General features: G+C 46.0%; 70 protein-coding genes, 1 rRNA gene and 1 other annotated feature (1 of these 72 cut by a window edge). Of the genes, 70 read left to right on the plus strand and 1 reads right to left on the minus strand.

The features are described 5' to 3' along the window. From rrf to pssA, 9 genes are all read left to right on the plus strand, one after another. Positions 1-104: ribosomal RNA gene (rrf, locus tag CRO25_RS31195) — 5S ribosomal RNA — on the plus strand; the annotation flags it as partial. 200 nt (positions 105-304) lie between these two features. Then, entirely contained in the window at positions 305-1,480 is a 1,176-nt protein-coding gene (gene eis, locus CRO25_RS31200; protein WP_079697646.1) for an enhanced intracellular survival protein Eis, read from the plus strand. A 472-nt stretch (positions 1,481-1,952) separates the two neighbouring features. After that, complete coding sequence (locus CRO25_RS31205) at positions 1,953-2,414, plus strand: CtsR family transcriptional regulator (protein ID WP_063567405.1); 462 nt, start codon at positions 1,953-1,955, stop codon at positions 2,412-2,414. 30 nt (positions 2,415-2,444) lie between these two features. Next, entirely contained in the window at positions 2,445-2,969 is a 525-nt protein-coding gene (locus tag CRO25_RS31210) for a UvrB/UvrC motif-containing protein (RefSeq protein WP_063567406.1), read from the plus strand. A 28-nt stretch (positions 2,970-2,997) separates the two neighbouring features. Beyond that, entirely contained in the window at positions 2,998-4,068 is a 1,071-nt protein-coding gene (locus CRO25_RS31215) for a protein arginine kinase (RefSeq protein WP_053779232.1), read from the plus strand. Positions 4,069-4,254: 186 nt separating this feature from the next. Then, a complete protein-coding gene (gene clpC / locus CRO25_RS31220) occupies positions 4,255-6,717 on the plus strand; it encodes an ATP-dependent protease ATP-binding subunit ClpC (protein WP_063567408.1) in 2,463 nt (820 codons plus the stop codon). A 294-nt stretch (positions 6,718-7,011) separates the two neighbouring features. Further along, entirely contained in the window at positions 7,012-8,379 is a 1,368-nt protein-coding gene (radA, locus tag CRO25_RS31225) for a DNA repair protein RadA (RefSeq protein ID WP_063567409.1), read from the plus strand. Between the two features lie 13 nt (positions 8,380-8,392). Then, on the plus strand, positions 8,393-9,469 hold the full coding sequence (gene disA / locus CRO25_RS31230) for a DNA integrity scanning diadenylate cyclase DisA (protein ID WP_063567410.1): 1,077 nt from the start codon (positions 8,393-8,395) through the stop codon (positions 9,467-9,469). A 43-nt stretch (positions 9,470-9,512) separates the two neighbouring features. Beyond that, complete coding sequence (gene pssA / locus CRO25_RS31235; RefSeq protein ID WP_063567411.1) at positions 9,513-10,244, plus strand: CDP-diacylglycerol--serine O-phosphatidyltransferase; 732 nt, start codon at positions 9,513-9,515, stop codon at positions 10,242-10,244. 123 nt (positions 10,245-10,367) lie between these two features. On the opposite strand, the gene CRO25_RS31240 is transcribed toward pssA, so the two are convergent. After that, the gene (locus tag CRO25_RS31240) at positions 10,368-10,763 is read right to left on the minus strand and encodes a hypothetical protein (RefSeq protein WP_024633611.1); all 396 of its coding nucleotides are present in this window, start codon (positions 10,761-10,763) and stop codon (positions 10,368-10,370) included. 174 nt (positions 10,764-10,937) lie between these two features. Between CRO25_RS31240 and CRO25_RS31245 the strand changes: the two genes are divergently transcribed. The 61 genes from CRO25_RS31245 to sat form a co-directional block, all read left to right on the plus strand. Then, entirely contained in the window at positions 10,938-12,023 is a 1,086-nt protein-coding gene (locus CRO25_RS31245; RefSeq protein ID WP_079697647.1) for a PIN/TRAM domain-containing protein, read from the plus strand. A 102-nt stretch (positions 12,024-12,125) separates the two neighbouring features. Beyond that, the gene (ispD, locus tag CRO25_RS31250) at positions 12,126-12,818 is read left to right on the plus strand and encodes a 2-C-methyl-D-erythritol 4-phosphate cytidylyltransferase (RefSeq protein ID WP_063567413.1); all 693 of its coding nucleotides are present in this window, start codon (positions 12,126-12,128) and stop codon (positions 12,816-12,818) included. Further along, on the plus strand, positions 12,815-13,291 hold the full coding sequence (ispF, locus tag CRO25_RS31255; protein WP_079697648.1) for a 2-C-methyl-D-erythritol 2,4-cyclodiphosphate synthase: 477 nt from the start codon (positions 12,815-12,817) through the stop codon (positions 13,289-13,291). Before ispD ends, ispF begins: the two co-directional genes overlap by 4 nt. 33 nt (positions 13,292-13,324) lie before the next feature. Continuing rightward, positions 13,325-14,788, plus strand: a complete 1,464-nt coding sequence (gltX, locus tag CRO25_RS31260; RefSeq protein ID WP_079697649.1) for a glutamate--tRNA ligase — start codon at positions 13,325-13,327, stop codon at positions 14,786-14,788. A 592-nt stretch (positions 14,789-15,380) separates the two neighbouring features. Then, positions 15,381-16,046, plus strand: coding sequence for a serine O-acetyltransferase (gene cysE / locus CRO25_RS31270; RefSeq protein ID WP_063567438.1), 666 nt, complete (start codon positions 15,381-15,383; stop codon positions 16,044-16,046). A 29-nt stretch (positions 16,047-16,075) separates the two neighbouring features. After that, positions 16,076-17,476, plus strand: a complete 1,401-nt coding sequence (gene cysS, locus CRO25_RS31275; RefSeq protein ID WP_079697650.1) for a cysteine--tRNA ligase — start codon at positions 16,076-16,078, stop codon at positions 17,474-17,476. Continuing rightward, positions 17,473-17,997 (plus strand): Mini-ribonuclease 3, encoded by a 525-nt coding sequence (locus CRO25_RS31280; RefSeq protein ID WP_079697651.1) that lies wholly within the window; start codon positions 17,473-17,475, stop codon positions 17,995-17,997. The genes cysS and CRO25_RS31280 overlap by 4 nt, the downstream gene beginning before the upstream one ends. A gap of 86 nt (positions 17,998-18,083) precedes the next feature. Next, positions 18,084-18,830: a 23S rRNA (guanosine(2251)-2'-O)-methyltransferase RlmB gene (gene rlmB / locus CRO25_RS31285; RefSeq protein WP_079697652.1), complete on the plus strand. Its 747-nt coding sequence runs from the start codon at positions 18,084-18,086 to the stop codon at positions 18,828-18,830. Positions 18,831-18,835: 5 nt separating this feature from the next. Next, positions 18,836-19,357, plus strand: coding sequence for an NYN domain-containing protein (locus CRO25_RS31290; RefSeq protein ID WP_063567417.1), 522 nt, complete (start codon positions 18,836-18,838; stop codon positions 19,355-19,357). Positions 19,358-19,528: 171 nt separating this feature from the next. Next, on the plus strand, positions 19,529-20,173 hold the full coding sequence (gene sigH / locus CRO25_RS31295) for an RNA polymerase sporulation sigma factor SigH (protein ID WP_024633601.1): 645 nt from the start codon (positions 19,529-19,531) through the stop codon (positions 20,171-20,173). 304 nt (positions 20,174-20,477) lie between these two features. After that, positions 20,478-20,627: a 50S ribosomal protein L33 gene (gene rpmG / locus CRO25_RS31300; RefSeq protein WP_072735843.1), complete on the plus strand. Its 150-nt coding sequence runs from the start codon at positions 20,478-20,480 to the stop codon at positions 20,625-20,627. Positions 20,628-20,648: 21 nt separating this feature from the next. Next, on the plus strand, positions 20,649-20,840 hold the full coding sequence (secE, locus tag CRO25_RS31305) for a preprotein translocase subunit SecE (RefSeq protein ID WP_053779219.1): 192 nt from the start codon (positions 20,649-20,651) through the stop codon (positions 20,838-20,840). Positions 20,841-20,862: 22 nt separating this feature from the next. Further along, a complete protein-coding gene (gene nusG / locus CRO25_RS31310) occupies positions 20,863-21,396 on the plus strand; it encodes a transcription termination/antitermination protein NusG (protein ID WP_024633599.1) in 534 nt (177 codons plus the stop codon). Positions 21,397-21,464: 68 nt separating this feature from the next. Next, entirely contained in the window at positions 21,465-21,890 is a 426-nt protein-coding gene (gene rplK, locus CRO25_RS31315; protein ID WP_024633598.1) for a 50S ribosomal protein L11, read from the plus strand. Positions 21,891-21,985: 95 nt separating this feature from the next. Further along, positions 21,986-22,678 carry a 50S ribosomal protein L1 gene (gene rplA / locus CRO25_RS31320; RefSeq protein WP_063567418.1) on the plus strand — a complete coding sequence of 231 codons (693 nt, stop codon included), beginning with the start codon at positions 21,986-21,988 and terminating at the stop codon, positions 22,676-22,678. 67 nt (positions 22,679-22,745) lie between these two features. Beyond that, positions 22,746-22,894, plus strand: a sequence feature (ribosomal protein L10 leader region). Between the two features lie 23 nt (positions 22,895-22,917). Further along, the gene (gene rplJ / locus CRO25_RS31325) at positions 22,918-23,421 is read left to right on the plus strand and encodes a 50S ribosomal protein L10 (protein ID WP_063567419.1); all 504 of its coding nucleotides are present in this window, start codon (positions 22,918-22,920) and stop codon (positions 23,419-23,421) included. A gap of 74 nt (positions 23,422-23,495) precedes the next feature. Beyond that, positions 23,496-23,858, plus strand: a complete 363-nt coding sequence (gene rplL, locus CRO25_RS31330; protein ID WP_024633595.1) for a 50S ribosomal protein L7/L12 — start codon at positions 23,496-23,498, stop codon at positions 23,856-23,858. Positions 23,859-23,954: 96 nt separating this feature from the next. After that, positions 23,955-24,572, plus strand: a complete 618-nt coding sequence (locus tag CRO25_RS31335) for a class I SAM-dependent methyltransferase (RefSeq protein WP_063567421.1) — start codon at positions 23,955-23,957, stop codon at positions 24,570-24,572. A 392-nt stretch (positions 24,573-24,964) separates the two neighbouring features. After that, entirely contained in the window at positions 24,965-28,510 is a 3,546-nt protein-coding gene (gene rpoB, locus CRO25_RS31340) for a DNA-directed RNA polymerase subunit beta (RefSeq protein WP_063567422.1), read from the plus strand. A gap of 112 nt (positions 28,511-28,622) precedes the next feature. Further along, on the plus strand, positions 28,623-32,237 hold the full coding sequence (gene rpoC / locus CRO25_RS31345; protein ID WP_079697653.1) for a DNA-directed RNA polymerase subunit beta': 3,615 nt from the start codon (positions 28,623-28,625) through the stop codon (positions 32,235-32,237). Positions 32,238-32,451: 214 nt separating this feature from the next. Continuing rightward, the gene (locus CRO25_RS31350; RefSeq protein WP_024633591.1) at positions 32,452-32,700 is read left to right on the plus strand and encodes a ribosomal L7Ae/L30e/S12e/Gadd45 family protein; all 249 of its coding nucleotides are present in this window, start codon (positions 32,452-32,454) and stop codon (positions 32,698-32,700) included. Positions 32,701-32,852: 152 nt separating this feature from the next. Continuing rightward, the gene (rpsL, locus tag CRO25_RS31355; protein ID WP_056697677.1) at positions 32,853-33,275 is read left to right on the plus strand and encodes a 30S ribosomal protein S12; all 423 of its coding nucleotides are present in this window, start codon (positions 32,853-32,855) and stop codon (positions 33,273-33,275) included. A gap of 87 nt (positions 33,276-33,362) precedes the next feature. Then, positions 33,363-33,833, plus strand: coding sequence for a 30S ribosomal protein S7 (rpsG, locus tag CRO25_RS31360; protein WP_024633590.1), 471 nt, complete (start codon positions 33,363-33,365; stop codon positions 33,831-33,833). A gap of 47 nt (positions 33,834-33,880) precedes the next feature. Next, positions 33,881-35,959 (plus strand): elongation factor G, encoded by a 2,079-nt coding sequence (fusA, locus tag CRO25_RS31365; protein WP_079697654.1) that lies wholly within the window; start codon positions 33,881-33,883, stop codon positions 35,957-35,959. A 97-nt stretch (positions 35,960-36,056) separates the two neighbouring features. Continuing rightward, on the plus strand, positions 36,057-37,247 hold the full coding sequence (tuf, locus tag CRO25_RS31370) for an elongation factor Tu (protein WP_024633588.1): 1,191 nt from the start codon (positions 36,057-36,059) through the stop codon (positions 37,245-37,247). Between the two features lie 436 nt (positions 37,248-37,683). Further along, positions 37,684-37,992, plus strand: a complete 309-nt coding sequence (gene rpsJ, locus CRO25_RS31375) for a 30S ribosomal protein S10 (RefSeq protein WP_017692074.1) — start codon at positions 37,684-37,686, stop codon at positions 37,990-37,992. A gap of 46 nt (positions 37,993-38,038) precedes the next feature. After that, entirely contained in the window at positions 38,039-38,662 is a 624-nt protein-coding gene (rplC, locus tag CRO25_RS31380; protein ID WP_024633587.1) for a 50S ribosomal protein L3, read from the plus strand. Positions 38,663-38,687: 25 nt separating this feature from the next. Next, positions 38,688-39,311: a 50S ribosomal protein L4 gene (gene rplD, locus CRO25_RS31385; RefSeq protein WP_063567425.1), complete on the plus strand. Its 624-nt coding sequence runs from the start codon at positions 38,688-38,690 to the stop codon at positions 39,309-39,311. Beyond that, positions 39,311-39,601, plus strand: a complete 291-nt coding sequence (gene rplW, locus CRO25_RS31390; RefSeq protein ID WP_024633586.1) for a 50S ribosomal protein L23 — start codon at positions 39,311-39,313, stop codon at positions 39,599-39,601. The genes rplD and rplW overlap by 1 nt, the downstream gene beginning before the upstream one ends. Before the next feature lie 30 nt (positions 39,602-39,631). Beyond that, positions 39,632-40,462, plus strand: a complete 831-nt coding sequence (rplB, locus tag CRO25_RS31395) for a 50S ribosomal protein L2 (protein WP_063567426.1) — start codon at positions 39,632-39,634, stop codon at positions 40,460-40,462. Between the two features lie 71 nt (positions 40,463-40,533). Beyond that, complete coding sequence (rpsS, locus tag CRO25_RS31400; protein ID WP_053779207.1) at positions 40,534-40,812, plus strand: 30S ribosomal protein S19; 279 nt, start codon at positions 40,534-40,536, stop codon at positions 40,810-40,812. A 35-nt stretch (positions 40,813-40,847) separates the two neighbouring features. Then, complete coding sequence (gene rplV / locus CRO25_RS31405; protein WP_024633583.1) at positions 40,848-41,180, plus strand: 50S ribosomal protein L22; 333 nt, start codon at positions 40,848-40,850, stop codon at positions 41,178-41,180. 15 nt (positions 41,181-41,195) lie between these two features. Continuing rightward, positions 41,196-41,861: a 30S ribosomal protein S3 gene (gene rpsC, locus CRO25_RS31410; RefSeq protein WP_024633582.1), complete on the plus strand. Its 666-nt coding sequence runs from the start codon at positions 41,196-41,198 to the stop codon at positions 41,859-41,861. A gap of 2 nt (positions 41,862-41,863) precedes the next feature. After that, a complete protein-coding gene (gene rplP / locus CRO25_RS31415; protein ID WP_024633581.1) occupies positions 41,864-42,298 on the plus strand; it encodes a 50S ribosomal protein L16 in 435 nt (144 codons plus the stop codon). Continuing rightward, positions 42,288-42,485, plus strand: a complete 198-nt coding sequence (gene rpmC / locus CRO25_RS31420) for a 50S ribosomal protein L29 (RefSeq protein ID WP_017692083.1) — start codon at positions 42,288-42,290, stop codon at positions 42,483-42,485. The genes rplP and rpmC overlap by 11 nt, the downstream gene beginning before the upstream one ends. Before the next feature lie 48 nt (positions 42,486-42,533). Then, on the plus strand, positions 42,534-42,800 hold the full coding sequence (gene rpsQ / locus CRO25_RS31425; RefSeq protein ID WP_017692084.1) for a 30S ribosomal protein S17: 267 nt from the start codon (positions 42,534-42,536) through the stop codon (positions 42,798-42,800). A 35-nt stretch (positions 42,801-42,835) separates the two neighbouring features. Then, on the plus strand, positions 42,836-43,204 hold the full coding sequence (rplN, locus tag CRO25_RS31430; RefSeq protein WP_024633579.1) for a 50S ribosomal protein L14: 369 nt from the start codon (positions 42,836-42,838) through the stop codon (positions 43,202-43,204). A gap of 39 nt (positions 43,205-43,243) precedes the next feature. Continuing rightward, entirely contained in the window at positions 43,244-43,597 is a 354-nt protein-coding gene (gene rplX / locus CRO25_RS31435; RefSeq protein WP_024633578.1) for a 50S ribosomal protein L24, read from the plus strand. Between the two features lie 32 nt (positions 43,598-43,629). Next, on the plus strand, positions 43,630-44,172 hold the full coding sequence (gene rplE / locus CRO25_RS31440; RefSeq protein WP_024633577.1) for a 50S ribosomal protein L5: 543 nt from the start codon (positions 43,630-43,632) through the stop codon (positions 44,170-44,172). Between the two features lie 73 nt (positions 44,173-44,245). Beyond that, entirely contained in the window at positions 44,246-44,431 is a 186-nt protein-coding gene (locus CRO25_RS31445) for a type Z 30S ribosomal protein S14 (protein ID WP_013312154.1), read from the plus strand. Between the two features lie 32 nt (positions 44,432-44,463). Further along, the gene (gene rpsH / locus CRO25_RS31450) at positions 44,464-44,862 is read left to right on the plus strand and encodes a 30S ribosomal protein S8 (RefSeq protein ID WP_017692088.1); all 399 of its coding nucleotides are present in this window, start codon (positions 44,464-44,466) and stop codon (positions 44,860-44,862) included. 30 nt (positions 44,863-44,892) lie between these two features. Continuing rightward, on the plus strand, positions 44,893-45,435 hold the full coding sequence (rplF, locus tag CRO25_RS31455; RefSeq protein ID WP_024633576.1) for a 50S ribosomal protein L6: 543 nt from the start codon (positions 44,893-44,895) through the stop codon (positions 45,433-45,435). A 117-nt stretch (positions 45,436-45,552) separates the two neighbouring features. After that, the gene (gene rplR, locus CRO25_RS31460; protein WP_063567427.1) at positions 45,553-45,921 is read left to right on the plus strand and encodes a 50S ribosomal protein L18; all 369 of its coding nucleotides are present in this window, start codon (positions 45,553-45,555) and stop codon (positions 45,919-45,921) included. A gap of 27 nt (positions 45,922-45,948) precedes the next feature. Further along, positions 45,949-46,446 (plus strand): 30S ribosomal protein S5, encoded by a 498-nt coding sequence (gene rpsE, locus CRO25_RS31465; RefSeq protein WP_017692091.1) that lies wholly within the window; start codon positions 45,949-45,951, stop codon positions 46,444-46,446. A gap of 13 nt (positions 46,447-46,459) precedes the next feature. After that, a complete protein-coding gene (gene rpmD / locus CRO25_RS31470) occupies positions 46,460-46,645 on the plus strand; it encodes a 50S ribosomal protein L30 (protein ID WP_017692092.1) in 186 nt (61 codons plus the stop codon). 43 nt (positions 46,646-46,688) lie between these two features. Continuing rightward, complete coding sequence (gene rplO / locus CRO25_RS31475) at positions 46,689-47,129, plus strand: 50S ribosomal protein L15 (protein WP_062836188.1); 441 nt, start codon at positions 46,689-46,691, stop codon at positions 47,127-47,129. Beyond that, entirely contained in the window at positions 47,129-48,427 is a 1,299-nt protein-coding gene (gene secY / locus CRO25_RS31480; RefSeq protein ID WP_063567428.1) for a preprotein translocase subunit SecY, read from the plus strand. The genes rplO and secY overlap by 1 nt, the downstream gene beginning before the upstream one ends. A 90-nt stretch (positions 48,428-48,517) precedes the next feature. Beyond that, a complete protein-coding gene (locus CRO25_RS31485) occupies positions 48,518-49,162 on the plus strand; it encodes an adenylate kinase (protein ID WP_024633570.1) in 645 nt (214 codons plus the stop codon). A 4-nt stretch (positions 49,163-49,166) separates the two neighbouring features. Then, on the plus strand, positions 49,167-49,919 hold the full coding sequence (gene map, locus CRO25_RS31490) for a type I methionyl aminopeptidase (RefSeq protein ID WP_053779202.1): 753 nt from the start codon (positions 49,167-49,169) through the stop codon (positions 49,917-49,919). Positions 49,920-49,929: 10 nt separating this feature from the next. Further along, positions 49,930-50,238 (plus strand): KOW domain-containing RNA-binding protein, encoded by a 309-nt coding sequence (locus CRO25_RS31495; RefSeq protein ID WP_024633568.1) that lies wholly within the window; start codon positions 49,930-49,932, stop codon positions 50,236-50,238. Between the two features lie 3 nt (positions 50,239-50,241). After that, on the plus strand, positions 50,242-50,457 hold the full coding sequence (gene infA / locus CRO25_RS31500; RefSeq protein ID WP_017692098.1) for a translation initiation factor IF-1: 216 nt from the start codon (positions 50,242-50,244) through the stop codon (positions 50,455-50,457). Positions 50,458-50,609: 152 nt separating this feature from the next. Next, positions 50,610-50,723 carry a 50S ribosomal protein L36 gene (rpmJ, locus tag CRO25_RS31505; RefSeq protein WP_003333770.1) on the plus strand — a complete coding sequence of 38 codons (114 nt, stop codon included), beginning with the start codon at positions 50,610-50,612 and terminating at the stop codon, positions 50,721-50,723. A 20-nt stretch (positions 50,724-50,743) separates the two neighbouring features. Continuing rightward, positions 50,744-51,112 carry a 30S ribosomal protein S13 gene (gene rpsM / locus CRO25_RS31510; protein WP_053779200.1) on the plus strand — a complete coding sequence of 123 codons (369 nt, stop codon included), beginning with the start codon at positions 50,744-50,746 and terminating at the stop codon, positions 51,110-51,112. Positions 51,113-51,131: 19 nt separating this feature from the next. After that, positions 51,132-51,527, plus strand: a complete 396-nt coding sequence (gene rpsK, locus CRO25_RS31515; protein ID WP_017692100.1) for a 30S ribosomal protein S11 — start codon at positions 51,132-51,134, stop codon at positions 51,525-51,527. 136 nt (positions 51,528-51,663) lie between these two features. After that, positions 51,664-52,608, plus strand: a complete 945-nt coding sequence (locus CRO25_RS31520) for a DNA-directed RNA polymerase subunit alpha (protein WP_017692101.1) — start codon at positions 51,664-51,666, stop codon at positions 52,606-52,608. 34 nt (positions 52,609-52,642) lie between these two features. Next, positions 52,643-53,008, plus strand: a complete 366-nt coding sequence (gene rplQ, locus CRO25_RS31525) for a 50S ribosomal protein L17 (RefSeq protein ID WP_017692102.1) — start codon at positions 52,643-52,645, stop codon at positions 53,006-53,008. A 159-nt stretch (positions 53,009-53,167) separates the two neighbouring features. After that, complete coding sequence (gene truA, locus CRO25_RS31530) at positions 53,168-53,941, plus strand: tRNA pseudouridine(38-40) synthase TruA (RefSeq protein WP_017692103.1); 774 nt, start codon at positions 53,168-53,170, stop codon at positions 53,939-53,941. 205 nt (positions 53,942-54,146) lie between these two features. Further along, positions 54,147-54,584 carry a 50S ribosomal protein L13 gene (gene rplM / locus CRO25_RS31535; RefSeq protein WP_024633564.1) on the plus strand — a complete coding sequence of 146 codons (438 nt, stop codon included), beginning with the start codon at positions 54,147-54,149 and terminating at the stop codon, positions 54,582-54,584. Between the two features lie 19 nt (positions 54,585-54,603). Continuing rightward, positions 54,604-54,996, plus strand: coding sequence for a 30S ribosomal protein S9 (gene rpsI / locus CRO25_RS31540; protein WP_017692105.1), 393 nt, complete (start codon positions 54,604-54,606; stop codon positions 54,994-54,996). 671 nt (positions 54,997-55,667) lie between these two features. Beyond that, positions 55,668-56,360 (plus strand): phosphoadenylyl-sulfate reductase, encoded by a 693-nt coding sequence (locus CRO25_RS31545; protein WP_079697655.1) that lies wholly within the window; start codon positions 55,668-55,670, stop codon positions 56,358-56,360. 85 nt (positions 56,361-56,445) lie between these two features. Beyond that, a protein-coding gene (sat, locus tag CRO25_RS31550; RefSeq protein ID WP_079697656.1) for a sulfate adenylyltransferase crosses the window boundary here: on the plus strand, positions 56,446-56,605 show its beginning. It continues 1,010 nt past the right edge of the window; the window shows 160 of its 1,170 coding nt (coding positions 1-160); it begins with the start codon at positions 56,446-56,448; its stop codon lies off the right edge, out of view.

Genomic DNA, 56,605 nt, shown 5'->3' on the forward strand with positions numbered 1-56,605 from the left:
GCGGAGGGGTTCCACACGTACCCATCCCGAACACGACCGTTAAGCCCTCTAGCGCCGATGGTACTTGGACCGCAGGGTCCTGGGAGAGTAGGACGTCGCCAAGCGAAGAACCACTGCCGATGTTATTCGGTGGTGGTTTTTATTTGTGTTTTTTAATATAGATCGTTATCCCCGAGAGATGCCCGCGCATCTCTTGTTTGACTTTGTCCCGTTCCTCTGACACACTCATAAATGGATACATACATCACGTATCAGGCCATGATTTGAAAGATATCATAACTTAGAGAACGGGGTGCAGGACGACATGGAAATTCAGAAATTAACCGTAGATGATTTTGAGCCAGCTATGGCACTCTCCGAGTATGCTTTTCAAGTGGTAATGAGTGAAGAACAAACGGAGAAGCGACGGAGTCAATTTGATTCACAGGATATATGGGGTGTATTTGAGGAGGGACAATTGGGTGCCAAACTTCACATTATTCCTTTTCAAACCTATATTCATGGGAGATCGTTCGAGATGGGCGGTATTGCGGGAGTAGCGACATGGCCAGAATATAGACGTAAAGGCTGGGTAGCTGGGCTGTTGAAGCATGCGCTGGAGGAAATGAACCGTAACAAACAAAGTATATCGTTTTTGCATCCGTTTTCTTTTGCATTTTATCGGAGATATGGATGGGAGACGTATGTTGAGTTTAAACGATATAAAGTGCCTACAGCTCATCTGCCTGCGAAAAAGGCAACCCCTGGAACAATTCGCCGTGGCGATCCGGGACTCAGTATATTAAAGGAAGTATACGGTGCGTACGCTGAACGCTATAACGGAACCTTGATTCGGGATGATGCGAGATGGGAGAATTCAGTTCTATCTAATGGCGCCAGCCAGAAGGCTATATATTATGATGAAGCTGGTAAAGCACAAGGCTATGTTTTATATGAGGTTAAGGAAAGAAAGTTTACCATTAAAGAGATCATTTATCTGAATGAAGAGACAAGACAAGGTTTGTGGACCTTTATTGCCAACCATGATTCCATGATTGAGGAAGTCACTTTACAGGCACCAGCCAGTGATATGCTTGCTTTTCAATTAGATAATCCGCGGATTCAGCAGGAAATTGTACCTTTCTTCATGGCACGTATTGTGAGTGTAGAACAATTTATTTCACAGTATCCTTTTGCGAGCCCAGACTCACCAGTACAGATTAATCTCCAGGTAGAGGATGCCCATGCACCATGGAATGAAGGGGTATGGCAGTTGAATGTGGCGATGAATGGTACAGCTTCGATATGGAAAACATCTGAGTCGGCAGCTAAAGATCAGACTGTTAAAGTAGACATACAGGCGCTTACCGCAATGCTGATGGGGTATCGTAGGCCCGCAGAGATGGCTCAAATAGGTAGAATTGAAGGACCGAATGGAGCGATTAAGGCTTTGGAGCAAGCGATTCCTGAACGGGAAACGTATTTACTTGATTTTTTCTGATCCTCATAGAGTAACGAGTATTCTAGGATCAATTTCATAGACTTAACTTGTATAGCATTACGACGTAAGTGTGAGACAAATGGACTTCTCCAGCTATTTTGGAGAGGTTTTTTTGTGTCAGCCGAATATTTCGTGTAAAATCGTAAAAAATGAATAGTGCTCCCTCTTGGCAAAACCACAAAATATGCTATAATGTATATAAAGTCAAAGAAAGTCAAAGTCAACTAAAGGTTAAATACTTACGTAGCTTTCTTTCTGCAATCCGGTGGTGGGAGCCATATTAAAGGTAGTACACATCAGCGGATAAAAGCAATATTAAAGGACCTTCGAGCGTCCTTCGCTCTCCTGTTAAAGACCGTTGAAGATCAGTTTCGCTGTTTCCTTGATTGGTTAAATGGGTTGAGAAGGTGTACTCTGTAGGGGCGTGTGGGTCCTTATTGACTTAACGTTTCAGACAGTGGAGGATGAGTGGATGCGTAATATCTCTGATATTATCGAACAATATCTGAAGAGTATTTTGCATGAAAGTCCCGAAGGATTGGTCGAAATTCAACGTAATGATCTGGCTGATCAATTTTCATGTGTGCCTTCCCAGATCAATTATGTCATCAGCACCCGATTTACACTCGAAAAAGGTTACCTTGTGGAGAGTAAACGTGGCGGCGGCGGTTATGTTCGCATACAGCGGATTGAATTGCCGGCTCACTCGGCTCTGCATAACCATTTGCACCATAGTATTGGAGATGAGATCGGGCAGACAGCTGCCGAAGGTCTGATCTACCAACTGGAAGAAGCACGTTTCTTGAGCAAAAGGGAAGCCGGGTTGATGCGGGCAGCTGTTTCGAGAGAGATTATATTGGTCAAACTTCCTTACCGGGATCAAATTCGTGCCAGAATGTTAAAGGCGATGTTAATATCTTTGCTCGGTAAATGAAAACTATCGGGATCAAGGGGGTACATCATTGTGCTGTGCCAAGAATGCAACAACCGTCCGGCAACACTCCATTTCACGAAGATCGTGAACGGAGAGAAGACGGAATTCCATATTTGTGAGTCATGTGCTCGTGAAAAAGGGGAAATGATTCCCGGAACATCCAACGGATTTTCCATTCATAACTTATTGTCCGGGTTGCTTGATTTTGAACCCTCAGGCAAGAATGGCAGTGCGGGAGCAACACCTGCGCAATCCCTTCGTTGTGAAGAATGCGGCATGACCTATTCACAGTTTAGCAAAATCGGCCGCTTTGGCTGTAGTTCTTGTTATAAATATTTTGACAGTCGTTTGGACCCACTATTTAAACGGGTTCACGGTAGCACTTCCCACGTGGGTAAAGTGCCTGCACGGGCTGGTGGTCGCATCAAGGTCAAAAGACAGATTGCTGATCTGAAACGGGATCTTCAGGAGAGTATAACGCAAGAGGAGTTTGAAGAAGCCGCTCAAATTCGTGATCAGATCAGGGAACTTGAAAAAGAAATAGCTCAGGAGTAAAGTTTGTGATGAGTAGGAGGGATGCGTAATGCCTAATCTGCGTTTTACAGAGAAGGCGCTCAGCGACTGGATGCGTAGTGATGCGGCTGATTCCGAAATCGTCATTAGCAGCCGAGTCCGGATCGCACGCAACCTTCAGCATTATCCGTTTCCGATGCTGGCTTCCAATGAGCAATCGGAAGAAGTGCTGAATAAGCTGAGCGAAGTACTTCAATACGATGACGTTCATGCTTTTGGAGATTTTCATACCCTGGATCTGATTGATATCGATGACCTTGACAAACGGGTGCTGGTGGAGAAGCATTTGATCAGTCCCAGTCTTGCGAACGAATCCAGAAATGGTGCTGTTATTCTCAGTGAGGATGAATCTGTCAGTATTATGATTAATGAAGAGGATCATCTTCGTATCCAGTGCCTCTATCCGGGGTTCCAGGTAAAAGAAGCCTGGGAGAAAGCTTCCGCCATAGATGATGCTTTTGAAGCGCATGTGGATTACGCTTTTGATGACCGTAGAGGATATTTAACCAGCTGTCCTACGAATGTAGGTACAGGTGTAAGAGCATCTGTCATGATGCATCTACCCGCTCTGGTGATGACACAGCAGATTGGCCGCATTCTAACCGCAGTCTCCCAAGTCGGACTGACTGTACGGGGAATTTACGGTGAAGGCAGTGAGGCGATGGGTAACCTGTTCCAGATTTCGAACCAGATTACGCTGGGGCAGACGGAACAAGAAGTCATCGATAACCTGCATAGTGTTGTGTTACAGATGATTGGGCATGAGCGTACCGCCAGAGAACGGTTAATTACCGACTCTAGACTGCGGATTACCGACAGGGTTATGCGTTCTTACGGCATTCTGTCCCATGCAGCCATCGTCGATTCGAAGGAAGCTGCACAGCGTCTGTCGGATGTTCGACTTGGTGTAGATCTCGGATTGTTGGACGGCTTGTCCATTACCGTGATGAACGAGTTGAATGTGATGACGCAGCCGGGCTTTTTGCAGAAAACATTTGGGGAAGACATGCGGACAGATGAGCGTGACATATATCGGGCTCAGTTGATCCGTGATACGATCAGTGCAGCCAATCAATCATAGGTAGTTCAAGAGTTGTTAATAAAGGTTTCACGCCGCATCTGCGGCTTTTATATAATAGAGCATTTCTATAATGAATGCTGAATGATTTTATTCGCAGCACGGCTGCAAACAAAAATGATATGAAGAATACGGTGGGATCCTTTCATTAGCCCCCGTTTTATCCAAAACCATGGAGGTGCAGGAGATATGATGTTTGGAAGATTTACGGAACGGGCCCAAAAGGTGCTCGCATTGGCGCAGGAAGAAGCTGTCCGTCTTGGTCATAATAACATCGGTACAGAGCACATTTTGCTCGGCCTCATTCGTGAAGGCGAAGGCATCGCAGCCAAAGCGCTGATCGGCCTGGGACTCGGATTGGAAAAAATTCAAGATGAAGTAGAGACGCTAATTGGCCGTGGCCAAGAGCAACCTACGAACATTGCATATACGCCTCGTGCGAAAAAAGTGATTGAATTGTCTATGGATGAAGCTCGCAAATTGGGCCATACCTATGTAGGCACAGAGCATATCCTGCTTGGATTGATTCGTGAAGGCGAAGGGGTTGCAGCACGTGTGCTGAACAACCTGGGTATTAGTTTGAACAAGGCACGTCAACAAGTGCTGCAACTGCTTGGCAGCAGTGAAGCTGTATCCAGTCATAATGGTACGCCTTCCAATGTCAGCACACCAACACTGGACAGTCTGGCACGTGATCTTACGGCGTATGCCAAGGAGAACAACCTGGACCCAGTGATTGGACGTAGTAAAGAAATTGAACGTGTTATTCAGGTACTGAGCCGTCGTACCAAGAACAACCCAGTACTGATCGGTGAGCCAGGTGTAGGTAAAACAGCCATCGCTGAAGGACTTGCACAAAAAATCATCGCCAACGAAATTCCTGAGACTTTGCGTGACAAACGTGTCATGACATTGGATATGGGTTCGGTTGTTGCAGGAACAAAATATCGTGGTGAATTCGAAGATCGTCTGAAAAAAATTATGGATGAAATTCGTCAAGCGGGTAACATTGTCTTGTTCATCGACGAATTGCATACCCTGATTGGTGCAGGCGGAGCGGAAGGTGCAATTGATGCTTCGAACATTTTGAAACCGGCTTTGGCCCGTGGAGAATTGCAGTGCATCGGTGCTACAACGTTGGATGAATATCGCAAATATATCGAGAAGGATGCTGCGCTAGAGCGTCGTTTCCAACCGATTACGGTGGATCAGCCTTCTCCAGAAGAAGCGGTTCAAATTTTGCATGGATTACGTGACCGTTACGAAGCGCATCACCGGGTAAAAATTACGGATGAAGCGATTGTGCAGGCAGTTAAACTGTCTGATCGGTACATTACAGACCGTTTCCTGCCGGACAAAGCGATTGACCTGATTGATGAGGCGGGTTCCAAAGTAAGACTGAACTCTTACACGATCCCACCTAACCTCAAACAACTGGAGAGCCGTCTCGAGGATATCCGCAAGGAAAAAGACGCAGCGGTTCAAAGCCAGGAGTTCGAAAAGGCAGCAGCTCTACGTGACACGGAACAAAAAATCCGTGAAGAGCTGGATGTAACGAAGAACCAATGGAAAGAAAAACAAGGTCGCACCGATTCTGAGGTAACTCCTGAGGATATCGCACAAGTAGTAGCCAGCTGGACCGGTATTCCGGTGAATCAGCTGAAAGAAGAAGAGACACAACGCTTGATGAATCTGGAATCAATTCTGCATGAACGTGTCATCGGTCAGGATGAGGCTGTGAAGTCCGTCAGTCGTGCAGTTCGTCGTGCTCGTGCTGGATTGAAAGATCCGAAACGTCCAATGGGTTCATTTATCTTCCTTGGTCCTACAGGGGTAGGTAAAACCGAGCTGGCTCGTGCTCTTGCAGAAGCAATGTTCGGGGATGAAAATGCAGTCATCCGGATTGATATGTCCGAGTATGGCGAGAAGCATTCCACTTCAAGACTCGTCGGAGCGCCTCCGGGATATGTGGGATATGAAGAAGGTGGACAGCTGACAGAGAAAGTGCGTCGCAAACCTTACTCTGTCGTCCTGCTCGATGAAATCGAGAAAGCACATCCTGAAGTATTCAACATCTTGCTGCAAGTGCTTGAGGATGGTCGTCTGACCGACTCTAAAGGTCGCGTCGTAGACTTCCGGAATACGTTGATTATTTTGACATCCAATGTGGGAGCAGAAGCGATCAAACGTAACTCTACACTGGGCTTTACGGCAGTAGTGGATGCAGGTGCGGATTACGATAACATGAAGGGTAAAGTGATGGATGAGCTGAAGAAAAGCTTCCGTCCTGAGTTCCTTAACCGGATTGATGAAATTATCGTGTTCCATTCTCTTGAAGAAAAACACATTGCTGAGATTGTTACACTGATGAGTGAAGAGCTTCGTAAACGTCTGAATGAATACGAGGTCGACTTCGAGCTCACAGACAATGCCAAGGCTTTCCTTGCCAAAGCAGGCTTCGATCCAGCCTATGGTGCTCGTCCGCTTCGTCGGGCGATCCAGAAGCATATTGAAGATAAATTGTCGGAAGAATTGCTCACGGGTAATGTGACTAAAGGTGATTCGTTGCTCATCGATGAAGAGAATGGAGCATTGTCTGTAACTAAAAAAGACGTTGTTGTTCCTTCCACTGAGGAAATCGAAACGAAATAAGTAACACTCGACTAGTGACATAACTACTGAGTCTGATGTATAAAACAAAAATCCTTCCTGGCTTTAGTCGGGAAGGATTTTTTTGTGTTTTTGTGCCAGTCAGAGACCCAGAGCTGTTGTTTATCAGAAAATAAACTTTGAAGTGCTACGAACATGTGTAAAGTTTGCGATAATCCTTTACGAAAAATCTCAAACAATGGTAAACTTTTATTAACCCTGCACGTCAGGGAATTAAGGCAAAATTCGTCGAAAAATGCAAAATGCTGTTATAAAATAAATCCTAGGAGTGCTGAAGTGGCCAAAGTTAAAACCAAGTTTCAGTGTACGGAATGCGGCTATGAAGCCCCCAAATGGTACGGCAAATGTCCGGGTTGTCAGTCTTGGAATTCAATGGTGGAAGAAACCGAAACGGTGGTCAAAACACAAGGGAGAAATTCCCCTCTCTTTGAGAGTAAAGATAAGCCACTTCCCATCATAGATATAGATAGCGGTCAGGAACCGCGTGTACAGACTGGAATTGAAGAGCTGAACCGGGTTTTGGGCGGCGGAATTGTTCCAGGATCTCTCGTTCTGGTGGGCGGAGACCCCGGAATCGGAAAATCAACATTGATGTTGCAAACATCTCATGCTTTGACTCACTCAGGTTTGCGTGTGTTATATGTCTCAGGTGAGGAATCAGTTAAGCAAACGAAATTGCGGGCTGACCGTCTGGGTGCGCTGTCTCCTGAGTTATATGTACTATGTGAGACCAATATGGAGCGGGTAGAGGAAGCGGTAGAGCAGATCCAGCCGCATTTTCTAGTCATCGACTCTATTCAGACCGTATATCTGCCAGAAGTCACCAGTGCACCCGGCAGTGTAGCTCAGGTAAGGGAATGTACCTCACGGTTCATGCGAATCGCCAAAGGGCGAGGCATTGCAACCGTACTTGTGGGGCATGTTACGAAAGAAGGCGCCATTGCAGGTCCACGTATGTTGGAACATATGGTGGACTGTGTTCTTTATTTTGAAGGAGAACGGCATCATACGTATCGCCTTTTACGTGCGGTAAAGAACCGTTTTGGTTCGACCAATGAGATCGGCATTTTTGAAATGGGCGAAGATGGACTTCGTGAAGTAGGCAACCCTTCTGAGCTCTTTTTGTCAGAACGTCCTCTGGGTGTGGCTGGTTCTACCGTAGTTGCCAGCATGGAGGGCACACGTCCTCTGCTTGTGGAATTGCAGGCATTGATTTCAACCACACATTTCCCTTCTCCGCGGCGTATGGCAACAGGGGTAGATCTCCATCGATTAAACCTGATTATTGCGGTACTGGAGAAACGGATGGGCATGTTCTTGCAAACGCAGGATGCTTATCTGAACGTAGCTGGTGGTGTGAGATTAGATGAGCCGGCAGTAGATTTGGCGGTTGCTGTAAGTATCGCATCCAGCTTGAGAGATGTACCGACCAAGCCAGATGACGTCATCTTTGGGGAAATCGGTTTAACGGGTGAAGTTCGGGCCGTTTCAAGGGCTGAACAACGTGTGAAAGAAGCTCAGAAATTGGGCTTTAAGCGTGTCATTTTACCAGAAAAAAGCTTAAAGGGCTGGAAACATCCTCGCGGGATACAACTGATCGGTGTGAATACCGTGGCAGATGCACTAGCGGTTGCTTTAGATTAGGGGGCATAACAAGATGAAAGATTCGAGCCAACTGGATAATATGAACGAATTGTTAAGGCTGATTGCACCAGGTACACCTTTCCGCGAAGGTCTGGAGAACGTGCTGCGCGCCAAGACGGGTGCACTGCTGGTTGTAGGATACAGCCCTGAAGTAATGGAAGTGGTGGATGGAGGATTCTCGATTAACTGTGATTTCTCCCCGAACTATTTGTATGAACTCGCCAAGATGGACGGTGCCATTATCCTTAGCGAAGATTTAAAGCGTATCCTATACGCCAATACTCAACTTATTCCTGACTCATCCATCTCTTCATCTGAGACGGGGATCCGTCACCGGACGGCTGAGCGTGTCGCGAAACAAACAGGCAAATTAGTCGTATCTATATCGCAGCGGCGGAATATTATTACCTTATACCAAGGAACACTACGGTATTCCCTCAAGGAAATCGGGGTTATTTTGACCAAGGCGAATCAAGCGATTCAAACCTTGGAGAAATACAAGGCTGTATTGACACAGTCCCTTACGAATCTGAGCGCCGCCGAGTTCGAGGAACTGGTAACGATTCCTGAGGTAGTCAATGTCATTCAGCGTACGGAAATGGTTATGCGCATCAAAACGGAAATCAAGCGTTACATTCATGAACTCGGCAACGAGGGACGTCTGATCTCCATGCAGATGGAGGAGCTCGTCGGTACAACAGAAGAGGAAGCCTGGTTGCTGTATAAGGACTATGCCCGTGATGACAGTGATGACAAGATTCGTGAGATTATCGTAGGTCTGAAAAGATTGTCGGACGATGAATTGCTGGATGCACATCATATCGTACGTCTTCTGGGATACCCTTCGTCAGCGGCTACGTCTGAAGATTCGGTTGCACCTCGCGGATATCGGGTATTAAATAAGATACCACGCCTGCCGAATGTCATCATCCATAACCTGGTGGATCAATTCGAACAATTGCCTCATGTCATTATGGCTACAATAGAAGAGCTGGACGAAGTGGACGGGATTGGAGAGGTACGGGCCCGAACCATTAAGGAAGGTCTCAAGCGTTTGCAGGAGCAGATGTTTATTGACAGACAAATGTAAGGGTTTGCCTATAACGGCTTGAAAATAATGAGGTGAAACAACGATGTTAACCAGATTCATTCCGAATCTCTTTACCTTGGGTAATCTGTTTCTTGGAATGATGGCAATCCTGCTTGCAATTGATGGGAAGTATAGTTTGGCTGCCATTTTGGTCATTATTGCGATGTTGCTGGATGGCCTGGATGGCCGTGTCGCACGTGCACTTAATGCCCAGAGTGAGTTTGGCAAAGAGCTGGATTCTTTGTCTGACATGGTTTCATTTGGTGCAGCTCCAGCTCTAATTATATTCATGGTCTCGTTTCAGGACGCAACTCCGGTTCTCGCCTGGATCGCAACCGCAAGCTTTCCAATCTGTGGGGCTATCCGGTTAGCCCGGTTTAACGTTCGCCCCGGTATCCCCGGGTACTTCACAGGTTTGCCGATCCCAGCGGCTGGAGGGGTACTGGCAACACTATCCCTGTTTAATAAGGATATCGGTCCCGTGAGTATGATGATTGCGACCTTGCTGTTATCGTATCTGATGGTAAGTTCGCTGAAATATCCCAATTTCAAAAAGGTTGGTCTACCGCGTAAAGCGATCTGGATTGCACCTTGGGTCATCGTCTTCGCGGTAGTGGTGGCTGTTATGTTTCCAGAACAATTGTCCAAATTGATCTTTATTCCACTTGTGTTATACGCTCTATATGGGATGAAGCATAATATGCGGACGGCAGCCTCGCGGAACCGAGCCAAAAAGCGTAAAGAAGAGAAGTCTTCCCGTCCTTCCGATCGCTAGGCATTCCATCATTTCGGGAAATAAAAAGAAAGCACGTACGCTCCTCAACAGGAGAATACGTGCTTATTTTTGTTTTTAAAATCTATACGTTAACTTAACCATTTGCAATGAAATACGTATTGTTTACGACAAATTGAACATCCCTAACGTCGAACATTTCTGTGACTCGTGATTTACGACCTCTTCCATGTTGATGTCCAGCAGATTGCAGAGAGCCGACATATAAAACAGGTTCCGCCCTAGTTCAGAGCTGATCACCTCTTTACAATTCTCGCACAATTCACCTTCCACATGCGTTTCCAGCAGGCCTTTTGATTGAGCAATGTCGCTCTCTGGGGCATATTTCTGCTTGGTGGCGTGCAGCTCAATGCAGCCGCATTCGGTAATGGCCTTGGACACGGCACGGTTGACAGAGGCGCCGGCTTGTCCTGTTTTGGACAGTACATCAATCAGGCTGCGATGACGCAGCAACAGCTCGGAAACTTGATCCTGAAAAGCCTGTAAACTTAGCGTACTCATTTTGCTACTCACCTCGGGATATGAATTGAATTCATTATATGCCAATAATTTACCTTCTTTCAACTGACGATTGCAACATTTCCAAAAAGTTCTTCAAAAGCGGGATTAGCAATCTGAGAATTGGATCATACTGGATATAAAGATGAAGTTATATTGAAGGAGGTGCAGGGACTTATGTGGAAAAAAGGCATTTTAACTTTTACAGGATTGTGCGGTGCATGGTTCGGCTACACGGCATATCATCTGGCAGGAAAATCCGTCCCTTGGATGGCTGAATGGATTCAATCAGCAGGATTATTGGGGGCTGGGGTATCAACCCTACTAGGTGTTGTATTGTTTATGTCAGTGTGTAACATTGGTGGAACATTAATGGCAACCAGACTACATAATAGTATTGATTCGTTGGCCAAAGTACCGATGAATGAATTGGCTGCGGGTGCGGCGGGTACAGTTGCAGGACTGCTGGTGGCCTTGCTGTTATATCCTTGTGTAGCATGGCTGGGGACGGCCGGAGAAGTGCTGCAAGTGGCACTGACGGTCGTAAGTAGCTATATAGGCTATATGCTTGCCATGGCGAAGAAAGACGATCTGGCGGCCTTCTGGATGTCAGGACGCTGGGGTCATCCTGAGGTGGATGAGGAAAGACGGCTAGAAGAGCACAAAATTTTGGATACCAGTGTAATTATCGATGGTCGCATCGCGGATATATGCAAAACCGGATTTATCGAGGGCACGATTGTAATCCCGGAATTCGTTCTGGAGGAATTGCAGCACATTGCAGATTCATCGGACTTGCTCAAGCGGAACAGAGGACGGCGTGGGCTTGATATTCTGAATAAGATTCAGAAGGAATTGGACGTTAAAGTGCTCATCTACGAAGGTGATTTCGAGGAGATTTCGGAAGTGGACAGCAAGCTGGTCAAGCTCGCCAAGGTGCTTCAGGGTAAAGTTGTCACCAACGACTTCAACCTGAATAAGGTCTGTGAACTGCAAGGAGTATCCGTGCTAAACATCAATGACCTCGCCAATGCCGTTAAGCCGGTGGTATTGCCAGGTGAGGAGATTATGGTACAGATTATCAAGGATGGTAAGGAACACGGTCAAGGTGTAGCCTATCTGGATGATGGCACCATGATCGTGGTGGAAGGCGGACGCGAGTATATCGGCATGATGATGGAAGTGCTGGTGACCAGTGTGCTGCAGACGTCAGCAGGACGAATGATTTTTGCCAAGCCGAAACTGTTGGAAAAAGCCCAATAAAGCGGTATGATGGGTAGTGTATCGTTTAACGATATTTAATATCGATAGTAGATATTTTGTATCTTAGGACGGTAAACTGACAGACAAGGCAGGGATTGCGGCATGGATAAAGGGTGGGGTGTTGTCATTGTGGCGGCAGGTCGGGGGACCCGGATGGGAACAACCGAGAGTAAGCAGTTTCTGCTGCTGCAGGACAAGCCCGTTTTCATACATACGCTTGAAGTGTTTACGGCTATGGACGAGGTCAGCGAAATGGTGCTGGTCACGGGAGCTGCCGATGTTGAACGCTGCCAGGATTGGGTAAAAGAATACCGACTGGAATCACGTGTCCGTGTCATCCCCGGAGGGAAAGAGAGACAGCATTCGGTCCACGAAGGCCTTAAGGCACTAGGGACAGACTGGGTCCTCGTTCACGACGGGGTACGTCCTTTTATAAACCGTGAGCAGATTATGGGGTGTATGAAGGCCGCTATGTCGGGTGGAGCAGCTGTACTGGCCGTTCCAGTGAAGGATACGATCAAACAAGTAAATGCGGATGGAATCGTTACGGCGACGCCGGACCGCAGCAGTCTGTGGAGCATTCAAACCCCGCAGGCTTTTCGTCTTTCTTCCCTGCTGATTGCGTACGAATCGGCGGACCGGGACGGATTTCTAGGAACGGATGACGCAATGCTGGCTGAACGCCAGGGAATGTCGGTCAAGGTTGTGGAAGGCAGTTATAAGAACATCAAATTAACGACGCCGGAAGATTTGGAATACGCCGCGTTTTTGCTCAAGGGAGAGAAGAAGCGATGATACGTGTAGGACAGGGATTCGATGTACATCAACTGGTAGAGGGACGCCCATGCATTATTGGCGGGGTAACGATCCCTTATGAAAAAGGACTGCTGGGTCACTCGGACGCAGACGTGCTGCTGCATGCCATCAGTGATGCCATTCTTGGTGCGCTTGCACTTGGGGATATTGGCAAACACTTCCCGGATACGGATCCGGAGTTCAAAGATGCTGATAGCCTGAAACTGCTGGAGCATGTGTGGCAGTTGGTGAAGGATCGTGGATACCGTCTGGGGAACATTGATTCAACCATTATTGCACAGAAGCCGAAGATGGCACCTTACGTTCCGAAGATGGCCGAGGTTATTGCCAAGGCACTTGAAGCAGATGTAACTCAGGTGAATGTCAAAGCGACAACAACAGAGCAACTGGGATTCCCCGGACGGGGAGAGGGCATAGCTGCCCAATCGGTTGTTTGCCTTGTTCGCGTGTGATATTATCAACCAATTAGAGACGGAGGGGATATTATGAGCACCGAAGTTCGCGTGCGCTACGCGCCGAGTCCAACGGGACACCTGCATATCGGGAACGCCCGTACGGCATTGTTTAACTATTTGTATGCCAAACATAATAACGGCAAATTCATTATTCGTATTGAGGATACGGACGTGAAACGCAACATTGCCGGTGGTGAGGAAAGTCAGCTGAAATACCTGAAATGGCTCGGAATCGAGTGGGACGAAAGTATTGATGTCGGCGGCGAGTACGGACCATACCGTCAGACGGAACGTCTGGACATCTATCGTAAGTATACGCAGGAGCTGCTGGATAAAGGTCTGGCTTACCGCTGTTATTGCACGGAAGAAGAGCTGGAGCAAGAACGTGAGGAACAGACAGCACGTGGAGAAACTCCGCGTTATTCGGGTAAACACCGTGATCTGACACCGGAGCAACAGAGCGCATTTGAAGCGGAAGGCCGTGTGGCGAGTATTCGTTTCCGTGTACCGGAAGAACGCATCTATACGTTTGATGACACGGTCAAAGGAACAATCTCATTCAACAGCAAGGAATCCGGCGACTTCGTTATTGTGAAAAAAGACGGCATTCCTACGTACAACTATGCAGTTGCTGTCGATGATCATTTGATGAAAATCTCCCACGTCCTGCGTGGGGAAGATCACATCTCTAACACACCGCGTCAACTGATGATTTATGAAGCGCTTGGCTGGGAGCCGCCGCAATTCGGTCATATGACGTTGATCGTGAATGAAAACCACAAAAAGCTGAGTAAACGTGACGAATCCGTTATTCAGTTTATTGAACAATATGATCAGCTCGGCTATCTGCCTGAGGCGATGTTTAACTTCATCTCCCTTCTTGGCTGGTCGCCTGAAGGAGAAGAAGAGATCTTCTCGCAGGAGCAGTTAATCTCCATTTTTGATACGAAGCGTCTGTCCAAGAGCCCGGCGGTATTTGATACACACAAGCTGGCTCACTTGAACAACCACTACATCAAAAATGCTGAACCAGATCGCATTGCCGAAATGGCGATTCCACATCTGCAAAAAGCGGGACGTATTGCCGCTGAGCTCTCACCTGAACAAAAAGAATGGGCATATACGCTTGTTCATCTCTACCAAGAGCAAATGAATTCTGTCTCCGATATCGTGGAGTTGTCGGAAGTGTTCTTCCGTTCCCACCTGGAGCTGGAAAGTGAAGGGGCTGCTGTACTGGCTGAGGAGCAGGTACCAACCGTTCTGAAGGCATTTGCTGATAAAGTACAGGCTAGCGACGAATTTACACCAAGCAAGATGGCTGCGCTGATCAAAGAAGTTCAGAAAGAGACCGGATTTAAGGGTAAACAGCTGTTTATGCCGATCCGTGTAGCTCTGACAGGACAGACTCATGGACGCGATCTGAACCAAACAATTGTACTGCTTGGCCGCGATACGGTCATTGATCGATTGCATGCTCAGGTAAAAGGCGCGTAAGTAACGCCCTTGTTTAGTCTACTTTGACTTAAGGATGGAACTTCGTTCCCACCGATATGAAGGAAGATTGTTGTCAGTCCATAACCTTTTCGCTATAATAGCAACACAAAGGTTAAATGGTATGATTTTATCATTCATCATAAAAACAGCAAAGACCGGGAGAAGTAGGCTGAACCGGACAGATTCAGAGAGGATGGTCCCGCAGTAAAGAACAAGATTCTTTGCTGAGGTGGCTGTGAGCCATCCGCTGTCCGTCAGTCGAAATGCACCCGTGAGCTGCATAGCCGAATCCGGCCCCGCCTCTCGTTATGTAGGAGAGAGGAAAACGTCAGGATAGGTTGTGACGGTTGGTTCCCGTTACGGAACTGTTGAGGGTTCATTCTTGTGCAAGGATATGAGGCAGCTATAACAGGTAGCCTAGTTCTTGTATGTTAAGGCATGAACCGAGCAGAGTGGGACCGCGATAAACGCCTCTGCAGCTTAATAGCTGCAGGGGCGTTTTCTATTTAGGTCGAGTCAGAAGAACACTACCATGAGGGCCGCGCCATCCGGAAAGCCGGAGGACGAAGACCTGAACAAGAGGGGAACGAGCATGTTCAAGAAGATCAGATCAGATATCCAGGCGGTGTTTGAAAACGATCCGGCGGCCCGGGGATGGTTTGAGGTTGTATTTACCTACTCGGGGCTGCATGCGATATGGGCGCACCGGGTGGCACACTTTTTATACAAGCGGAGATGGTTTTCTTTCGCGCGGTTCATTTCACAGGTCAGCCGCTTTATGACAGGCATCGAAATCCATCCAGGCGCTACGATTGGCAATCGGTTGTTTATTGACCATGGCATGGGCGTGGTGATTGGGGAAACGTGTGAAATTGGCGACGATGTTGTCATCTATCAGGGGGTCACACTTGGCGGAACGGGTAAAGAAAAAGGGAAGAGACATCCGACAATTGGCAATAATGTGGTTATCTCATCCGGAGCGAAGGTGCTAGGTTCCTTCAGCGTGGGGGATCAATGTAATATTGGTGCGAACTCGGTTGTGCTGAAGGAAGTCCCTTCGAATAGCACCGTTGTAGGCATACCGGGCAGAATCGTGAAGCAGGATGGCCGCCGGGTGGACCGTCTGAATCAGCAGCTTCCCGATCCGGTCATCGATTCCCTGCGCACTATGCAGCAAGAAATCGAACGATTACGTGAAGAAGTGCGTACTTTGCAGAGTACACGTGAAAGTGAGTTTTCCCGTGGTACAATAGAATAATGATGGAAACGGATGAAAGGAAAGTGACTATGACGCTTCAAATTTACAATACGATGAGTCGTACCAAAGAGAATTTTGTTCCTCAAGAGCCGGGGAAAGTGAAAATGTATGTGTGCGGGCCGACGGTATATGATTACATTCATATCGGGAATGCACGTCCAGTTATCTTTTTCGACACAGTTCGCGGATATTTGGAACAGACCGGACATGAGGTGAACTATGTCGTAAACTTCACGGATGTCGATGATAAGCTCATTCGTAAAGCTGAGCAGCTTGGCACGGATGTTCCTCATGTCGCAGAGAAGTTTATTGCAGCGTACTACGAGGATCTCGAAGGGCTGGGTATTCCGAAGGCAAGCAGTAATCCAAGAGTGACCGAAAACATGCCGCTTATTATTGATTTTATCCGTGAGCTGGTTGAAAAGGACTTCGCCTATGAAAATGGGGGTGACGTATATTATCGCACAGGCAAATTTGCGGAGTACGGCAAACTATCGAAGCAAAACCTTCAGGAATTACAGTTTGGAATTCGTATTGGTGTAGATGAGCGCAAAGAGCATCCAGAAGACTTTGTCCTCTGGAAAGCTGCGAAGCCGGGTGAGATTTTCTGGTCCAGTCCATGGGGCGATGGTCGTCCGGGCTGGCATATCGAGTGCTCTGCCATGGCACGGGAATACCTGGGGGATACGTTGGATATTCACGGCGGAGGACAGGATTTGCAGTTCCCTCACCATGAGTGCGAATGCGCTCAATCCGAGGTGTTGACTGGTAAACCACTTGCAAACTACTGGATGCATAACGGATTCATCCGTATTGATAACGAAAAAATGTCGAAATCACTCGGCAACGGTGTGCTTGTCAAAGACCTTCGCAATCAATATAAACGCGAAGCCATTCGTTATTTCATGTTGTCTACTCACTATCGCAATCCGTTGAACTTCACGGAAGATACGATGGAACAGGCACAGAATAGTGTGGACCGGATCGCAAATGCCGTAGGTAACCTTAATCATCGCTTGCAGGCTGTGAGCGTGGATCAGGCTGTGTCAGCTGAGTTTGCAGCGAGACTGGAGCAGATTCGTGAGCAGTATCATGAGAAAATGCAGGACGACTTCAATACGCCTGATGCGATTACGGCAATGTTTGAGTGGGCTGGGGAAGCTAACCAACTGTTGCAGCAAGATGTGGTAAACGCTGCGGACATTCGCGCTCTGCTGGAATTGTTCAATGAGTTGAATGCAGTTCTTCGTATCTATACCGAGGCTGAACCGGAGCTTTTGGACGAAGAAATCGAACGTCTAATTGTAGAACGTAACGAAGCACGCAAAACCAAAAACTGGGCGCGGGCTGATGAAATTCGGGATGAACTGTCTGCGCAGGGCATCTTGCTTGAGGATACGGCTCAAGGAATGAGATGGCGGCTCAAATGAGCGAGGAACAACTAAAAAAGTTGTCAGAATCCGTCGAGCATACCGAGCAACGAGATGAACAGCAGACAGATGAACAGTCTCTGAGCGTTGACCAGGGAGGATGGTTTCCTTATCCCCCCTCCCGGCCTGCACGGTTGATTCCTCCCATCGCTCTCGCCTACATTGGTGATGCGGTATATGAGGTAGCCGTACGGCAGTATCTGTTATCCAAAGCCAACATGCGTCCTAACCATCTGCACCGTAGTGCGACCGGTTTGGTATCGGCGAAGGCACAAAGCCGTATTCTCACAGGTATTGAGGCTGAGCTGACCGAGGAAGAGCGTGACATTGTCAGACAAGGTCGTAATGCCAAGTCTGGCAGTATTCCCAAAAACGCAGACGTTTTGGAGTATAGACATGCCACGGCTCTGGAGTGTCTGATCGGTTACCTGTATAGCAGTGGTCGGCATGATCGCATGATTGAACTGATTCGCCGGGGTATCGAGCATGCGGAACAACATTCGCAATCACCGACAAAATAATATAAATTACAACAAAGCCGCTTCTGTAGGGTGCGCCGATTAGGGTGCAGTAAATCGCAGGGCGTTATAGAGAGGATCGAACAAAGATGGAAGAAGAATGGATCGCCGGTAAGCACTCCGTAACGGAGGCGCTGCGTTCAGGCCGGACCATTAATAAAATATGGATTGCAGATACAGCGCAAAAACATTTGACACAGCCTATTATCACTGAAGCAAAAAAATTAGGTATTGTCATTCAGCACGTTGACAAGCGTAAACTGGATCAAACAGTTCCGGGCATTCAACACCAGGGTGTGATGGCGCAAGCGGCTCCTTACGCTTATGTAGAGGTTGAAGACATTCTTGCTGCAGCGGCTGCTAAAAATGAACATCCATTTTTGATTTTGCTGGATGAGATCGAAGATCCACATAATCTTGGATCAATTTTGCGGACGGCCGACTGCACAGGTGCACATGGTGTCATTGTACCTAAACGGCGTTCAGCTGCAGTTACAGTGACTGTATCCAAAACTTCAGCAGGTGCTGTTGAGTACGTGCCAGTGGCTCGTGTAAGCAATCTGGGTCAAACTATTGACCGTCTCAAGGAAGAGGGCGTATGGGTTGTAGGTACGGATGTTGCAGCTCAGGAGAGCGTGTTTGGTAACGGCGTCTTTACAGGCCCGGTAGCCCTCGTGATCGGAAACGAAAACAAGGGAATGGGACGACTCATTCGTGAGAAATGCGATGTGTTGATCAAATTGCCGATGCAAGGTCAGATTAATTCCCTGAATGCTTCCGTGGCAGCGGGTGTTGTCATGTATGAAGTGCTCCGCTCGCGCCAAGCGCAGGACTAGAAGATATGGCTGATTCCCGTGATGTGCTTCTTGTAGACGGGTACAACATGATTGGTGACTGGCCGGAGCTATCCAGATTGGCGGAGAGTGGATTGGAGGAGGCCCGCAACAGGCTTCTATCTCGACTAGCCGACTATCAGGCATTCTCCGGCTTGAGAGTCATTGTTGTTTTTGACGCCTACCTCGTGCCTGGACTCGGTAAATCCTTTACACAGAGCAAAGTGCAGATCTTTTTTACAAAGGAAAAAGAGACGGCAGACGAATGCATTGAGAGACTCGTTCGGGAACTAAGCACGCGAAGACGCCAAATCTATGTGGCTACAAGCGATATGGTAGAGCAGCATGTCATTTTTGGACAGGGAGCTCTGCGTGTATCCGCAAGGGAATTGCTGATCGAAGTAGAGCAGAACGAAAAAGAGTTACAGAAACGTCTGGAAGAAGATCAAGCTAAAGCAACGCGAAATACACTTGGCGGGAAGTTAAGTCCGGATGTTTTGAAGCAGTTTGAGCGGTGGCGCCGGGAATAACAGCACGATTTTACAAAAATTAGAATTTTGAAACTCTTGACAATTATGTTATTGATGTTCTTTTTTAGGCAGAGCGTGGTTGACGGTGTGAGGTACCATCATATATACTGATCCTATATTTCATAGAGTAGAGTAACGGGGTACCTTGCGTTGCAGCCGGAGGGATTGTCTGTGAGTGTCGACCTCAAAGATATCATGTTATCCAAGTATGATTACCAAAGTGACGAAGACATTGTCGAAGCGGTCCGTGAAGGTGAAAGCGAAGCGCTGGAGTTTTTGATTAACAAATATCGTAACTTTGTACGCGCCAAGGCAAGATCTTATTTTCTGATTGGGGCTGACCGGGAAGATATCATTCAAGAAGGAATGATTGGACTCTATAAATCCATTAGGGATTTCAAAGGGGACAAGCTCGCTTCTTTCAAAGCCTTCGCCGAGTTGTGTATTACACGACAGATTATTACGGCAATCAAGACAGCAACACGTCAGAAGCATATTCCGCTTAATTCTTATGTATCACTGGACAAACCTATTTATGACGAAGAGTCCGATCGTACGTTACTCGATGTGATTTGTGGAACACAGGTCAGCGATCCGGAAGAACTTATCATCAATCAGGAAGAGTTTGTGGGCCTGGAAGATAAGATGTCTGAGATTCTGAGTGATCTGGAACGTAAAGTATTGATGTTGTATCTGGACGGGAGATCTTATCAAGAGATTGCAGTGGATTTGGACAGGCATGTAAAGTCCATTGATAATGCACTTCAGCGCGTGAAGCGTAAACTTGAAAAGTACCTGGAAGTTCGAGATAATTGAACACATGTTGTCGTTGACGGAAAAGGCTCGGGGTTTGAGTCTTTTTTTGCTGCCTCAAGTTTATAAAGTTAAAGAATGATTATACTAGTAATCGCTTGGTCCATGCAGGAGAAGAGAAAAACAGAGATGAGAAACTGAATGTGTTTGATAGGAACTTTTTACCCATTGATGAAAGGCTATTCTTTCATTGACATGGTTATACCCTTATGATAAAGTGTTTTAGGTAGGCCTAAATTCGCGGCTTTTTTTTAGGATTAATTTAGAGACTCCGCTTGAATGTGGAAGTCTTCGGGAGGTGTACATCATGCGGGTAATTATTACTTTGGCTTGTACAAACTGCAAACAAAGAAATTACACTACGACAAAAAACAAGCGTAATCACCCCGACCGCATGGAGATGAAGAAATTTTGCAAGTTTTGTAACGAGCAGACTTCTCATCGCGAAACCAGATAGTTTTTTGGAGGTGTAGTCGGCGTGAAACGTAGTTTCAAATCTCTGATTTCCTTTTTCTCTGAAAGCTGGGCTGAACTTAAAAAAGTTCGCTGGCCTAATCGTAAAGAGCTGACCAACTACACATTGATCGTTCTTGGTACTGTTGTGGTTATGACGCTGTTTTTTTGGGTCATTGATATCGGCATCTCCGCTGTGATCGAAGCGATTATTTAAGAAGGGTCCCAGGTGGCTTGATATGGAAAAAAGATGGTACGTCGTTCATACCTATTCAGGGTATGAGAATAAGGTCAAAGCCAATTTGGAAAAACGCGTAGAGTCCATGGGCATGGAAGACAAGATTTTCCGCGTTCTTGTTCCTATGGAAGAAGAAGTGGTAAACAAAGACGGTAAGAAAAAAACCGTTATGCGTAAAGTTTACCCCGGATATGTCTTGGTGGAAATGGTCCAGACGGATGACTCTTGGTATGTTGTTCGCAACACACCAGGTGTTACGGGATTTGTCGGTTCGACAGGTTCCGGGTCCAAACCAACAGCCTTGCTGCCTGAAGAAGTGGAACAAATTCTGAAGCACATGGGCATGGTTGAGCCGAAGCCTAAAATTGAATTCGATATTAAGGAATCCGTACGTATTAAAGTTGGTCCTTTTGCGAATTTTGTGGGCTCCGTGGAAGAAATCTTGGTAGACAAAAGCAAGTTGAAAGTGCACGTGAACATGTTTGGACGGGAAACACCGCTTGAGTTGGAATACACGCAAGTGGAGAAGATATAGTCTCTTCAAGTTTCTTGTGGGAGGGCTGAGAGGCCCGTTAACCACTATTTTGCAAGGAGGTGTCAATCATGGCAAAAAAGGTAATCAAAATGGTAAAACTGCAAATTCCAGCAGGTAAAGCGAATCCAGCGCCGCCGGTAGGTCCAGCTTTGGGTCAAGCAGGTGTCAACATCATGGCATTCTGTAAAGAGTTCAACGCTCGTACAGCCGATCAAGCGGGATTGATTATTCCTGTTGAAATCACAGTATTCGAAGACCGTTCCTTTACTTTCATTACTAAAACTCCACCAGCAGCAGTTCTGTTGAAAGTGGCAGCTAAAGTAGAAAAAGGATCCGGCGAACCGAACAAGAAAAAAGTCGCTACCGTTAAACGTGATGCGGTACGTCAAATCGCGGAACAAAAAATGCCTGACCTGAATGCTGCTGACGTTGAGTCTGCAATGCGTATGGTCGAAGGTACTGCCCGCAGCATGGGTATCACCATCGAAGACTAATTTTTCATCTGAAACATGGCTTCGTAAAGCCGGCCGATTCGCGGCCGGTTGATGTGGGAGGTATATCCGCTAACACCACAAAGGAGGAATATAACATGGCTAAACACGGTAAAAAATACCTGGAAGCTGCTAAGCTGATTGACAGCGAAGCAACTTACGAGCCTTCAGAAGCTGTAGAGCTTGTGAAAAAGGCAGCCACTGCAAAATTTGATGAAACTATCGAAGCAGCAGTACGCTTGGGCGTTGACCCACGTAAACAAGACCAGGCAGTACGTGGTGTTGTTGTCTTGCCACACGGCACAGGTAAAACACAACGCGTATTGGTATTTGCAAAAGGTGACAAAGCGAAAGAAGCGGAAGCGGCTGGCGCGGACTATGTTGGTGATGCAGACATGATCAACAAAATCCAACAAGGCTGGTTCGAATTCGACGTCTGCGTAGCGACACCAGACATGATGAGTGAAGTAGGTAAATTGGGCCGACTGCTCGGCGGTAAAGGTCTGATGCCTAACCCTAAAGCCGGAACGGTAACTTTCGATGTATCCAAGGCTGTTCAAGAAATTAAAGCCGGTAAAATCGAATATCGTCTGGATCGTGCAGGTCAAATTCATGCACCGATCGGTAAAGCTTCTTTCTCGACAGAGCAATTGAATGAGAACCTTAAAGCTCTCATGGACGCTTTGACTCGTGCTAAACCGGCGGCAGCAAAAGGTGTTTATCTGAAGAATGTAAGTCTTTCTTCCACGATGGGCCCTGGCGCACGCGTGAACGCAGCATCTTTTAGATAATATCGCTTGACAGGCTTGTCCTGTTCTGATATTCTATAAAAGTTGTGAGTCCGAGTGACTGACCGTTGACATTTGAATATGCTTGCCGTAGACAGTAGGTGCCATTTTGGCTTAATTTCCTGCCGAGGTGTGATTATAGAACTTAGAACGATGAAAATCGGTTATGAGTATATATCAAGCCTTCGTGATTCTACGGAGGCTTTTCTTAATGGGATAAATTTGATCAGGAGGTGTACAGTTTGGCAAACGCAAAAGTGATTCAAGCAAAACAAGAGTCCGTTGATGCAGTAACAGCAAAATTGCGCGAGAGCGTTACTAGTGTTGTTGTTGACTATCGCGGTTTGAACGTTGCCCAAGTAACTGAGCTGCGTAAGCAGCTTCGTGAAGCCGGAATCGAATTCCAAGTGCTGAAAAACTCGTTGCTTCGCCGCGCAGCAGCTGCAGCAGAACTGACAGAACTTAACGAAGTACTGACAGGTCCTAGTGCAATTGCATTCAGCGTAGACGACGTAGTGGCTCCAGCCAAAATTCTGAACGACTTCGCGAAAAAGAACGATGCACTGGAATTGAAAGGTGCAGTTGTAGAAGGTCGCGTAATTGGAGTACAAGAAGTCAAAGCGTTGGCAGAATTGCCATCACGCGAAGGTCTCCTTTCCATGCTCCTCAGCGTGCTTCAAGCGCCAGTGCGCAACTTCGCGCTTGCGGTTAAAGCTGTTGCTGAAAAAGAAGAACAAGGCGCGTAAGCAACTTGATCTGAATGCTGCTTAGGCAGTGATGAAATACAAAAAAAAATAATATTATATATGGAGGTTCAATCATGAGTAAAGAGCAAATCTTGGAAGCAATCAAAGGCATGACTGTACTGGAATTGAATGATCTCGTTAAAGCAATCGAAGAAGAATTCGGCGTAACTGCTGCAGCTCCAGTAGCTGTTGCAGGTGGCGGAGCTGCTGCAGCTGAAGCTGAGCAATCCGAGTTCGACGTAATCTTGACTAGCGCTGGTGCTTCCAAAATCAACGTTATCAAAGCAGTTCGCGAAATCACAGGTCTTGGCCTGAAAGAAGCGAAAGAAGTAGTTGACAATGCTCCAAAAGCATTGAAAGAAAAAGTTAGCAAAGAAGAAGCAGAAACGGTTAAAGCTAAGCTTGAAGAAGCAGGCGCTTCAATCGAAGTTAAATAATTTAGCTTTCATAAGCTAGATGAACAAAACAACAAACCCCTTGACTTATATCAAGGGGTTTGTTGCTGTAATTGTAAAAGGAAAGTGAGTGAGGACATGTCCAATCATTATTATTCGGACAAACCGCAGGTGGCACATGACAGACGGGCTACAGAAGCGGAGCTACGCGGATGGAAATTACGACTCGTTACGGATGCAGGGGTATTTTCCAAAAACGGAATCGATTACGGCAGCAGAGTGTTGATTGATGCTATAGAGTTGCCTGCTGGAGCTCATGTACTGGATGTGGGCTGCGGGTATGGACCTATTGGTCTTACAGCAGCTAAACTTGTACCGGATGGACATGTCACCATGATCGATATCAATGAGAGAGCGGTTGAGCTTTCCAGGGAAAATGCAAAAGCGAACGGCATAACGAATGTAACGGTTATGCAAAGCAATCTTCTGGCTGAAGTTAAAAAGGAAGACTTTGACGCGATTCTGACCAATCCTCCGATCCGTGCCGGTAAGGAAACCGTGCATACGATCTTTGAACAGGCATATCGTCATTTGAAGATGGGCGGAGCGTTATGGATTGTCATTCAGAAAAAGCAGGGGGCACCTTCGGCAAAAGCGAAGCTGGAATCTCTCTTTGGACGAGTGGAGGAAGTAACGAAGGATAAAGGCTACCGAATTTTCAAAGCGGTAAAATTGGAAGAGGCGCCTTTAGGCTAAATCCTAATTTGTAAAGTAAGCAGGGTGGCATTTTTTTTGCAATAGGACTATTGACTTGAAATTCAGGTCGTGGTATTATTGTAAAATGTCAGTATTAAGATGCCCTATTTGGCTTTAGCTAACTAAAAATGTCAACCTTTTTTACGCCGAACGGGCTTATTATGCCTACGTTTGGCGTATAATATGTACATTTTGGGCAAACTGGGGATAAGTATGATTTGGAAAGACATCCGCCGATCAAAGTTGCTCTTTTTTCGAACGACATTCGAGTAAGGGCTTTTCTTTATTTGTGGATGCATTGCTTTGCTCTGTATGTGTACCATTATAAGGTTACAAACAGAGGTTCGCAACGAAATTTTTAAAGTGAGTAGACATTGAGGGGTGAGTTTAAGTTGGCAGGACATCTTGTTCAATATGGTCGACGCACTCGGCGCAGTTATGCACGAATTAACGAGATACTCGAAGTTCCGAACCTGATTGAGATCCAACAAAAATCTTACGATTGGTTTTTGGAGGAAGGGTTGCGCGAAATGTTCCAGGATATCTCGCCGATCCAGGATTTTACAGGTAACTTGATTTTGGAATTTATCGATTACAGTCTCGGTGAACCGAAGTATACAGTAGATGACGCGAAAGAGCGTGACGTTACTTATGCAGCACCGCTTCGGGTCAAAGTCCGGCTCATTAATAAGGAAACCGGCGAAGTCAAAGAGCAGGAAGTATTCATGGGAGATTTCCCGCTGATGACCGACACCGGCACATTTATTATTAATGGTGCGGAACGGGTTATTGTCAGCCAGTTGGTTCGCTCTCCTAGCGTTTACTTCAGTACCAAAGTAGATAAAAACGCCAAAAAAACGTATACCGCTACAGTTATTCCTAACCGCGGCGCTTGGCTCGAACTGGAGATGGACGCGAAGGATGTTGTTTACGTCCGGATCGACCGCACACGTAAAATACCGGTGACGGTTCTCCTGCGTGCACTTGGTTTTGGCACAGACGCTGAGATTCTGGATCTGCTCGGTAATGACGAATATATTCGCAATACGCTGGACAAAGACAATACGGATTCCACGGAGAAAGCGCTGATTGAAATTTATGAGCGTCTTCGTCCGGGCGAGCCACCAACGCTGGATAATGCGAAAAGCTTGCTCGTAGCGCGTTTCTTTGATCCAAAACGTTATGACCTGGCTAATGTGGGTCGTTACAAAATCAACAAAAAGCTTCACATCAAGAACCGTTTGTTCAACCAACGTTTGGCTGAGTCTCTTGTGGACACCGAAACCGGTGAAATTATCGCTGAAGCGGGTCAAATGATAGACCGTCGTCTGTTGGATGAAATCATGCCGCAACTGGAGAAGAGCGTTGGTTTCCGCACATATCACGTCGCTAATGGCGTTTTGGATGCCAATGATATCCCGATGCAAACAATTGATGTATTTTCACCGATTGAGGATGGTAAGGTCGTTAAACTGATTGCCAATGCTAACATTGATAAATCAGTGAAGAACGTTACACCAGCTGATATCATTTCCTCTATCAGTTACTTCATTAACCTTCTGCATGGCATCGGAAGCACAGATGATATCGATCACCTGGGTAACCGTCGTCTCCGCTCGGTTGGTGAACTCTTGCAAAACCAATTCCGTATCGGTTTATCCCGTATGGAACGTGTGGTTCGTGAGAGAATGTCCATTCAGGATGCTAACGTAATCACGCCTCAGGCTTTGATTAACATACGTCCTGTTATCGCATCCATTAAAGAGTTCTTCGGTAGCTCCCAATTGTCGCAGTTTATGGATCAAACAAACCCACTGGGTGAGTTGACACATAAACGCCGTCTGTCCGCACTCGGACCGGGTGGTTTGACACGTGAGCGTGCCGGCATGGAAGTCCGTGACGTGCATCCATCCCACTATGGCCGGATGTGTCCAATCGAGACACCAGAGGGACCAAACATTGGTTTGATCAACTCCTTGTCGACATTTGCCCGTGTGAACGAATATGGATTCATTGAAGCACCTTATCGCTGGGTAGATCCGAAGACTGGTGTCGTAACCGAGCAAATCGATTACCTGACAGCAGACGAAGAGGACAACTATGTAATTGCTCAAGCGAATGCGAAGCTGAATGAAGACAGTACTTTTGCTGAAGAAGCGATCATTGTACGTTACAACAAACAGTCGGATAACATCCTTACGATGCCGAGTGAACGTGTTGACTACATGGACGTATCTCCTAAGCAAGTTGTATCTGTCGCTACAGCGCTCATTCCGTTCCTTGAGAACGATGACTCCAACCGTGCGCTCATGGGATCGAACATGCAGCGGCAAGCCGTTCCACTCTTGATTCCTAAAGCTCCGCTGGTCGGAACAGGTATGGAACATAAAGCCGCGAAAGATTCCGGTGTATGTATTGTCTCCAAATATGACGGGATTATTGAACGTTCTTCTGCGAATGAGATTTGGTTGCGTCGTATTGAAGAAGTTGATGGTCAAGAAGTCAAAGGCGATATCGTTAAATATAAATTACACAAATTTATGCGTTCGAACCAAGGAACATGCATTAACCAACGTCCGATTGTCAAAAGAGGTGCTGTTGTCAAAGCTGGCGACATCCTTGCAGACGGTCCTTCGACGGAAATGGGTGAATTGGCACTGGGACGCAACGTAGTGGTTGCCTTCATGACTTGGGAAGGTTACAACTACGAGGATGCGATCTTGCTCAGCGAAAAACTCGTTAAAGAAGATGTGTATACATCCATTCATATCGAGGAATATGAGTCTGAAGCACGTGATACTAAGCTCGGACCTGAAGAGATCACACGTGATATCCCGAACGTAGGGGAAGAAGCGCTGCGTAATCTGGATGAGCGTGGTATTATCCGTATCGGTGCTGAAATCAGTGCTGGTGACATTCTGGTTGGTAAAGTAACACCAAAAGGTGTAACGGAACTGACTGCAGAGGAACGTCTCCTGCATGCGATCTTCGGTGAGAAAGCGCGTGAAGTACGTGATACTTCCCTGCGTGTACCTCACGGTACTGACGGTATCGTAGTTGATGTAAAAGTCTTTACCCGTGAAAACGGTGATGAACTGCCTCCAGGTGTTAACCAACTCGTTCGTGTCTATATCGCTCAAAAACGGAAAATTTCCGAGGGTGATAAAATGGCCGGACGTCACGGTAACAAAGGGGTCGTAGCCCGTATCCTACCGGAAGAAGATATGCCTTTCCTGCCGGACGGAACACCAGTTCAAATCGTTCTTAACCCACTGGGCGTACCTTCCCGGATGAATATCGGTCAAGTACTCGAGGTTCACTTGGGTATGGCGGCGATGCAACTGGGTATTCACGTAGCAACTCCTGTATTCGACGGAGCGAAGGAGTATGATGTCTTCGATACGATGGAAGAAGCAGGTATGCAGCGGAATGGTAAAACTGTCCTGTATGATGGTCGTACAGGTGAAGAGTTTGAACGTGAAGTTACCGTAGGTGTCATGCACATGATCAAATTGGCACACATGGTTGATGATAAAATCCATGCCCGTTCCACGGGTCCTTACTCACTTGTTACGCAACAGCCATTGGGGGGTAAAGCCCAATTTGGTGGACAGCGTTTCGGGGAGATGGAAGTATGGGCGCTTGAGGCATACGGTGCTGCTTATACACTGCAAGAAATCTTGACTGTTAAGTCCGATGATGTTGTAGGTCGGGTGAAAACGTATGAATCCATCGTCAAAGGCGAGAATGTTCCTGAACCAGGCGTTCCTGAATCATTCAAAGTATTGATCAAAGAGCTGCAAAGCTTGGGTATGGACGTTAAGATTTTGAGCGAAGATGAGCAAGAGATTGAAATGAAAGAAATGGACGATGAAGATGACGCTGCGAGCGATAAGCTCAGCCTCAACCTTGAGGGTACAGAGGTCGGAGCGGAGTAACCGCTTCGGGCGCATGATGACCGGCGTTTTTCATCAGGCTCGCGTCTTGCTCCGGCTTCGGCCGGAGGGGGCGTAACCTAGAATACAGGACTTGGTTAAGGAGGGTTGCTCCTTGTTGGACGTCAACAATTTCGAATACATGAAGATCGGGCTTGCTTCCCCAGAAAAAATTCGTTCTTGGTCCCGCGGAGAAGTGAAAAAACCGGAAACGATCAACTATCGTACGTTGAAACCGGAAAAAGAAGGGCTGTTCTGCGAAAAGATTTTTGGCCCTACAAAAGACTGGGAATGTCATTGCGGTAAATACAAACGCGTGCGTTATAAAGGCGTTGTCTGTGATCGTTGTGGCGTTGAAGTCACACGTGCGAAAGTACGCCGCGAACGGATGGGCCATATTGAGCTCGCTGCTCCGGTATCGCATATCTGGTACTTCAAAGGTATTCCGAGCCGCATGGGTCTCGCTCTGGATATGTCTCCAAGATCTCTCGAGGAGATTATTTATTTTGCATCATATGTAGTAACTGATCCAGGAGAAACTCCACTGGAGAAAAAACAGCTGTTGTCCGAGAAAGAATACCGCAGCTACCGTGAGAAATACGGATATGGATTCCACGCTGGCATGGGTGCAGAAGCGGTTAAAAAACTGCTTCAAGACATTGATGTGGATAAAGAGCTTGAATTCCTGAAGGAAGAGCTCCGCACTGCACAAGGACAACGTCGTAACCGTGCAATCAAACGTCTGGAAGTTATTGAAGCGTTCCGCAACTCGGGTAATAAACCTGAGTGGATGATCATGGATGTACTTCCTGTTATCCCACCGGAACTTCGTCCAATGGTACAGCTGGATGGTGGACGTTTTGCAACGTCTGACCTGAATGACCTGTATCGCCGTGTAATCAACCGGAACAATCGTCTGAAACGTTTGCTTGACTTGGGCGCGCCAGACATTATCGTGCAAAATGAAAAACGGATGCTGCAGGAAGCTGTTGACGCATTGATCGACAACGGCCGTCGTGGACGCCCTGTAACGGGGCCTGGTAACCGTCCTTTGAAATCCCTCAGCCACATGCTGAAAGGTAAACAAGGACGTTTCCGTCAGAACTTGCTCGGTAAACGGGTTGACTATTCCGGTCGTTCCGTTATCGTAGTTGGACCTTACCTGAAAATGTATCAGTGTGGTCTGCCTAAAGATATGGCACTTGAACTGTTCAAGCCTTTTGTTATGAAAGAGCTTGTAAATAAAGGGCTTGCCCACAACATCAAGAGCGCTAAACGTAAAGTTGAGCGTGTAAGTCCTGAAGTATGGGATGTTCTTGAAGAAGTAATTAAGGAGCACCCGGTTCTGCTGAACCGTGCCCCTACGCTTCACAGACTTGGTATTCAAGCGTTTGAACCGATTCTCGTTGAAGGTAAAGCGATCCGTCTTCACCCGCTCGTATGTACGGCATACAATGCCGACTTTGACGGTGACCAAATGGCCGTGCACGTTCCACTGTCTGCTGAAGCTCAAGCAGAAGCACGTATCCTGATGCTTGCATCAGGTAACATTTTGAACCCGAAAGACGGTAAACCGGTTGTTACCCCTTCCCAGGATATGGTGCTTGGTTCTTACTACCTGACTATGGACAACAAGGAAGAAAAGGGAACAGGTATGATCTTGCGCACGGTTAACGAAGCTGTATCCGCGTACCAACGTGGTACTGCAGGTTTACATGCACGTGTAGCGATTCCGGTTAGAGCGCTTGGCAAAACAATCTTCACCGATAAGCAACAAGATGCAATGATGTTGACTACGGTCGGCAAAATCATCTTTAATGAAATCTTCCCGGCAAGCTTCCCTTACATCAATGATGCAACTCGTGCGAACCTCTACCAGGGTACCGCTGAGCATTCATTTGTTTATGAGAAGGGTGCTGACCTTAGAGAAGCGATTATGAACGCTCCTTTGGCTGGTGGTGTCGGTAAAGAGTATCTCGGTTCTATCATCGCACGTTGTTTTGAAATTTATCATACAACGGAAACAGCCGTTATTTTGGATAAAATCAAACAACTCGGATTCACATACTCCACTCGCGCTGGTATCACTGTAGCGGTGTCGGATGTTATCGTTCCACCTGAGAAATTTGAAATTCTTAGACAGTCTGAGGAAAAAGCACAAATCGTTACGAACCAATACCGTCGTGGTCTGATTACGAACGAAGAGCGCTATGACCGTATCATTGATATCTGGTCAAAATCCAAAGATGACATCACTGAAATTCTGATGAAGTCCATGGATCGTTATAACTCCATCATGATGATGGTGGATTCCAAAGCACGGGGTAACAAATCGCAAATCACCCAATTGGGCGGTATGCGTGGTCTGATGGCCAACCCATCCGGTCGAATCATTGAACTCCCAATCAAATCGAACTTCCGTGAAGGTCTGACGGTACTCGAGTACTTTATCTCGACTCACGGTGCGCGTAAAGGTTTGGCGGATACGGCTCTGCGTACAGCGGATTCAGGTTACTTGACTCGTCGTCTCGTAGACGTAGCGCAAGACGTAATCGTGCGTGATGATGATTGTGGTACAGATAAAGGCTTTACAGTAAGTCGTATCCAGGATGGTAAAGAGGTTATTGAAGATCTCTACGACCGTATTGAAGGTAGATACTGCTTCGAGACATTACGTCATCCGGAAACGAAAGAAATTATTGTAGGGCGCAATGAATTGATTGACTCCGACAAAGCAGAGGCTATCATCGAAGCAGGCATAACCAAATTGCAAATCCGCTCTGTACTCAGCTGCCGTGCAAGTCATGGTGTCTGCAAGAAGTGTTACGGTCGAAACCTTGCGACAGGTAAACACGTGGAGATCGGTGAAGCAGTTGGGATTATTGCAGCACAGTCGATTGGTGAACCAGGAACACAGCTTACAATGCGTACTTTCCACACCGGTGGTGTAGCCGGAGACGATATTACGCAAGGTTTGCCACGTATCCAAGAGTTGTTTGAAGCTCGTAATCCTAAGGGTCAAGCAACGATTAGTGAGATTGATGGTGTGGTTAAAGAGATTCGCGAGACGAAAGATCGTCGTGAAATCGAAATTCAAGGTGAAGCGGAATCCAAAGTATACGCCGTTACCTACGGTTCCCGTGTGCGTGTAAGCGAAGGCATGGAAATTGAAGCGGGTGACGAGTTGACAGACGGTTCCATCGATCCAAAAGAAATGCTGCGCATTAAAGGCATACGTGGCGTACAAAACTACATTTTGCAGGAAGTACAACGCGTATATCGTAACCAAGGCGTAGAAATAAATGATAAACACGTTGAAGTTATGATCCGTCAAATGCTGCGTAAAATCCGCATCGTCGATGCAGGAGATACAACGCTGTTGCCAGGATCGTTCGTTGATATGCATGAGTACGAAAGAGCTAACAAAACAGCGATTCTGAGTGATAAAGAGCCAGCGGTTGCAAAACCAATTCTGCTCGGTATTACGAAAGCATCCTTGGAAACAGACTCCTTCCTCTCGGCGGCTTCGTTCCAAGAGACTACACGTGTACTGACAGATGCAGCGATTAAAGGTAAAGTCGATCAGTTGCTCGGTCTGAAAGAGAATGTAATCATCGGTAAACTGATTCCTGCAGGTACAGGTATGCACCGTTACCGCAGCATCAAATTTGCTGAGCCGGAAGATGGCCAATCTTCGGTAGAAGAACTTGAGCCAGTTTCGGTTGATTAAGATATTTCACTAGATTCATCCTTATTATTAGGGCGAACTAAAGTTTTGTACGCCGGGAGGCGACGGCTGTTTTATACAGAAGGACGTTCCCGGCGAGGCAAAACTTTAAATGAAATATTTTAGGATTAGCATTGACATTGCTTGCGCTAGATGCTAATATATCAAAGGTGCGTGAGTAGCTGATTGTATTTGGTCCTATTCGGAGGAATGAACAATGTCTAATGAAAAAGGTCTGCAAGATGCTCATGTCAAAATAGGTACCAAACAGACCACGCGGATGGTTCAGACAGGTATGGCTTCTGAAGTTTATGTGGCTGAAGATTGTGATCCGCAGCTTACTTCCAAAATCATTGCTTTGTGTGAACAACACAATGTGAAGTGCACGAAAGTGGACACAATGAAAAATCTCGGCAAAGCTTGCGGGATTGGAGTAGGAGCAGCAATGGCTGCTGTCGTAAAATGATACGGTAAGGAACGTTTTTGTCCGAGAACTTTTAGGGATTCTCCAAGGCAAAAACTTTTCATTTGTCTTTTTATGAACCGCCTGGGTCTGTGGACTTAGCGTAAGAGGTTTATAAAGAAACATGAAAAATTGAGGAAGGGGGTGGCAATCACATGCCAACTATTAACCAACTGGTACGTAAAGGACGTCAAGCTAAAGTTGATAAGTCCAAATCACCAGCTTTGCAAAAAGGGTTCAATGCTTTGAAACGTGAATCAACTAACATCAGTGCCCCACAAAAACGTGGTGTCTGCACTCGTGTAGGTACAATGACTCCACGTAAACCAAACTCTGCACTTCGTAAGTATGCCCGTGTTCGTTTGACGAACCGTCTCGAGGTAACTGCTTATATCCCGGGTATCGGACATAACCTTCAAGAGCACAGTGTTGTGTTGATCCGTGGAGGTAAAGTTAAAGACCTTGCAGGGGTTCGTTATCACATCGTTCGCGGAGCTCTTGATACTGCAGGCGTGAACAACCGTATGCAAGCTCGTTCGAAATACGGTGCTAAACGTCCAAAAGCTAAAAAAGCCTAAAATATTATAAGTAGCAGTCCTGAATATCTTCTGGGTTAATCCCAGGAGGTGTAGGATGTGCTCATGAAGAAAGAAAGGGGGATATCCATGCCACGCAAAGGTCCAGTTACGAAAAGAGACGTGTTGCCAGATCCGGTATACAGCAGCAAGCTGGTTACTCGTTTGATCAATCGCATCATGCTCGACGGAAAACGCGGTGTTGCTCAAAGCATTCTGTATAATGCGTTTAAGTTGATTCAAGAACGTACGGGTAATGACCCTATGGAAGTATTTGAAGCAGCAATCAAAAATATCATGCCAGTCCTGGAAGTTAAAGCTCGCCGTGTCGGCGGTGCCAACTACCAAGTACCAATCGAGGTAAAACCAGAGAGACGTACTGCTTTGGGATTACGTTGGCTCGTGAACTACTCCCGCAACCGCGGTGAGAAAACAATGGAAGAGCGTTTGGCGGCTGAGATCATCGACGCTTCCAACAACACAGGCGCTTCCGTTAAAAAACGTGAAGATACGCATAAAATGGCTGAAGCGAACAAAGCGTTTGCTCACTACCGTTGGTAGGATTCGGTTCACAATAATAACTTCAATTTTGAAGGGAGACCCATTTCATGGCAAGAGAGTTCTCCTTGAAAAATACACGTAATATCGGGATCATGGCTCATATTGATGCGGGTAAAACCACGACAACTGAGCGGATCTTGTTCTACACAGGACGTACGCACAAAATCGGTGAAGTACACGAAGGCGCTGCGACAATGGACTGGATGGAACAGGAACAGGAGCGCGGAATTACAATTACTTCCGCTGCGACTACCGCTGCTTGGAAAGGCCACCGCGTTAACATCATTGATACCCCGGGACACGTTGACTTCACTGTTGAAGTTGAACGTTCCCTTCGTGTATTGGACGGAGCAGTTGGTGTATTCAGTGCGAAAGAAGGCGTTGAGCCTCAGTCCGAAACCGTATGGAGACAGGCTGACAAGTACGGCGTACCTCGTATCGCTTATGTAAACAAAATGGATATCATCGGTGCTGACTTCCTGAACGTTGTATCTGACATGCGTGATCGCCTTCAAGCGAACGCAGTTGCGATTCAACTTCCTATCGGCGCTGAAAATGATTTCAAAGGTATCATTGATATCGTTGCACAAAAGGCTCATATGTACAAAGATGACCTGGGACAAGATATCGAAGAAACCGAAATTCCTGCGGAATTTGTTGAGCAAGTTGCAGAACTCCGTAGCGAATTGGTTGAGCGTGTTGCAGAACTCGACGAAGATTTGACAATGAAATACCTGGAAGGCGAAGAGATCACTATTGATGAGATCAAAGCGGCCCTCCGTAAAGGTGTTGTTGATGTTAAGATCTTCCCGGTTATCTGTGGATCCTCGTATCGTAACAAAGGTGTTCAACTGATGTTGGATGCTGTTATCGACTACTTGCCGGCTCCAACAGACGTTCCTTCTATCACTGGTCATCTTGAAGACGGAACTGAAGCAATTCGTAAGTCATCCGATGAAGAGCCTTTCTCCGCATTGGCATTCAAAATCATGACTGACCCTTACGTTGGTAAATTGACATTCTTCCGCGTTTACTCCGGTGTTCTTCAATCCGGATCGTACGTATTGAACGCAACTAAAAACAAACGTGAGCGTATCGGTCGTATCCTTCAAATGCATGCAAACAGCCGTCAAGAAATCACTGAAGTTTACTCCGGTGACATTGCAGCTGCTGTAGGTTTGAAAGATACGGGTACAGGTGATACACTGTGTGATGAGAAAAATCCGGTTATCCTGGAGTCAATGAACTTCCCTGATCCGGTTATCGAAATCGCCGTTGAACCTAAAACCAAAGCTGACCAAGATAAAATGGGTGTTGCTCTCGGTAAGTTGACTGAAGAGGATCCTACTCTTCGTGCTCATACTGATGAAGAAACAGGCCAAACGATCTTGGCAGGTATGGGTGAGCTTCACCTTGATATCATCATTGACCGTATGCGTCGTGAGTTCAAGGTTGAAACTACTGTGGGTAAACCACAAGTAGCTTACCGTGAAACTTTCCGTGCACCAGCGCGTGTTGAAGGTAAATTCGTTCGTCAATCCGGTGGTCGTGGTCAATACGGTCACGTATGGGTTGAGTTCGAACCTCTCGAAGCGGGTACAGGCAGCCAGTTCGAAAGTAAGGTTGTCGGTGGTTCTGTTCCAAGAGAATACATTCAACCAGCTCTTGCAGGTATCGAAGAGCAAATGAAAAACGGCGTTATCGCAGGCTTCCCGCTTGTTGACGTTAAGGCTACAATCGTAGACGGATCTTACCATGATGTCGATTCCAACGAGATGGCATTTAAAATTGCCGGATCGATGGCGCTAAAAGCTGCGAAAGACAAATGTAAGCCGGTTCTGCTTGAGCCAATCATGAAAGTAGAAGTAACCGTTCCAGAAGAGTATATGGGTGACGTTATGGGTATGCTTAACTCCCGTCGTGGCCGCATCGAAGGTATGGATTCCCGTAGTGGAGCCCAAATCATCCGTGCTAAAGTACCTTTGTCTGAAATGTTCGGATACTCTACAACTCTTCGTTCCGGTACTCAAGGACGCGGCGTATTCTCCATGGAGCTTTCTCACTATGAAGAAGTTCCTAAGAGCATCGCTGAAGAGATTGTTGCCAAAACAAAAGGAACCGAGTAGTTTTCTCTCATTGAATGAAAGTGCATAAGAGTCATGTATTCTTTGCACTTCATTTAGTGAAAACATAAAATTATAATTTTAAGGAGGCCACGTTCAAATGGCAAAGGCTAAATACGAACGTAATAAACCCCACGTTAACATTGGTACTATTGGTCACGTCGACCATGGTAAAACAACTCTGACTGCTGCAATCACTACTGTATTGTCTAAAACTTACGGTGGCGCAGCAATTGCATTCGATCAAATCGATAAAGCTCCAGAAGAGCGCGAGCGCGGTATCACAATCTCAACATCACACGTTGAGTATGAAACTGACACTCGTCACTACGCTCACGTAGACTGCCCAGGTCACGCCGACTATGTTAAAAACATGATCACTGGCGCGGCACAAATGGACGGAGCTATCTTGGTAGTATCCGCAGCTGACGGCCCAATGCCACAAACTCGTGAGCACATCTTGCTCTCCCGTCAAGTAGGCGTACCTTACATTGTTGTTTTCTTGAACAAATGTGACATGGTTGAAGACGAAGAGTTGTTGGAATTGGTTGAGATGGAAGTTCGCGACCTTCTTAACGAATATGAGTTCCCAGGTGATGATACTCCAATCACTCGTGGATCCGCTCGTGAAGCTCTGCAAAACCCTGATGGTGAGTGGGCTCAAAAAATCGTTGAGATGTTCAAAGAGATCGATACGTACATCCCATTGCCTGAGCGTCAAACTGACAAACCTTTCTTGATGCCTGTCGAGGACGTATTCTCCATCACTGGTCGTGGTACTGTTGCTACTGGCCGTGTAGAGCGTGGTACTGTTAAAGTCGGCGAAGAGATCGAAATCGTTGGTATTACTGAAGAAACTAAAAAATCCGTAGTTACGGGCGTAGAAATGTTCCGTAAATTGTTGGACTCCGCTCAAGCGGGCGACAACATCGGTGCATTGTTGCGTGGTGTTGATCGTACTCAAATCGAGCGCGGTCAAGTACTTGCAAAACCAGGTTCTGTTAAGCCACACACAGAATTTACTGCACAAATCTACGTTTTGACTAAAGAAGAGGGTGGCCGTCACAAGCCTTTCTTCACTGGATACCGTCCACAGTTCTACTTCCGTACAACTGACGTAACAGGCATCATCAACTTGCCTGAAGGTACTGAAATGGTAATGCCTGGTGATAACATCACAGTTACTGTTTCCTTGATCTCCCCAATCGCGATTGAAGAAGGAACTAAGTTCTCCATTCGTGAAGGCGGACGTACAGTAGGTGCAGGTTCCGTAGCATCGATCCAAAAATAATTCGGCTTAACGCTGAATAAAGCATATGCAACAGTGTACTGGAACGAGTAACATTGTATTGTAACGAAGCTTCGGAAGAGTTCTTTATCCGACATCGGATAAAGAACTCTTTTATTATGTAATAGTTTCGGAACCTGCGTCATACGAAATGAACATCATTTACGAATGTAGATGGATTGGTAAGGCAGCATGAATATTGAAGATAAACACTGCACTAAACGAAGTCATTTCAGCAGAAAAGATAAGTTTAAATGTTTTTCTTAAATATGCTTGCAATACGCCCATCTTTTCTATATAATAATGAATGTTGTTCTGTGACGTTGCGATGATGTGAGAGGTTACTGGCACACCCGGCCCCTTTGCCATGGGACAGTGGCTAGAAAATTTTCACGGAGTATGTCCGATAAAAAATTGGGCGATAGAAGGAGGGACTAAAATGGCAAAGCAAAAAATTCGTATTCGTTTGAAAGCTTACGACCACAGAATTCTTGATCAATCCGCGGAGAAAATTGTTGAAACAGCAAAACGTTCGGGTGCAGGTGTATCCGGTCCGATTCCGCTTCCTACTGAAAAACAAATCATTACTATTCTTCGTGCGGTGCACAAGTACAAGGATTCTCGGGAACAATTCGAACAACGTACACATAAGCGTTTGATCGACATCGTTAACCCGACTCCACAAACTGTGGATGCCTTGATGCGCTTGGATCTGCCGTCCGGTGTAGATATCGAAATTAAATTGTAATACAAGCTACAACAAAGACCATGTATAAAGGAAAAGAGGTGTCAACATGAAAGCAATCTTAGGAAAAAAACTCGGAATGACTCAAGTATTTACACCTGAGGGTAACGTTGTACCAGTAACGGTTATCGAAGCAGGCCCTTGTGTTGTTTTGCAAAAGAAAGACATTGAGAATGATGGCTACGAAGCAATTCAAATCGGTTATTCCGATAAGAAAGAGAAAAATGCTAACAAGCCAGAAGCAGGTCACGCTAAAAAAGCGAACACTGCCCCTAAGCGCTACGTTCGTGAAGTTCGCGGTATCAACATCGCAGAATATGAAGTTGGCCAAGAACTGAAAGCTGACATTTTCGCTGAAGGCGAATTCGTTGACGTAACGGGTATTTCTAAAGGTAAAGGTTTTGCCGGCGTTATCAAACGTTGGGGACAAAGCACTGGACCTATGTCACACGGTTCGCGTTACCACCGTGGCCCTGGTTCAATGGGTTCGATCCAAGCTAACCGCGTTCCTAAAGGCAAACGCCTGCCAGGACACATGGGACATGATACTGTTACAATCCAACGTCTTGAAGTAGTTAAAGTAGACGCTGAACGTAATGTGTTGCTCGTGAAAGGTTCCATTCCTGGACCGAAAAACAGTCTCATTAAAGTTAAAGAAACAGTGAAAAAATAACCACTGAAGAAAGGAGGAACACAAAATGCCAAAAGTATCAGTTTACAATGTAGATGGTAGCCAAGTAGGCGAAGTTGAATTGAACGATGCGGTTTTCGGAATTGAGCCGAACCAACACGTTCTGTACGATGCAGTTCTTATGCAACGCGCTTCCCTTCGTCAAGGTACCCACAAAGTAAAAGGACGTTCTGAAGTACGTGGCGGTGGACGTAAGCCTTGGAAACAAAAAGGCACAGGTCGCGCTCGTCAAGGTTCAATTCGTTCACCACAATGGAAAGGCGGCGGTATCGTATTTGGTCCAACACCACGGAGCTATGCGTATAAACTGCCTAAGAAAGTTCGCCGTTTGGCGATTAAATCAGCTCTTTCATCCAAAGTGATCGACAATGACATTATCGTTCTGGACGCTCTCACGCTGAGCTCACCTAAAACGAAAGAATTTGCAGCCATCTTGAATAACTTGAAAGTTGGACGCAAAGCTTTGATCGTAGCTCCTAGCTATGATGATAATGTGGCTCTTTCCGCACGGAATATTCCAGGCGTGAAATTCGTAGCTGCTGACGGCATTAATGTTCTTGACGTGCTTTCGCACGACAAACTGATCATTACGAAAGAAGCAGTTCAGAAGGTAGAGGAGGTGCTCGCGTAATGAAGGATCCTCGTGATATTGTAAAACGTCCGATTATTACGGAACGTACTGCTGACATGATGAATGACTTGAAATATGTATTTGAAGTCGATATCCGTGCAAACAAAACCGAGATCAAGAAAGCCGTGGAAGCTATTTTCAACGTAAAAGTGAAAAACGTGAACACGCTTCGTGTTCCAGCTAAGCCAAAACGGTACGGACGTTATTCCGGATATACTAGCGAATGGAAAAAAGCGTTTGTAACGCTGACACAAGACAGCAAAACGCTTGAGTTCTTTGAAACTGTATAATTGAATTTTTGAAGTAAGGAGGGAAACCCAGTGCCAATCAAAAAGTATAAACCAACATCCCCGGCAAGACGGAACATGTCCGTTTCTACATTTGAGGAAATCACCACAGATCAGCCGGAGAAATCGTTGTTGGCCCCATTGAGCAAACAAGCAGGCCGCAACAACCAAGGTAAAATTACAGTTCGTCACCATGGTGGTGGACACAAACGTAAATACCGTATCATCGACTTCAAACGTACTAAAGATGGAATACCGGGCCGCGTTGCTACGATTGAGTATGACCCGAACCGTACATCTAACATCGCTCTGATTCACTATGCTGATGGTGAAAAACGTTATATCATCGCTCCTAAAGGTTTGAAAGTTGGAGATCAAGTATTCTCCGGACCTGAATCAGACATCAAAATCGGAAACGCATTGCCACTCGAAAATATTCCAGTAGGTACTGTTATCCACAACATCGAGTTGAAACCAGGTAAAGGCGGACAATTGGTTCGTGCTGCTGGTACAGAAGCTCAATTGCTTGGTAAAGAAGAAAAATACGTTTCTGTTCGTCTCTCTTCCGGAGAAGTTCGTCGTATTTTGAAAGTTTGCCGCGCAACAATTGGAGCTGTTGGTAACCAAGACCACGAGCTCATCAAAATCGGTAAAGCCGGTCGTAGCCGTTGGTTGGGTAAACGTCCTGAAGTTCGTGGTGTAGTAATGAACCCTAACGATCACCCACACGGTGGTGGTGAAGGTCGTGCTCCAATCGGACGTAAATCGCCAATGTCACCATGGGGTAAACCTACTCTTGGTTACAAAACGCGTAAGAAAAATAAAGCTTCTGATAAATACATCATTCGCCGCCGCACGAAGTAATACACATTGTGCATAACTTCGTGAGGCATCTGCGGATGCATAATAGCTACGTTTGAAGGGAGGATCTCCACATGGGTCGCAGTTTGAAAAAAGGGCCATTCATTGATGGCTACATGCTGAAAAAAGTAGAAGACATGGAAGCATCCGGTAAAAAGCTTGTTATTAAAACCTGGTCCCGTCGTTCTACAATTTTCCCGCAATTCATCGGACACACATTTGGCGTATATGACGGTCGTAAACACGTACCAGTATACGTAACTGAGGACATGGTCGGACACAAATTGGGTGAGTTCGCTCCAACCCGTACGTACAAAGGCCATACTGATGATGATAAGAAAACAAGAAGATAAATGAATATCTTTAATGTTTGAGAGGAGGTTACACAATGGAAGCAAAAGCACATGCTAAGTTTATCCGGATTGCTCCTCGTAAAGTTCAACTCGTTGTTGACTTGATTCGCGGCAAGCAAGTAGGTGAGGCGGTTGCCATTCTCCGTCACACTCCGAAATCCGCTTCTCCTATCGTTGAGAAGTTGCTTAATTCCGCTATTGCGAATGCGGAACATAACTATTCTTTGGATGTTAATAACTTGGTTATCTCGCAAGCTTACGTGAACCAAGGACCGACAATGAAGCGTTTCCGCCCTCGTGCAATGGGACGTGCAAGTCGTATTAACAAACGTACTAGCCACATCACTTTGGTGGTATCTGAAAAGTAGAAGGAGGGGAAATGTGTGGGCCAAAAGGTAAATCCAGTCGGACTCCGTGTCGGAATTATCCGTGACTGGGAATCTAAGTGGTATGCAGGTAAAGACTTCGGCGATCTTTTGATGGAAGACGTGAAAATTCGTGAATTCCTGAAAAATAAATTGAAAGACTCCGCTATGTCTCGTGTTGAAATCGAGAGAGCGGCTAACCGCGTAAACGTAACGATTCACACTGCGAAACCAGGTATGGTTATCGGTAAGGGTGGTTCGGAAGTTGAAAATCTGCGTAATCAAATTACGAAAATCGCAGGCGGTAAAAAAGTACACATCAACATTTCTGAAATTAAGAACCAAGACCTGGACGCAATCCTGGTAGCTGAAAGCATCGCACAACAATTGGAACGTCGTGTTTCTTTCCGTCGTGCTCTGAAACAAGCTATTCAAAGAACAATGCGCTCTGGTGCAAAAGGTATTAAAACTCAAGTGGGCGGACGTCTTGGCGGTGCTGAGATTGCTCGTTCGGAAGGCTACAGCGAAGGAACTGTTCCACTGCACACGCTTCGTGCCGACATCGACTACGGTACAGCAGAGGCTCATACTACTTACGGCCGTATCGGCGTGAAAGTATGGATCTATCGTGGAGAGGTTCTTCCTACGGCTAAGAAACAAGCTGCTAAGGAAGGAGGCAACTAATCATGTTGGTACCAAAACGTGTAAAACACCGTAAGCAACAACGTGGACATATGAAGGGCCAAGCTAAAGGCGGAACTACGCTGAACTTTGGTGAATATGGTCTGCAAGCTACGGAACCGGCTTGGATTACGAACCGTCAAATCGAAGCGGCTCGTATTGCGATGACTCGTTACATCAAACGTGGTGGTAAAGTTTGGATCAAGATCTTCCCAGACAAACCAATCACTCAAAAGCCTCTCGAGGTTCGGATGGGTAGCGGTAAAGGTAACGTAGAAAAATGGGTTGCAGTTGTGAAACCAGGTAAGATCATGTTTGAACTTGCTGGTGTACCGGAGGATGTTGCTCGTGAAGCAATGCGTCTTGCCGCTCATAAACTGCCAATCAAAACGAAGTTTGTGAAACGTGAAGAATTGGGTGGTGAAGCAAATGAAAGCTAGTGAATTTCGCAACCTAACCTCTGCTGAAATCGAGCAAAAGATTGCCGGATTTAAAGAAGAACTCTTTAACCTCCGCTTTCAACTCGCTACCGGTCAGCTGGATAACCCGACTCGAATCCGTGATGTGCGGAAAGAAATAGCTCGTGCTAAAACCATTATCCGTGAAAGAGAATTGGGAATCGGTTAATTAGGGATCGGATGTATAATCCGTCCGTAATCAGGAAGGAGGCCAACAATGAGCGAAGAACGTAACGCACGTAAAGTGCAAACCGGTAAAGTGGTCAGCGATAAAATGGACAAAACGATTGTTGTTGCTGTAGAAACTTACAAAAAACACAACTTGTACCATAAACGCATTAAGGTTACTAAAAAATTCAAAGCGCATGACGAAGAAAACACTGCGAAAATCGGTGACACGGTGAAAATCATGGAGACTCGTCCGCTTTCGAAAGATAAACGCTGGAGACTTACTGAAATCGTAGAAAAAGCGGTTATCATCTAATGCATCAGCAGCATAGCTGAAAGGAGGAATACTAAATGATTCAACCATTTACACGTTTGACTGTGGCTGACAACTCCGGTGCGAAGGAACTGATGTGTATCCGCGTACTCGGCGGTACGGGACGTCGTACAGCTCAAATCGGTGATCTGATCGTTTGTTCTGTAAAACAAGCAACACCAGGCGGCGTTGTCAAAAAAGGTGATGTAGTTAGAGCGGTTGTCGTTCGTACGAAGCGTTCTGTACGTCGTAAAGACGGTTCCTACATCGGTTTTGATGAAAATGCAGCGGTTGTTGTAAAAGACGACAGAAGCCCGCGTGGAACACGTATTTTCGGACCTGTTGCTCGTGAACTTCGCGAGAAAGACTTCATGAAAATCGTTTCCTTGGCCCCAGAAGTTATCTAAAGTTTAATCTCGTGATGTTAGAAACAGGAGGTGTACGAAATGCCAAGAGTGAAAAAAGTTCTGGAATCCCATAACAATAAACTTCATGTTAAAAAAGAAGATACAGTTATGGTGATCAGCGGTAAAGACAAAGGTAAAAAAGGCCGTGTCATCGCTGCTTATCCTCGTGAGAACCGCGTCCTTGTGGAAGGTGTTAACATGATTAAAAAACACCAGAAGCCTAACCAGCAAAATCCGCAAGGCGGCATTATCGAGAAGGAAGCTCCGATTCACGTTTCCAACGTAATGCACATCGATCCAAAGAGCGGAAAAGTAACCCGTGTAGGTTACAAAGTGTTGGATAACGGAAAGAAAGTGCGCGTTGCTAAACGTTCCGGAGAAATTATCGACTAATTGAACCGAATGAGAAAGGAGGTCTATGATTCATGGCAGCAAGAATGAAAGAACGTTACCTGAACGAAATTGCTCCTGCTTTGATGCAGAAGTTTAACTATACAACGGTAATGCAAGTGCCGAAAATCGAGAAAATCGTTATCAACATGGGTGTGGGCGACGCTGTCCAAAACTCCAAAGTGTTGGATTCCGCAGTAAACGATTTGCAATTGATCGCAGGTCAAAAACCTGTAATCACTCGTGCTAAAAAATCTATCGCAGGTTTCAAACTGCGTGAGAACATGCCTATCGGTGTGAAAGTAACATTGCGCGGCGAGCGCATGTACTTCTTCCTCGATAAACTGCTCAACGTTACGCTTCCTCGTGTCCGCGACTTCCGCGGTGTATCGAGCAAAGCTTTCGACGGACGTGGTAACTACACACTGGGTCTGAAAGAACAATTGATCTTCCCAGAGATCGAGTATGATAAAGTAGACAAAGTCCGCGGTATGGATATTGTCATCGTAACAACGGCGAAAACAGACGAAGAATCCCGTGAATTGCTCACGCAACTCGGAATGCCTTTCGTAAAATAATGTTGCTATAACGTTTCCGGGTGTCTGGAAAGACTCCCTTTTCTCCGAAATTATTTAGGAGGTGTCAGGCTAAGTGGCAAAAACTTCGATGAAAGTTAAACAACAACGTACACCAAAGTTTAAAGTACGTGCTTATACACGCTGTGAGCGTTGCGGACGTCCACATTCGGTCCTGCAAAAGTTCAAAATTTGCAGAATTTGCTTCCGTGAATTAGCTTATAAAGGCCAGATCCCTGGCGTGAAAAAAGCAAGCTGGTAAAAAGTCCTGAACGGGAAGGAGGTTAACTCACAATGACTATGTCTGATCCAATTGCAGATATGCTTACTCGTATTCGTAACGCGAACACAGTTCGTCACGAAACGGTAGAAATGCCTGCTTCGACAATGAAAAAACAAATCGCCGATATCCTGAAGCGTGAAGGTTTCATCCGTGACGCTGAAGTTATCGATGATAACAAACAAGGGATTATCCGTGTTTTCCTGAAATACGGTCAAAATAACGAGCGTGTTATTACTGGTCTGAAAAGAATCAGTAAACCTGGTCTTCGTGTTTACACGAAAAGCAACGAAGTACCTCGTGTACTTGGTGGTCTGGGTATCGCTATCATCTCGACATCCAAAGGTATCATGACGGACAAAGAAGCTCGTCAATCAAAATCCGGCGGAGAAGTCGTCTGCTACGTATGGTAATATAACGTCACAAGATAGGAGGTGCAACATATGTCTCGTATTGGTCGCAAACCAATTACAGTACCAAGTGGTGTGGACATCACACTGGACAACACCGTTATTACGGTAAAAGGACCAAAAGGATCTTTGACTCGTGAACTTCATAAAGATATGAAGGTAACAGTTGAAAACAACGAAATTACAGTTGTGCGTCCTTCCGATAACAAAACTCACCGTTCTTTGCACGGCACAACGCGTAGCGTTGTAAACAACATGGTGAGTGGTGTTACTGAAGGATTCGCAAAATCTCTGGAGCTGGTTGGGGTCGGATATCGTGCAAGCAAATCCGGAGATAAAATCGTTCTGAACGTTGGCTACTCTCACCCGGTTGAAATTACACCGGAAGCGGGAATCGAATTCGAAGTTCCTTCGAATACGAAAATCATCGTTCGCGGAATCGATAAAGAGCGTGTAGGTGCTTACGCTGCTAAAATCCGTTCCGTTCGTGAACCTGAGCCGTACAAAGGTAAAGGTATTAAATATGAAGGCGAGCGTATCATCCGTAAGGAAGGTAAAGCCGGTAAGAAGAAATAAGATTTTTCTTACCGCCTTTGCGCGGTTTTCGGCTTGCTTGCTTCTTGTGTTTCTAATATACCCCGTGGCTTCCGGTTTGAAGCCAGCGAGGTAACCTGAAAGGAGTGAATCCCTGAGATGATTACGAAAACAGATAAAAACAAGGCACGTCTGAAAAGACACCTGCGTGTTCGTAAGAAAATCCAAGGAACGGCAGCACGTCCTCGTTTGAACGTATTCCGTTCTGGTAAACATATGTATGCTCAAATCATCGATGATGTTGCTGGTGTAACAATCGCTTCCGCGTCTACCGTAGACAAAGAATTGAGCACTGACATCAAAAATGGTGCATCTGTTGAATCAGCTCGTAAAGTTGGCGAACTCGTTGCTAAACGTGCTAAAGACAAAGGTGTTTCCAACATCGTATTTGACCGTAGCGGTTATCTGTACCATGGTCGTATCGCAGCATTGGCTGAAGCGGCTCGTGAAGCAGGACTTGAGTTTTAAGATATTTTTCAAAAGGAGGTTAACGACTTGCGTGTAGATCCGAATACTTTGGAACTGACTGAAAGAGTTGTAAATATTAATCGCGTAGCTAAAGTAGTAAAAGGCGGACGCCGTTTCAGCTTTAGCGCACTGGTTGTAGTCGGCGACGGCAACGGCTGGGTTGGAGCTGGTATCGGTAAAGCGGGCGAAGTACCTGATGCAATTCGCAAAGGTATTGAAGACGCTAAGAAAAACCTTGTACACGTTCCACTCGTAGGAACATCGATTCCTCACTTGGTAACAGGTAAGTTCGGCGCAGGACGCGTGCTGTTGAAACCAGCATCTGAAGGTACTGGTGTTATCGCTGGTGGTCCTGTACGTGCGGTTCTCGAACTTGCTGGTGTAGGTGACATTTTGACAAAATCTCTGGGTTCTTCGAATTCCATGAACATGGTCAATGCGACTTTGGAAGGTTTGTCCCGTTTGAAGCGTGCTGAAGACGTGGCTAAACTGCGCGGAAAATCCGTCGAAGAGCTTCTGGGTTAAGGAGGGAATTCTCATGGCTAAATTAGAAATTACCCTCGTCCGCAGCTTGATCGGACGTCCGGAGACGCAAAGAACAACTGTGAAAACATTGGGTTTGCGCAAAATCAATAGCAAAGTGGTACAAAACGATAATCCTGCCATCCGTGGTATGATTAACAAAGTAAGCCACTTGGTTGCTGTTAAAGAAGTAGAAGCTTAAAAACGGGTTAATCCCACAAATCTTTAAGGAGGTGCAACGAACGATGAAGTTACATGAGCTTTCACCATCTCCTGGATCCCGCAAAGAACGTAAACGTCTTGGTCGCGGTCCAAGTAGTGGTACAGGTAAAACATCAGGTCGCGGTCACAAAGGACAAAACGCTCGTTCTGGCGGTGGAGTACGTCCAGGCTTCGAAGGTGGACAAAATCCATTGTATCGTCGCTTGCCAAAACGTGGTTTTGTAAACCCAACTCGCAAAGAATATGCAGTTGTGAATACTGAAGACCTGAACAGTTTTGCTGCGGGTACTGAAGTAACTCCAGAATTCTTGATGACGAACGGCGTAGTTAAAAACGCTAAATCCGGAATCAAAATCCTGGGTAACGGTGATGTCACTGTGAAGCTGACTGTTAAAGCTAACAAGTTTTCTCAATCTGCTATTGAGAAAATTGAAGCTGCCGGCGGTACAACTGAGGTGATTTAATGTTCAAGACCCTAAAGAATATCTGGCGGGTTGAAGATCTGCGCAAAAGGGTATTATTTACCCTTTTTGTACTGATCATTTACCGCATCGGCTCCTTTGTTCCCGTACCGGGAGTTAACAAAGATGTGTTCGAAGCGACAAATTCTGCGGGTAAAGAAGTTTTTGGACTTCTCAATACGTTCTCGGGTGGAGCGCTCTTCCAGTTCTCGATATTTGCGCTCGGGATCGTGCCTTACATCACTGCGTCTATCATAGTGCAGCTGCTTTCCATGGACGTTATTCCTAAATTAGCGGAGTGGGCAAAGCAGGGTGAACAAGGTAAGAAGAAATCTGCACAACTGACCCGTTATTTAACGGTAGGTCTGGCATTGATTCAAGCGTTTGGTACGTCGATCGGATTCAACCGCTTGTACAATACAGAAATGGTGCCTAACGCAACATTTGCAGATTATATCTTGATCGCAATTGTACTTACGGCCGGTACTTCATTCCTAATGTGGCTTGGTGAGCAGATCACCGAAAAGGGCATAGGAAACGGGATTTCGATTTTGATCTTTGCGGGTATCCTATCAACGGTACCTAATATTATCAAACAAACGATCGAATCCGACTTCATCCAAGCTGATCAACTGTTCATGAACATTCTTAAAGGGGTAATCGTCGCAATTGTTATTGTGCTGATTATCATAGGTGTCATTTACATCCAGCAGGCGATTCGGAAAATTCCTGTACAGTACGCTAAACGTGTCGTAGGTAACAAAATGTACGGTGGACAGAACACACATATCCCGCTGAAGATTAATGCAGCAGGTGTTATCCCTGTCATCTTTGCTTCATCTCTGTTGATGTTCCCATCGATCATCGCAAACTTCTGGGCTGATCGTACGTGGGCACAGTGGATCGGAGCCAATCTCACTACTCACAAACCTCTGGGTATGTTACTCTATGTAGTGATGATTTTCGGGTTCACATTCTTCTATACTTTTGTACAGATGAATCCACAGCAGATGGCTGACAACATGAAAAAGAACGGCGGTTACATCCCAGGCATTCGTCCGGGTAAAGCAACCGAGAAATATCTGACCCGTGTCATGACACGTTTGACAACGGCAGGTGCCATCTTCTTGGCAGTAATTTCCGTTCTGCCTGTAATCTTGGGGGCACTTTCTGGTTTGCCTCAATCAGCGCAAATTGGAGGAACTTCTCTCCTGATCGTTATCGGTGTTGCGCTGGATACCATGAAGCAAATCGAAAGCCAATTGATCAAACGCCACTACAAAGGTTTTATCAATAAATAGGCAATAGGTACCGGTCAAGCTAAGATTTACTTGCCGGCACCTATTGTGCTGTTTGTTGATGTAGGGTAGTCTTGGAGGGAGTGACATAACGTGAACATCCTATTCATGGGCCCTCCGGGGGCAGGAAAAGGAACGCAAGCAGACGTCATTGTGAAAGAGTTCGGTATTCCCCACATTTCAACAGGCGATGCATTTCGTCTGGCGATTAAGCAGGGAACTCCCATTGGCCTGAAAGCCAAAGAATATATGGATCAAGGATTGCTCGTACCAGATGATGTAACCATCGGCATTGTTGAAGAACGTTTGCAGCAGCCTGATTGCAGAGAAGGATTCCTCTTGGATGGATTTCCAAGAACCCTGTCTCAAGCAGAAGCGCTCGATGGCATTCTGGATCGACTGAACTCAGGTCTCGATCATGTAATCAACCTGAAAGTGGACCGCAACAAATTGCTCGCCCGTTTGACGGGTCGTCGTATTTGTAAGAACTGTGGCGCCACATATCATGTCGTGTTCAATCCGCCCAAGCAGGAAGGTATTTGTGATAAATGCGGCGGTGACTTGTACCAGCGCTCTGATGATAATGAAGAGAGCGTAGGCACACGTCTCGACGAATATATCAACAAAACAGCACCACTCCTCACATTTTATGAGAACAAAGGCCTTCTTCGTCAAATGGACGGAGAGCAGGATATCGATCAAGTTTCTCATGAAATCGTGTCCCTGCTGCGAGGTTAATTGAATGATCATTGGTAAGTCCGAAACGGAACTGGGCTTGATGAGGGAAGCAGGGAGAATTGTTGCGGAAACGCATCGTCTCTTGGCAGAGCATATCGCTCCCGGTATTACGACTGGAGAACTTGACCATATGGCCGATCAATACATCCGCAGTCAAGGAGCTGTGCCGTCTTTCAAAGGTTATAACGGTTTCCCTGCCAGTGTGTGCGCTTCAGTGAATGAAGAGTTGGTGCATGGATTTCCCGGCAAACGAAAGTTGAACGAGGGCGATATCGTTACGTTTGACATTGGCGCGCAGTACCAGGGTTATCACGGAGATTCCGCCTGGACTTATCCAGTCGGCCGTATTTCCGAAGAAGCCCGTCGTCTTCTGGACGTTACCGAGGCTTCGTTATACGCAGGTCTGGCGCTGGTAAAACCGGACGTTCGCTTGTTTACAATATCTCATGCGATTCAGAAATATATTGAAGATGAAGGGTTCTCGGTAGTACGTGAATATGTCGGTCACGGTATAGGAGCGGATCTGCACGAAGAACCACAGATTCCGAACTATGGTCTTCCTGATCGGGGACCACGGCTTAAAGCGGGCATGGTGCTGGCCATAGAGCCGATGGTTAACGCAGGTAGACGGTATGTGAAAACGTTGGAAGATAACTGGACTGTCGTCACTGTTGATGGATCGTTATGCGCCCACTTTGAACACACCGTAGCAGTTACACATGAAGGCATGGAAATTTTCACAAAACTGAATGCGTAGGTGATAAGGCATGAACAATCAGTCTAATCCGCAGCTCGGTCAACTTGTGAAGATCCGTAAAGGCCGCAATGCGGACCAAGCCGCAGTAATTGTTGCTATAGCGGACAGTAAGTTCGTATATATTGCGGATGGGGACAAACGTAAGTTTGATCAACCCAAGAAGAAGAATATTCTTCATCTTGAACTCCAGCCGATGATTAGCAGCGAGGTTGTAAACAGTTTAAACGAGAGTGGTCGGGTGACAAACGGAAAGCTCCGCTATGCGGTTCATTCGTTTCTGGAGTCCACCAACATTCAAGCTGAAGAGAAAGGAGACTGACTAATGGCCAAGGAAGATGTCATTGAAGTGGAAGGTACGGTTCTCGAACCGCTACCGAATGCAACGTTCAAGGTTGAGCTTGAGAACGGTCATCAAATTCTCGCTCACGTTTCCGGCAAGTTGCGGATGCACTTTATTCGTATCCTGACTGGAGACAAAGTAGTTGTTCAGTTATCACCTTATGATTTGACAAAAGGTCGTATAACTTACCGTAAATAGTAGTAGACAGTTGCAATGAACTGTGAAGCTTATGAAGCGGGTTTTGCCCGGCAAAACTTGCGAAAGCTTCGAAGCCGGTTTTACAATGGTAAAACAAGGTCAATGCTTACGAAGAGGGTTTTGCTTAGCAAAACTTTGAGGAGGTAATTCACATGAAGGTAAGACCTTCGGTCAAGCCGATTTGCGAAAAATGCAAAGTCATTCGCCGCAAAGGGAATGTTATGGTTATCTGTGAAAATCCGAAACACAAACAAAAACAAGGTTAAAGAAGGGGGTGTAGCGTAAAATGGCACGTATAGCTGGTGTGGATTTGCCACGTGATAAGCGCGTTGAGATCGCCTTGACTTATATTTTCGGAATCGGTAAAACGACTTCCCAGAAAATTCTGAGCACAACAGGCATCAATCGGGACACTCGTGTCCGTGATTTGACGGAAGATGAAGTCAGCAAATTGCGTGAAAGTATCGACAAAGAGGTCAAAGTAGAAGGTGACCTGCGTCGTGAAATCTCTTTGAATATTAAACGTTTGACGGAGATCGGTTGTTACCGTGGAGTTCGTCATCGTCGTGGTCTGCCTGTTCGTGGACAACGTACGAAAACGAATGCTCGTACTCGTAAAGGTCCTCGTCGTACTGTAGCGAACAAGAAGAAATAATAAGGGGGGATAAGAGAAAATGGCTAAACCGAAAAAAGTCGTACGTACTAAACGTCGTGACCGTAAAAATATTGAATCTGGCGTGGCACATATCCGCTCCACGTTCAATAACACTATCGTTACCATTACGGACCCTCACGGAAACGCAATTTCGTGGGCAAGCTCCGGCGGCCTCGGATTCAGAGGTTCCCGTAAATCGACTCCGTTTGCTGCACAAATGGCTGCTGAGACTGCTGCCAAAGCTGCAATGGAACATGGGATGAAAGCCGTTGAGGTTATGGTTAAAGGACCAGGCGCAGGCCGTGAAGCAGCGATCCGCTCTTTGCAAGCTGCTGGTCTTGAAGTTAACCTGATCAAAGACGTAACTCCAGTCCCGCATAACGGATGCCGTCCTCCAAAACGTCGTCGTGTCTAATGAGATTTGCCCCTGCGTGTGGTATATTTCCGGCACAATCTGCTAATAATGGTTGTTTAGGCATACTACTACATGTTTTCGCAAGAGAAGGTAAATGTTTCATAGAGGACCGACGTTTTGAAGGAGGGGTATTGCAGTGATTGAAATCGAAAAGCCGAAAATTGAGACGGTAGACGTCAACGATGATGGCACCTATGGGAAATTCGTAGTAGAACCGCTGGAGCGCGGATACGGTACGACGCTTGGAAACTCGCTTCGCCGAATCTTGCTCTCGTCACTGCCGGGTGCGGCAGTGTCTTCGGTTCAAATCGATGGCGTTCTGCATGAATTTGCTACAGTTCCTGGCGTAATGGAAGATGTTACGGAGGTCATTCTTAACCTGAAAGCTTTGTCGCTTAAAATTCATTCTGATGAGGAGAAAGTGCTCGAGATTGATGCTGAAGGCGAAGGAGCAATTACGGCTGGAGATATCCGTGCTGACTCCGATGTGGAAATCCTTAACCCGGATTTGCACATTGCTACGCTCGGACCAGGTTCGAGACTTCACATGCGTATTTTTGCCAATCGCGGTCGCGGCTACGTCCAGGCAGATCGGAATAAACGCGATGACCAGCCGATCGGCGTCATCCCAGTCGATTCCATCTTCACCCCGATCAGCCGCGTTAACTACGCTGTGGAAAATACGCGTGTCGGCCAAGTAACCAACTATGACAAGCTCACGTTGGAAGTTTGGACTGACGGAAGTATTCGTCCTGAAGAGGCTGTAAGCCTTGGCGCTAAAATTTTGACCGAGCATCTGATGCTCTTCGTGGGTCTTACAGACGAAGCGAAAGATGCAGAGATTATGGTCGAAAAAGAAGAAGACAAAAAAGAAAAAGTACTCGAAATGACGATCGAAGAGCTGGATCTCTCTGTTCGTTCCTACAACTGCCTCAAACGTGCCGGTATTAATACCGTACAAGAGCTGACTACGAAAACAGAAGAAGACATGATGAAAGTCCGTAACCTCGGACGCAAGTCTTTGGAAGAAGTTCAAGAGAAGCTTGAGGAACTTGGTTTGGGACTCCGTACAGAAGAATAGACAGCCGAGTGCTTGAAGTGAAGGAGGGAAAACAATGGCATACCAAAAGTTGGGCCGTAATTCCAGCGCACGTAAAGCTTTGTTCCGTGACCTGGTAACCGACCTGTTCTTATACGAACGCATTCAGACAACTGAAGCGAAAGCAAAAGAGGTTCGTTCTATTGCTGAAAAACTGATCACTAAAGCGAAAAAGGGAGATCTTCATGCCCGTCGCCAAGTGGCAGCTTATGTTCGCCGCGAAACTATCGATGGTGAGCAAGATGCAATCCAAAAACTGTTTAGCGAATTGTCCGGTCGTTACGCTGAGCGTCCAGGTGGATACACTCGTATCTTGAAACTGGGACCTCGTCGTGGTGACGCAGCGCCAATGGTTTACTTGGAACTGGTAGACCGCGCGTAAAACAGATGAGATGAGGAAAGGGGACAGAATCAACGATTCTGGATTAACCCTTTTTTTCTCTTCATTTCGGAATTCGTGCTGTAATAGAAGCTCCGTAAGGGGCTTCTTTTGCTGTTCGGGATAGGGATATGTATAGTATGGAACAAAGGTGTGGTAATAATGCGGAACTTATGTATGACGTTAACTTATGATGGCACTGCCTATTTCGGCTTCCAAGTACAGCCGGGTGGGAATACCATTCAGGATCATCTTGAAGATGCGATTCGTGCTTTAACCGGTGAGAAGGTTAAAATTACAGGTTCAGGCCGAACAGATGCAGGTGTCCACGCCCGCAGACAAATCTTCAATTTTCCTACGGAGTCCCAGATCCCGATTGAACGTTGGTGTATTGCACTCAACTCCAGATTACCCTCCGATATTGTCGTTATTGATGCGATTGAAGTTTCGGCTGATTTTCATTCTCGCTATGCAGCGAAAAAGAAAACGTATCGTTATACAGTCAATGCGAATCAATTTCCGGATGTATTCAACAGAAGACTGCAATATCATCATCATGCGAAGCTTGATATTATGGCAATGCAGGAGGGCTTACGACATTTCATAGGGACGTATGATTTTACCTCTTTTGCTTCACGCAAGTCTCAGAAAGAGAATCATGTTCGTTCGGTGTACGAAGCATGGATGGAAGTGGACCGATCAATGTGCAGAGACCATCCGCGCGATCAGGGTGTCATTCACATTTATGTGAGTGGTAACGGCTTTTTGCAGCATATGGTTCGTATCATTGTAGGTACACTGCTGGAGATCGGAGAGGGCAAACGGAAAGCCTCTGATGTACCAAATATGATTGCTGCATGTAATCGATCTGCTGCAGGACCTACTGCAGTTAGCTGCGGTTTAATGCTCTGGGATCTTGAATACAAAAAAGATTAAATTTGGTGAGTGAAAAGCTTAATTAACACTTGCGATTTAATCGCCTATCATGTAATATAAAAGTTGTGTTTTCTTAATGGCTTTCCCACAGCCCCAATTAAGAGGTTCACATCAAATTTACAATCCATCAACACCTAAAGTTATAACTTAACGAACGAAGATAAATGAAAATGATGATTTTGAACATTTTAAGGAGGAACTTTTCATGCGTACTACGTACATGGCGAAGCCTAACGAAGTTGAGCGCCAATGGCACATCATTGATGCTGAAGGCAAAACCCTCGGACGTTTGGCGAGCGAAGCGGCAGCTTTGATTCGCGGCAAACACAAGCCACAATTCACTCCACATGTGGACACTGGCGATTTCGTTGTTATCATCAATGCTGAGAAAATCGTATTGACTGGTAAGAAAATGCAAGGTAAAAAATACTACCGTCACTCAATGCACCCAGGTGGTTTGAAAGTAACTACAGCTGAAGAGATGGTTAAAAACAAACCTGAGCGTATGTTGGAATTGGCTGTTCGCGGTATGCTTCCTAAAACTCGCATGGGCGAGAAAATGAAGTTGAGACTTAAAGCGTACAGAGGCACTGAGCATCCACATGCAGCACAAAAACCAGAAGTTTACGAACTTCGCGGTTAATTAAAAGGAGGACAGTTTCATGGCACAAGTACAATACTATGGGACAGGTCGTCGTAAACATTCGGTAGCACGTGTTCGCCTTGTACCGGGTGAAGGACGCATTGTCATCAATAAACGTGATATTAATGAATACTTCGGTTTGGAAACACTCAAACTGATCGTAAAACAACCACTGAACTTGACAGAAACGCTCAACAACTATGACGTTCTTGTTATTGCTCATGGTGGCGGAATCTCCGGTCAAGCCGGCGCTATCCGTCATGGTATCTCCCGCGCTCTGTTGAAAGCAGATCCGGAATACCGTGCTTCCCTGAAAAAAGCAGGATTCCTGACTCGTGACCCACGGATGAAAGAGCGTAAAAAATACGGTCTCAAAGCCGCACGTCGCGCACCTCAGTTCTCCAAACGTTAATATGCATTACAAGCCTTTGGCCTCGGTCAAAGGCTTTTTTGTATTTACAGACCAATAGGTGTTATAAATGTTCTTTACTTTAGAAGATGCACCAAAGTAGCTTCGGGTTCCTCTGTATCGGTTAAAGTTTCTTCCTCCAGCTAATATCCCAGTAAACTCAACCCTCCTATAGCACAAAGATCAAATTTGCAGGTTAGGAACATCATAATGGATGTAATCATTCATTTTTCATTCTCAATTTTCATTAGTTTTTCTTATGGTTTTGATAAAGGTCCCTTACAATTGAAGAATAGGATTCCCGCATTTATCTCATTTATAAATCCTTTTCGTTTTTCTATATTCCATCGATTCTATAGAGTTATTCTATACATCGTTTTATCAAATTGGCACCATAAACCCAGCAGTGGCAAAGGATTTCAATGACGAAGAGATAAGGATAAAATAAAAATCGAAGACGTTACACATGGATGCTTTTATCCAAAAATCGTTTAAATGCATAATTAACACCAAATTATATTCAAAACGAACAACAAAAAAATGGGCCAAAACTGATGTTTTTTACCATATGGCAGGCATTGACATCCCCCATGAAAGATTTATACTATACATAATTCATATTAGATTAGTCGGCTTTAGTGATTGTTGAAATGCAGAATGGGGGAAATGCAGACATGAACTTGTTGGAGAAAGAAGAACTTGCACGGACGAAGGCTGAAGAATTGGAAAACGCAAGTCCAGAGGATATTATTCGTTATGCTATTGAGACGTTTCCAAATATCACTTTTGCATGCAGCTTCGGTGCGGAGGATGTTGTACTTGTAGATATGCTTCAGAAGATCAGCCCATCCACGGATATATTTTATCTAGATACTGATTTTCATTTTAAGGAGACATACGAAACTCGTGACAAAATGAAAGAGAAATACAATCTTGATTTTGTACGTGTGGCTCCGAAAATTACTCCGGCGGAGCAGGCAGCTCAACATGGAGAACAATTGTGGAAGTCGGATCCTAATGCTTGCTGTAATATTCGGAAGGTTGAGCCGCTGACACGTATTCTATCCCAGTATGATGCATGGATTACCGGTATTCGGAGAGATCAAGCACCGACACGTGCAAATTCCAAGAAGGTCGAATATGATGCTAAGTTTGGACTTATGAAGTTCAACCCGATTGCACACTGGACTACAGAGGATGTATGGGATTATATTCGTGTCAATAATGTCGTGTACAATCCGCTGCATGATCAAAATTACCCGAGTATCGGTTGTGAGTATTGCACACGTCAGGTTATGCCTGGAGAAGATCCACGTGCGGGACGCTGGTCGGGGAACGAAAAAACGGAATGTGGTCTTCATAAATAATTTATTCAGAATAAGTGATGGATATAATAATGCACTAGAATCATTCTTGATGATATAAAAAATGGTGAAACAGGGAGCTGACAAGATGACTTCGATTCTGCCTCATGGAGGTACGCTGATACAGCGTGTCGTACAAGGAGAAGAACGGGAACAATTATTACGAGAGAGTGAGAAACTGTCCTCTTTACGTATTAACAGCTGGACAATTTCGGATTTGGATCTCATTGGTGTGGGTGCATTCTCAC

This window comes from Paenibacillus sp. RU5M (assembly GCF_900221055.1).
Lineage (GTDB): Bacteria > Bacillota > Bacilli > Paenibacillales > Paenibacillaceae > Paenibacillus > Paenibacillus marchantiae.

Excerpts from the sequence above, each read along its gene's own strand:
- truA (WP_017692103.1), top strand. The coding sequence starts at position 53,168 with ATGCGGAACTTATGTATGACGTTAACTTATGATGGCACTGCCTATTTC.
- rplR (WP_063567427.1), top strand. The coding sequence starts at position 45,553 with ATGATTACGAAAACAGATAAAAACAAGGCACGTCTGAAAAGACACCTG.
- eis (WP_079697646.1), top strand. The coding sequence starts at position 305 with ATGGAAATTCAGAAATTAACCGTAGATGATTTTGAGCCAGCTATGGCA.
- rpsM (WP_053779200.1), top strand. The coding sequence starts at position 50,744 with ATGGCACGTATAGCTGGTGTGGATTTGCCACGTGATAAGCGCGTTGAG.
- CRO25_RS31240 (WP_024633611.1), bottom strand. The coding sequence starts at position 10,763 with ATGAGTACGCTAAGTTTACAGGCTTTTCAGGATCAAGTTTCCGAGCTG.
- CRO25_RS31280 (WP_079697651.1), top strand. The coding sequence starts at position 17,473 with ATGAGCGAGGAACAACTAAAAAAGTTGTCAGAATCCGTCGAGCATACC.
- disA (WP_063567410.1), top strand. The coding sequence starts at position 8,393 with ATGAAAGATTCGAGCCAACTGGATAATATGAACGAATTGTTAAGGCTG.
- rplP (WP_024633581.1), top strand. The coding sequence starts at position 41,864 with ATGTTGGTACCAAAACGTGTAAAACACCGTAAGCAACAACGTGGACAT.
- infA (WP_017692098.1), top strand. The coding sequence starts at position 50,242 with ATGGCCAAGGAAGATGTCATTGAAGTGGAAGGTACGGTTCTCGAACCG.
- rplN (WP_024633579.1), top strand. The coding sequence starts at position 42,836 with ATGATTCAACCATTTACACGTTTGACTGTGGCTGACAACTCCGGTGCG.
- rpsQ (WP_017692084.1), top strand. The coding sequence starts at position 42,534 with ATGAGCGAAGAACGTAACGCACGTAAAGTGCAAACCGGTAAAGTGGTC.
- CRO25_RS31545 (WP_079697655.1), top strand. The coding sequence starts at position 55,668 with ATGAACTTGTTGGAGAAAGAAGAACTTGCACGGACGAAGGCTGAAGAA.
- rplW (WP_024633586.1), top strand. The coding sequence starts at position 39,311 with ATGAAGGATCCTCGTGATATTGTAAAACGTCCGATTATTACGGAACGT.
- rplX (WP_024633578.1), top strand. The coding sequence starts at position 43,244 with ATGCCAAGAGTGAAAAAAGTTCTGGAATCCCATAACAATAAACTTCAT.
- nusG (WP_024633599.1), top strand. The coding sequence starts at position 20,863 with ATGGAAAAAAGATGGTACGTCGTTCATACCTATTCAGGGTATGAGAAT.
- rlmB (WP_079697652.1), top strand. The coding sequence starts at position 18,084 with ATGGAAGAAGAATGGATCGCCGGTAAGCACTCCGTAACGGAGGCGCTG.
- gltX (WP_079697649.1), top strand. The coding sequence starts at position 13,325 with ATGAGCACCGAAGTTCGCGTGCGCTACGCGCCGAGTCCAACGGGACAC.
- rplD (WP_063567425.1), top strand. The coding sequence starts at position 38,688 with ATGCCAAAAGTATCAGTTTACAATGTAGATGGTAGCCAAGTAGGCGAA.
- rplQ (WP_017692102.1), top strand. The coding sequence starts at position 52,643 with ATGGCATACCAAAAGTTGGGCCGTAATTCCAGCGCACGTAAAGCTTTG.
- rpsS (WP_053779207.1), top strand. The coding sequence starts at position 40,534 with ATGGGTCGCAGTTTGAAAAAAGGGCCATTCATTGATGGCTACATGCTG.
- secY (WP_063567428.1), top strand. The coding sequence starts at position 47,129 with ATGTTCAAGACCCTAAAGAATATCTGGCGGGTTGAAGATCTGCGCAAA.
- ispF (WP_079697648.1), top strand. The coding sequence starts at position 12,815 with ATGATACGTGTAGGACAGGGATTCGATGTACATCAACTGGTAGAGGGA.
- rpmD (WP_017692092.1), top strand. The coding sequence starts at position 46,460 with ATGGCTAAATTAGAAATTACCCTCGTCCGCAGCTTGATCGGACGTCCG.
- cysE (WP_063567438.1), top strand. The coding sequence starts at position 15,381 with ATGTTCAAGAAGATCAGATCAGATATCCAGGCGGTGTTTGAAAACGAT.
- rplC (WP_024633587.1), top strand. The coding sequence starts at position 38,039 with ATGAAAGCAATCTTAGGAAAAAAACTCGGAATGACTCAAGTATTTACA.
- fusA (WP_079697654.1), top strand. The coding sequence starts at position 33,881 with ATGGCAAGAGAGTTCTCCTTGAAAAATACACGTAATATCGGGATCATG.
- clpC (WP_063567408.1), top strand. The coding sequence starts at position 4,255 with ATGATGTTTGGAAGATTTACGGAACGGGCCCAAAAGGTGCTCGCATTG.
- CRO25_RS31350 (WP_024633591.1), top strand. The coding sequence starts at position 32,452 with ATGTCTAATGAAAAAGGTCTGCAAGATGCTCATGTCAAAATAGGTACC.
- CRO25_RS31335 (WP_063567421.1), top strand. The coding sequence starts at position 23,955 with ATGTCCAATCATTATTATTCGGACAAACCGCAGGTGGCACATGACAGA.
- ispD (WP_063567413.1), top strand. The coding sequence starts at position 12,126 with ATGGATAAAGGGTGGGGTGTTGTCATTGTGGCGGCAGGTCGGGGGACC.
- CRO25_RS31245 (WP_079697647.1), top strand. The coding sequence starts at position 10,938 with ATGTGGAAAAAAGGCATTTTAACTTTTACAGGATTGTGCGGTGCATGG.
- rplO (WP_062836188.1), top strand. The coding sequence starts at position 46,689 with ATGAAGTTACATGAGCTTTCACCATCTCCTGGATCCCGCAAAGAACGT.
- rpmG (WP_072735843.1), top strand. The coding sequence starts at position 20,478 with ATGCGGGTAATTATTACTTTGGCTTGTACAAACTGCAAACAAAGAAAT.
- CRO25_RS31205 (WP_063567405.1), top strand. The coding sequence starts at position 1,953 with ATGCGTAATATCTCTGATATTATCGAACAATATCTGAAGAGTATTTTG.
- rpsH (WP_017692088.1), top strand. The coding sequence starts at position 44,464 with ATGACTATGTCTGATCCAATTGCAGATATGCTTACTCGTATTCGTAAC.
- rplE (WP_024633577.1), top strand. The coding sequence starts at position 43,630 with ATGGCAGCAAGAATGAAAGAACGTTACCTGAACGAAATTGCTCCTGCT.
- rplK (WP_024633598.1), top strand. The coding sequence starts at position 21,465 with ATGGCAAAAAAGGTAATCAAAATGGTAAAACTGCAAATTCCAGCAGGT.
- rpsK (WP_017692100.1), top strand. The coding sequence starts at position 51,132 with ATGGCTAAACCGAAAAAAGTCGTACGTACTAAACGTCGTGACCGTAAA.
- rplV (WP_024633583.1), top strand. The coding sequence starts at position 40,848 with ATGGAAGCAAAAGCACATGCTAAGTTTATCCGGATTGCTCCTCGTAAA.
- rplF (WP_024633576.1), top strand. The coding sequence starts at position 44,893 with ATGTCTCGTATTGGTCGCAAACCAATTACAGTACCAAGTGGTGTGGAC.
- CRO25_RS31495 (WP_024633568.1), top strand. The coding sequence starts at position 49,930 with ATGAACAATCAGTCTAATCCGCAGCTCGGTCAACTTGTGAAGATCCGT.
- CRO25_RS31215 (WP_053779232.1), top strand. The coding sequence starts at position 2,998 with ATGCCTAATCTGCGTTTTACAGAGAAGGCGCTCAGCGACTGGATGCGT.
- pssA (WP_063567411.1), top strand. The coding sequence starts at position 9,513 with ATGTTAACCAGATTCATTCCGAATCTCTTTACCTTGGGTAATCTGTTT.
- rpmJ (WP_003333770.1), top strand. The coding sequence starts at position 50,610 with ATGAAGGTAAGACCTTCGGTCAAGCCGATTTGCGAAAAATGCAAAGTC.
- rpsG (WP_024633590.1), top strand. The coding sequence starts at position 33,363 with ATGCCACGCAAAGGTCCAGTTACGAAAAGAGACGTGTTGCCAGATCCG.
- rpsJ (WP_017692074.1), top strand. The coding sequence starts at position 37,684 with ATGGCAAAGCAAAAAATTCGTATTCGTTTGAAAGCTTACGACCACAGA.
- rpsI (WP_017692105.1), top strand. The coding sequence starts at position 54,604 with ATGGCACAAGTACAATACTATGGGACAGGTCGTCGTAAACATTCGGTA.
- rplL (WP_024633595.1), top strand. The coding sequence starts at position 23,496 with ATGAGTAAAGAGCAAATCTTGGAAGCAATCAAAGGCATGACTGTACTG.
- CRO25_RS31290 (WP_063567417.1), top strand. The coding sequence starts at position 18,836 with ATGGCTGATTCCCGTGATGTGCTTCTTGTAGACGGGTACAACATGATT.
- rplM (WP_024633564.1), top strand. The coding sequence starts at position 54,147 with ATGCGTACTACGTACATGGCGAAGCCTAACGAAGTTGAGCGCCAATGG.
- cysS (WP_079697650.1), top strand. The coding sequence starts at position 16,076 with ATGACGCTTCAAATTTACAATACGATGAGTCGTACCAAAGAGAATTTT.
- rpsL (WP_056697677.1), top strand. The coding sequence starts at position 32,853 with ATGCCAACTATTAACCAACTGGTACGTAAAGGACGTCAAGCTAAAGTT.
- map (WP_053779202.1), top strand. The coding sequence starts at position 49,167 with ATGATCATTGGTAAGTCCGAAACGGAACTGGGCTTGATGAGGGAAGCA.
- rpmC (WP_017692083.1), top strand. The coding sequence starts at position 42,288 with ATGAAAGCTAGTGAATTTCGCAACCTAACCTCTGCTGAAATCGAGCAA.
- rplA (WP_063567418.1), top strand. The coding sequence starts at position 21,986 with ATGGCTAAACACGGTAAAAAATACCTGGAAGCTGCTAAGCTGATTGAC.
- tuf (WP_024633588.1), top strand. The coding sequence starts at position 36,057 with ATGGCAAAGGCTAAATACGAACGTAATAAACCCCACGTTAACATTGGT.